Source organism: Billgrantia saliphila, from assembly GCF_002930105.1.
GTDB lineage: Bacteria > Pseudomonadota > Gammaproteobacteria > Pseudomonadales > Halomonadaceae > Halomonas > Halomonas saliphila.
This window is the reverse complement of record NZ_PJRN01000016.1, coordinates 56,331-98,616: the sequence shown is the minus strand read 5'-3', so window position 1 is coordinate 98,616 and position 42,286 is coordinate 56,331. Positions and strand designations below refer to the sequence as shown.

The 42,286-nt window shown below is 64.8% G+C and carries 41 protein-coding genes and 1 pseudogene (1 of these 42 running past the window's edge); 25 read left to right on the top strand and 17 right to left on the bottom strand.

Annotated elements, in window-relative coordinates; all coding sequences use genetic code 11:
• A partial coding sequence (locus CYJ07_RS16690; RefSeq protein ID WP_104204849.1) for a 1-acyl-sn-glycerol-3-phosphate acyltransferase occupies positions 1-646 on the top strand: 646 nt, incomplete at its 5' end.
• On the opposite strand, the gene CYJ07_RS16685 is transcribed toward CYJ07_RS16690, so the two are convergent.
• Both CYJ07_RS16685 and CYJ07_RS16680 read right to left on the bottom strand, forming a co-directional pair.
• Positions 637-1,923, bottom strand: coding sequence for an HlyC/CorC family transporter (locus CYJ07_RS16685; RefSeq protein WP_104204848.1), 1,287 nt, complete (start codon positions 1,921-1,923; stop codon positions 637-639). The genes CYJ07_RS16690 and CYJ07_RS16685 overlap by 10 nt on opposite strands.
• 209 nt (positions 1,924-2,132) lie before the next feature.
• Complete coding sequence (locus CYJ07_RS16680) at positions 2,133-2,933, bottom strand: cytochrome C assembly family protein (protein WP_104204847.1); 801 nt, start codon at positions 2,931-2,933, stop codon at positions 2,133-2,135.
• A 247-nt stretch (positions 2,934-3,180) separates the two neighbouring features.
• Here CYJ07_RS16680 and ffh point away from each other — a divergent pair, with 247 nt between their 5' ends.
• The 11 genes and pseudogenes from ffh (at position 3,181) to CYJ07_RS16625 (ending at position 14,300) form a co-directional block, all read left to right on the top strand.
• Entirely contained in the window at positions 3,181-4,590 is a 1,410-nt protein-coding gene (ffh, locus tag CYJ07_RS16675) for a signal recognition particle protein (RefSeq protein WP_104204846.1), read from the top strand.
• Positions 4,591-4,902: 312 nt separating this feature from the next.
• Positions 4,903-5,151: a 30S ribosomal protein S16 gene (rpsP, locus tag CYJ07_RS16670; RefSeq protein ID WP_104204845.1), complete on the top strand. Its 249-nt coding sequence runs from the start codon at positions 4,903-4,905 to the stop codon at positions 5,149-5,151.
• A 20-nt stretch (positions 5,152-5,171) separates the two neighbouring features.
• Positions 5,172-5,726 carry a ribosome maturation factor RimM gene (gene rimM / locus CYJ07_RS16665; RefSeq protein WP_104204844.1) on the top strand — a complete coding sequence of 185 codons (555 nt, stop codon included), beginning with the start codon at positions 5,172-5,174 and terminating at the stop codon, positions 5,724-5,726.
• Positions 5,727-5,743: 17 nt separating this feature from the next.
• Complete coding sequence (trmD, locus tag CYJ07_RS16660) at positions 5,744-6,526, top strand: tRNA (guanosine(37)-N1)-methyltransferase TrmD (protein WP_104204843.1); 783 nt, start codon at positions 5,744-5,746, stop codon at positions 6,524-6,526.
• Between the two features lie 106 nt (positions 6,527-6,632).
• Positions 6,633-6,989: a 50S ribosomal protein L19 gene (gene rplS, locus CYJ07_RS16655; protein WP_104204842.1), complete on the top strand. Its 357-nt coding sequence runs from the start codon at positions 6,633-6,635 to the stop codon at positions 6,987-6,989.
• 84 nt (positions 6,990-7,073) lie between these two features.
• Complete coding sequence (xerD, locus tag CYJ07_RS16650; RefSeq protein ID WP_104204854.1) at positions 7,074-7,976, top strand: site-specific tyrosine recombinase XerD; 903 nt, start codon at positions 7,074-7,076, stop codon at positions 7,974-7,976.
• Between the two features lie 3 nt (positions 7,977-7,979).
• The gene (locus CYJ07_RS16645) at positions 7,980-8,738 is read left to right on the top strand and encodes a DsbC family protein (RefSeq protein ID WP_104204841.1); all 759 of its coding nucleotides are present in this window, start codon (positions 7,980-7,982) and stop codon (positions 8,736-8,738) included.
• 68 nt (positions 8,739-8,806) lie between these two features.
• Positions 8,807-10,123, top strand: coding sequence for a homoserine dehydrogenase (locus CYJ07_RS16640; protein ID WP_104204840.1), 1,317 nt, complete (start codon positions 8,807-8,809; stop codon positions 10,121-10,123).
• 3 nt (positions 10,124-10,126) lie between these two features.
• Entirely contained in the window at positions 10,127-11,515 is a 1,389-nt protein-coding gene (gene thrC, locus CYJ07_RS16635) for a threonine synthase (protein ID WP_104204839.1), read from the top strand.
• Between the two features lie 251 nt (positions 11,516-11,766).
• Positions 11,767-13,572: a single-stranded-DNA-specific exonuclease RecJ gene (locus CYJ07_RS16630; protein WP_231489668.1), complete on the top strand. Its 1,806-nt coding sequence runs from the start codon at positions 11,767-11,769 to the stop codon at positions 13,570-13,572.
• A 111-nt stretch (positions 13,573-13,683) separates the two neighbouring features.
• Positions 13,684-14,300, top strand: a pseudogene (locus CYJ07_RS16625) (YitT family protein).
• Positions 14,301-14,346: 46 nt separating this feature from the next.
• Here the strand turns inward: CYJ07_RS16625 and CYJ07_RS16620 are convergent.
• The 3 genes from CYJ07_RS16620 to CYJ07_RS16610 all read right to left on the bottom strand — a co-directional run bounded on the left by CYJ07_RS16620 (position 14,347) and on the right by CYJ07_RS16610 (position 18,137).
• On the bottom strand, positions 14,347-14,766 hold the full coding sequence (locus CYJ07_RS16620; protein ID WP_104204837.1) for a VOC family protein: 420 nt from the start codon (positions 14,764-14,766) through the stop codon (positions 14,347-14,349).
• Positions 14,767-14,901: 135 nt separating this feature from the next.
• Positions 14,902-17,691: a heavy metal translocating P-type ATPase gene (locus tag CYJ07_RS16615; protein ID WP_422666971.1), complete on the bottom strand. Its 2,790-nt coding sequence runs from the start codon at positions 17,689-17,691 to the stop codon at positions 14,902-14,904.
• Positions 17,688-18,137 carry a MerR family transcriptional regulator gene (locus tag CYJ07_RS16610; protein WP_104204836.1) on the bottom strand — a complete coding sequence of 150 codons (450 nt, stop codon included), beginning with the start codon at positions 18,135-18,137 and terminating at the stop codon, positions 17,688-17,690. Before CYJ07_RS16610 ends, CYJ07_RS16615 begins: the two co-directional genes overlap by 4 nt.
• Before the next feature lie 289 nt (positions 18,138-18,426).
• On the opposite strand from CYJ07_RS16610, the gene CYJ07_RS16605 reads away from it, so the two are divergent.
• Positions 18,427-19,782, top strand: a complete 1,356-nt coding sequence (locus CYJ07_RS16605) for an OmpP1/FadL family transporter (protein ID WP_104204835.1) — start codon at positions 18,427-18,429, stop codon at positions 19,780-19,782.
• 61 nt (positions 19,783-19,843) lie between these two features.
• Here the strand turns inward: CYJ07_RS16605 and CYJ07_RS16600 are convergent, their stop codons facing one another.
• From CYJ07_RS16600 to wrbA, 3 genes are all read right to left on the bottom strand, one after another.
• Complete coding sequence (locus CYJ07_RS16600; RefSeq protein ID WP_104204834.1) at positions 19,844-20,281, bottom strand: VOC family protein; 438 nt, start codon at positions 20,279-20,281, stop codon at positions 19,844-19,846.
• Positions 20,282-20,419: 138 nt separating this feature from the next.
• Entirely contained in the window at positions 20,420-21,022 is a 603-nt protein-coding gene (locus CYJ07_RS16595) for a Rossmann-fold NAD(P)-binding domain-containing protein (protein WP_104204833.1), read from the bottom strand.
• A gap of 137 nt (positions 21,023-21,159) precedes the next feature.
• A complete protein-coding gene (wrbA, locus tag CYJ07_RS16590; RefSeq protein WP_104204832.1) occupies positions 21,160-21,786 on the bottom strand; it encodes an NAD(P)H:quinone oxidoreductase in 627 nt (208 codons plus the stop codon).
• A 110-nt stretch (positions 21,787-21,896) separates the two neighbouring features.
• On the opposite strand from wrbA, the gene CYJ07_RS16585 reads away from it, so the two are divergent.
• Positions 21,897-22,826 (top strand): LysR family transcriptional regulator, encoded by a 930-nt coding sequence (locus tag CYJ07_RS16585; protein WP_104204831.1) that lies wholly within the window; start codon positions 21,897-21,899, stop codon positions 22,824-22,826.
• A 99-nt stretch (positions 22,827-22,925) separates the two neighbouring features.
• Here the strand turns inward: CYJ07_RS16585 and CYJ07_RS16580 are convergent, their stop codons facing one another.
• From CYJ07_RS16580 to CYJ07_RS16565, 4 genes are read right to left on the bottom strand one after another with little or no spacing between them, the layout of a single operon-like run.
• Positions 22,926-24,536 (bottom strand): ABC transporter ATP-binding protein, encoded by a 1,611-nt coding sequence (locus tag CYJ07_RS16580; RefSeq protein ID WP_104204830.1) that lies wholly within the window; start codon positions 24,534-24,536, stop codon positions 22,926-22,928.
• Positions 24,537-24,547: 11 nt separating this feature from the next.
• Positions 24,548-25,444, bottom strand: a complete 897-nt coding sequence (locus CYJ07_RS16575) for an ABC transporter permease (protein WP_104204829.1) — start codon at positions 25,442-25,444, stop codon at positions 24,548-24,550.
• A complete protein-coding gene (gene oppB / locus CYJ07_RS16570) occupies positions 25,434-26,360 on the bottom strand; it encodes an oligopeptide ABC transporter permease OppB (protein WP_104204828.1) in 927 nt (308 codons plus the stop codon). Before oppB ends, CYJ07_RS16575 begins: the two co-directional genes overlap by 11 nt.
• 49 nt (positions 26,361-26,409) lie before the next feature.
• A complete protein-coding gene (locus tag CYJ07_RS16565) occupies positions 26,410-27,996 on the bottom strand; it encodes a peptide ABC transporter substrate-binding protein (protein ID WP_104204827.1) in 1,587 nt (528 codons plus the stop codon).
• 258 nt (positions 27,997-28,254) lie between these two features.
• Here CYJ07_RS16565 and prfB point away from each other — a divergent pair.
• The 7 genes from prfB to CYJ07_RS16530 all read left to right on the top strand — a co-directional run bounded on the left by prfB (position 28,255) and on the right by CYJ07_RS16530 (position 34,738).
• A protein-coding gene (gene prfB / locus CYJ07_RS16560) for a peptide chain release factor 2 (RefSeq protein ID WP_104204826.1) occupies positions 28,255-29,353 on the top strand; the annotation gives its coding sequence in 2 pieces (ribosomal slippage) (positions 28,255-28,329 and positions 28,331-29,353; 1,098 coding nt in all).
• A 91-nt stretch (positions 29,354-29,444) separates the two neighbouring features.
• Positions 29,445-30,995 carry a lysine--tRNA ligase gene (lysS, locus tag CYJ07_RS16555; RefSeq protein WP_104204825.1) on the top strand — a complete coding sequence of 517 codons (1,551 nt, stop codon included), beginning with the start codon at positions 29,445-29,447 and terminating at the stop codon, positions 30,993-30,995.
• Between the two features lie 218 nt (positions 30,996-31,213).
• Positions 31,214-31,600 (top strand): hypothetical protein, encoded by a 387-nt coding sequence (locus CYJ07_RS16550; RefSeq protein WP_104204824.1) that lies wholly within the window; start codon positions 31,214-31,216, stop codon positions 31,598-31,600.
• A gap of 77 nt (positions 31,601-31,677) precedes the next feature.
• Positions 31,678-33,165: an MFS transporter gene (locus CYJ07_RS16545; RefSeq protein ID WP_104204823.1), complete on the top strand. Its 1,488-nt coding sequence runs from the start codon at positions 31,678-31,680 to the stop codon at positions 33,163-33,165.
• Positions 33,143-33,451 (top strand): BolA family protein, encoded by a 309-nt coding sequence (locus CYJ07_RS16540; protein ID WP_104204822.1) that lies wholly within the window; start codon positions 33,143-33,145, stop codon positions 33,449-33,451. Before CYJ07_RS16545 ends, CYJ07_RS16540 begins: the two co-directional genes overlap by 23 nt.
• On the top strand, positions 33,448-34,269 hold the full coding sequence (locus CYJ07_RS16535; RefSeq protein ID WP_231489667.1) for a hypothetical protein: 822 nt from the start codon (positions 33,448-33,450) through the stop codon (positions 34,267-34,269). The genes CYJ07_RS16540 and CYJ07_RS16535 overlap by 4 nt, the downstream gene beginning before the upstream one ends.
• Positions 34,262-34,738 carry a GNAT family N-acetyltransferase gene (locus CYJ07_RS16530; RefSeq protein ID WP_104204821.1) on the top strand — a complete coding sequence of 159 codons (477 nt, stop codon included), beginning with the start codon at positions 34,262-34,264 and terminating at the stop codon, positions 34,736-34,738. Before CYJ07_RS16535 ends, CYJ07_RS16530 begins: the two co-directional genes overlap by 8 nt.
• A gap of 48 nt (positions 34,739-34,786) precedes the next feature.
• Here the strand turns inward: CYJ07_RS16530 and CYJ07_RS16525 are convergent, their stop codons facing one another.
• Both CYJ07_RS16525 and rsmD read right to left on the bottom strand, forming a co-directional pair.
• A complete protein-coding gene (locus CYJ07_RS16525; RefSeq protein ID WP_104204820.1) occupies positions 34,787-34,978 on the bottom strand; it encodes a cell division protein ZapB in 192 nt (63 codons plus the stop codon).
• Between the two features lie 120 nt (positions 34,979-35,098).
• Complete coding sequence (gene rsmD, locus CYJ07_RS16520; protein ID WP_104204819.1) at positions 35,099-35,722, bottom strand: 16S rRNA (guanine(966)-N(2))-methyltransferase RsmD; 624 nt, start codon at positions 35,720-35,722, stop codon at positions 35,099-35,101.
• A 90-nt stretch (positions 35,723-35,812) separates the two neighbouring features.
• Here rsmD and ftsY point away from each other — a divergent pair, with 90 nt between their 5' ends.
• From ftsY to rpoH, 4 genes are all read left to right on the top strand, one after another.
• A complete protein-coding gene (ftsY, locus tag CYJ07_RS16515) occupies positions 35,813-37,177 on the top strand; it encodes a signal recognition particle-docking protein FtsY (RefSeq protein ID WP_104204818.1) in 1,365 nt (454 codons plus the stop codon).
• Positions 37,174-37,842 (top strand): cell division ATP-binding protein FtsE, encoded by a 669-nt coding sequence (gene ftsE, locus CYJ07_RS16510; protein ID WP_104204817.1) that lies wholly within the window; start codon positions 37,174-37,176, stop codon positions 37,840-37,842. The genes ftsY and ftsE overlap by 4 nt, the downstream gene beginning before the upstream one ends.
• Positions 37,839-38,813 (top strand): permease-like cell division protein FtsX, encoded by a 975-nt coding sequence (ftsX, locus tag CYJ07_RS16505; protein ID WP_104204816.1) that lies wholly within the window; start codon positions 37,839-37,841, stop codon positions 38,811-38,813. The genes ftsE and ftsX overlap by 4 nt, the downstream gene beginning before the upstream one ends.
• A gap of 180 nt (positions 38,814-38,993) precedes the next feature.
• Entirely contained in the window at positions 38,994-39,860 is an 867-nt protein-coding gene (rpoH, locus tag CYJ07_RS16500; protein ID WP_104204815.1) for an RNA polymerase sigma factor RpoH, read from the top strand.
• 66 nt (positions 39,861-39,926) lie between these two features.
• Here rpoH and slmA read toward each other — a convergent pair whose 3' ends face one another.
• The 3 genes in view from slmA to CYJ07_RS16485 are tightly spaced (at most 48 nt apart) and all read right to left on the bottom strand, a layout consistent with a single transcriptional unit that may run on beyond the window.
• The gene (slmA, locus tag CYJ07_RS16495) at positions 39,927-40,541 is read right to left on the bottom strand and encodes a nucleoid occlusion factor SlmA (protein ID WP_104204814.1); all 615 of its coding nucleotides are present in this window, start codon (positions 40,539-40,541) and stop codon (positions 39,927-39,929) included.
• Positions 40,542-40,589: 48 nt separating this feature from the next.
• Complete coding sequence (gene argB, locus CYJ07_RS16490) at positions 40,590-41,510, bottom strand: acetylglutamate kinase (RefSeq protein ID WP_104204813.1); 921 nt, start codon at positions 41,508-41,510, stop codon at positions 40,590-40,592.
• A gap of 32 nt (positions 41,511-41,542) precedes the next feature.
• A protein-coding gene (locus CYJ07_RS16485) for a phosphomannomutase/phosphoglucomutase (protein WP_104204812.1) crosses the window boundary here: on the bottom strand, positions 41,543-42,286 show its 3' portion. 654 nt of this gene lie beyond the right edge of the window; 744 of the gene's 1,398 nt are visible here — the last part of the coding sequence; its start codon lies beyond the right edge, outside the window; the stop codon is at positions 41,543-41,545.

Below are 42,286 nucleotides of genomic sequence, written 5' to 3'. Positions count from 1 at the left end.
ACGACGCCTGATCTTCCTGCTGGTGCACTGCTGCTATCGGTTCCGGCTGCGCGGACTTCAGCATATCCCCGCCAAAGGGGCGGCCATTGTGGTCTGCAATCACGTTAGTTTCATGGATGCGTTGGTCATCGGCGGTGCCAGCCCGCGACCACTGCGCTTCCTGATGGACCGACCGATCTACGAGTCGCCCTGGCTCAACTGGCTGTTCCGTCTGGTGGGCGCGATACCGGTGGAATCCGACCGGCGCGATCCCGGTAGTGTGCGGCGAGCGCTGCAGGAGGTCAGCCGGGCGCTTCGCAGCGGCGAGGTGGTCATGCTGTTTCCCGAGGGGCGGTTGACGCCGGACGGTGACGTGCAGACGTTTCGTCGCGGGCTGGAGACGATCCTGGCGCGGGATCCCGTGCCGGTGGTTCCCGCGGGGCTGGCAGGGCTGTGGGGATCCTGGACCTCCCATCATGGCGGACGTGCACTGACCAAGCCGCCGCGACGCTTTCGTGCCCGGGTGGCGCTTTGTTTCGGTGAGCCGATTCCGCCGCGTCTAGCGCGACGCGATCGGATGGAAGCGAGAGTGCGCGCGCTCAAGGCCGAAGCCGATCGCTGGGTGTGTCCGCTCGAGGTCGCATCGTCCCGGCGCGATCACGACTGACGCTGGCGCCCGGTACGCGTGGCCGGCCAGCAGCGAGCCGAGGTGATCAGATTGTCGCGCACGTCGAGGATTTCCATGCGCACCGCGCCGATCTGCAGGCAGGTCGGCCCTTCGGGGAAGGCTTCGAGGTGTTCGAGGATGAGACCGTTGAGGGTCTTGGGTCCATCCGTGGGCAACTGCCAGCCCAGCGAGCGGTTGATGTCGCGAATGTTGGCCGTGCCGTCTATCACGTGACTGCCGTCGTCCAGGCGATGAATATCCTGATCCTGACCGGCAACGTCGGTGGTGAACTCGCCGACGATCTCCTCGAGAATGTCCTCCAGGGTAACCAGGCCCTCCACGTCTCCGTATTCGTCGACCACAATGCCGATCCGCCGCTTCTGCTTCTGGAAGTTGAGCAGTTGGGTATGCAGCGGCGTCGATTCGGGAATGAAGTAGGGCTCTCGGGCTTCCTGCACGATCGCCGCCTTGGTTACTTCGCTGCGGGACAGGAAGCGAGCCGCGTTGCGTAGATGCAACATGCCGATGATGTTGTTGATGTCGCCCTTGAAGACCGGCAGGCGCGTGTGCTGGCTGGTGCGGATCTGCGTCAGGATGGCTTCCAGCTCGTCATCTAGGTCGATCCCTACCACCTCGTGACGCGGCACCATGATGTCGTTGACCGTGACGTTCTCCAGGTCGAGGATCGACAGCAGCATCGCCTGGTGACGATGAGGAATCAGCGTGCCGGCCTCGTGCACGATGGTGCGTAGCTCGTCGCGGGTCAGGTTATCAGTGCCTCCTTCGATCTCCTTCACGCCGAGCAGTCGCAGCAGGCCGTTGGAGATCACGTTGACCAACCATACCAGCGGATAGAGGAGTTTGAGCAGCGGTTCCAGGGCGCGCGAAGTGGGATAGGCGATGCGCTCCGGCTTGATCGCGGCATAGGTCTTGGGAGTGACCTCGGCGAAGATCAGGATGATGACGGTCAACAACGTGGTGGCCACTGCGGGGCCGGTCACTTCACCGAAGAAGTGAATGGCGATGATGGTAGCGATGGACGCGGCCAGATTGTTGACGAAATTGTTGCCGATCAGAATCACCCCGATCAGCCGATCGGGACGCGCCAGCAGGCGCAGGACCCGGCTAGCCCGGCGGTCACCGCTGTTGGCCTCGTGATTCAGCCGATAGCGGTTGATCGACATCATGCCGGTCTCTGAGCTCGAGAAGAAAGCGGAAAGACAGACGAGTAGGAAAAGCAGGCTGAACAGCAATCCCAAAGGGAAGTCGTCGCTCAAGTCGATGGATCCTCGCTGGCGTGTCAGCCCCGTTTGTAGGGATTCGGCCTTGCAGTGTCAAGGCGACTTCCGGCTCAGAGAGAGCCTGAAAATGACCTTTCTAGGCCATTTTGTGTTGGGATCAGGCTCAAAGACGCTCATTCACGGCTCGTAAAACTGCGTTTTCTCGCCTTGCCGGGTCTTCGTCCGTTACGTTTGACAACACTCGTTCAGGCTCGGTCGAGGATGACCTCGAGCACGAACTTGCTGCCGAAATAGGCCAGCAGCAGCACGGCGCAGCCGCCCAGCGTCCAGCGCACGGCACGCATGCCGCGCCAGCCGAGCACGTGGTGGCTGATTAGCAGGATGGCAAAGATGAGCCAGGCGGCCAGCGACAGGATGGTCTTGTGCGCCAGATGCTGGGCAAACATGCTATCGAGGAACAGGAAACCGCTGATAATCGACAGGGTGAGCAGCGCCATGCCGGCCCAGATCAACTCGAACAGTACCCGCTCCATGGTGGTCAGTGGGGGCAATACCTGAACCATGCCGCGAATGTGATGGTGGCGCAGAGCCTGGTTCTGCAGCCCCAGCAGCACCGCCTGACAGGCGGCGATGAATAGCACGCCGAACGCGAATGCCGAACTCATGGCATGCAGGGCGATGCCTGGCGTCATGCCGCCGGTGCGCTCGGGGCTGGGCAGACCGACCGCCAGCAACAGGGCCAGGCCTGAGATCGGGAATAGTGCCACCGCTACGTTGAGTACCGGCTTGGCCAGGCTCACGCCCAGCAATAGTACGATCATGATGGCGGTCAGCACTGCGGCACTCGTCGACAGGCCGGGCATTAGCCCCGGGCTCTGGTCGATCAGCTGTAGCGCCGCGGGAAGATGGAACAGCAGGCCCAGCACGCCTAGGGCGCGCACCAGCACCGGGCGCTGCGGAACGCGCCGCAGCAGCGTGAGCCCCTGCCAGGAGGCGGCGCCCAGATAGAGAAGGAAGGCCATGATGGCCAGAGGAAGCGCCTGCATCGATTGCCGTCCGTACGCCGTTGCCGGCGTCTGTGCATCCCTGGGTTGAAGAAGTCTGCCGACGCCACTATACCCAATCCTCGCTGCGCCGCACAGCCGTGGTAAGCGGCCGCATGCATGGAGACTGGCCGCCACAAAGCGTATAATTCGCGCCAAATGCTTCAACCCGAGCTGTTATACGTAGGCGAGCAGGGAAAGCGGCCGCCGAGCGTGCCGGTCGCCTGTCAGCTCAACGCCGGAGTGGCTTATGTTCCAGAATCTCAGTGAGCGGCTGTCCGAGACGCTCAAGTCCATCAAAGGTCAGGCGCGCCTGACCGAGGACAACATTAAGGACACCCTGCGCGAGGTGCGCCGGGCGTTGCTCGAGGCCGATGTGGCCCTGCCGGTGGTCAAGGCTTTCATCGAGCGTGTGCGTGAGCGCGCCGTCGGGCAGGAGGTGTCGAAGAGCCTGTCGCCGGGCCAGCAGTTCGTCAAGATCGTCCAGCAGGAACTCGAGGCGATCATGGGCGAGGCCAACGAGGGACTCTCGCTCAAGGGATCGCCGGCCGTGGTGCTGATGGCGGGTCTGCAGGGGGCGGGCAAGACCACTTCCGTGGCCAAGCTGGCACGCTATCTGCGTGAGCGCGAGAAGAAGAAGGTGCTGGTGGTCTCCGCCGACGTCTATCGCCCGGCAGCCATCGACCAGCTCGAGACCCTGGCCGGCGAGGTGGGCGTCGACTTCTTCCCGTCACGCTCCGATCAGAAGCCGGTGGCCATCGCCGAGGCGGCGATCAAGCACGCCAGGATCCAGTTCCACGACGTGTTGATCGTCGATACCGCCGGTCGCCTGGCGATCGACGATGCCATGATGGATGAGATCGCCGAGCTGCATCGCGCCTGCCAGCCGCAGGAAACCCTGTTCGTGGTCGATGCCATGACCGGCCAGGACGCCGCCAACACGGCCAAGGCGTTCCATGAGGCACTGCCGCTGACCGGTGTGATACTGACCAAGGCCGACGGCGACGCTCGTGGCGGTGCCGCCCTGTCGGTGCGTCACATCACCGGCAAGCCGATCAAGTTCATGGGCGTGGGCGAGAAGGTCGACGCACTCGAGCCTTTCCATCCCGACCGCGTGGCCTCGCGTATCCTCGGCATGGGCGACGTGCTGTCGCTGATCGAGGAAGCCGAGCGCACCGTCGACAAGAAAAAGGCCGAGCAGCTGGCCAAGAAGGTCAAGAAAGGCGAGGGCTTCGATCTCGAGGATTTTCGCGACCAGCTACAGCAGCTCAAGAAGATGGGCGGCATGAGCGGTCTGCTCGGCAAGCTGCCGGGCATGGGCCAGATGGCCGAAATGGCACAGGGCCCGGGTCCCGAGAAGGAGCTGGGCAAGCTCGAGGCGCTGATCAACTCCATGACGCCCCAGGAGCGGCGCAAGCCCGAGATCATCAACGGCTCGCGCAAGCGCCGCATCGCCGCCGGTGCCGGTCTGCAGGTGCCCGACCTCAACCGCCTTCTCAAGCAGCACAAGCAGATGCAGAAGATGATGAAGAAGGCGGGCAAGAAGGGCGGTATGCAGAAGATGATGCGCGGCATGTCCGGCATGATGGGTGGCGGCGGTCCCGGTGGCCCCGGCGGTATGGGGGGCATGGGCGGACCCGGCGGCTTCCCCTGGCGATAAGCCGTGGAACGGCTGCGGGGCGTATCGCTGTGCTCCGCGCGCCCGGCGCTCCATCCCGCTCGTGCATTCTGTTGGCGACGTTGCGAGACTCGACAAAAGGGTTTCAAAGCGGGGCTGATTTCCGTAGAATGCTGCGTCTTCATGGCAGGACCGTGGCTATGCCCGGCTGCACGTTTGTAAAGAAAGTGACCGAATGACGCGAAGGCGGGTCCACGGACCCGCTTTCCTGGCAAATGCCGAGAAACCCGGCCAATAGCCGGCTCGGTGCATATCGGTAGTAAACGTAACCTCAACCGAAGGACAGTTAACGCCATGGTTACCATTCGTCTGGCACGTGGTGGCGCCAAGAAGCGTCCCTTCTACCACCTGACCGTGACCGACTCACGCAACTCGCGCGACGGCCGCTTCATCGAACGCCTCGGCTTCTTCAATCCGATCGCTCGCGGTCAGGAAGAGCGTCTGCGCGTCGATCTGGATCGCATCGCCCACTGGCAGGACCAGGGCGCCCAGATGTCCGATCGCGTGGCCGAGCTGGTCAAGGAAGCCCGCAAGCAGGCCTGAGCCTGCGACCCGGTGATGTCATGAGCGAGGCCGAACGCATCGAGCGCGACGACCATGTGGTGCTGGGCAAGTTGACCAGCCCCTATGGCATCAAGGGATGGCTCAAGGTCTATTCCCACACCAGCCCGATGGACGGCATTCTCGACTATGCCGAGTGGGTGCTGCGTCAGGGCGATAGCCTGTCGCGTCGTCGCCTGCTCCAGGGCCGACAACACGGCAAGGGCCTGGTGGCCCTGCTGGAAGGCATCGATTCGCGCGAGGCGGCTGAACGCGTCGCCGGCGCCGAGATCCTGCTGCCCAAGTCGGAACTGCCCGAACTCGCCGATGACGAATTCTACTGGCACCAGCTGGAAGGATTGACGGTCGTTACCCGTGACGGCGTTGTGCTGGGGCGGGTGGGGTATCTGTTCGAGACCGGTGCCAACGACGTGATGGTGGTGCGGGGCGATCCGCAGGGAGAGCCGCCTGCCCTCGACGATCGCGAGCGCCTGCTGCCGTTTCTTCCCGACGAGGTGATCGTCGAGGTGGACCTGGCGGGCGGTATCATGACCGTCGATTGGGATCCCTCGTTTTGACCGCTAGCGCGCCGGGCATGTGGATCGGTGTCGTTTCACTGTTTCCCGAGATGTTCGAGGCCGTCACTCGGCACGGTGTCACGGGGCGAGCAGTGAGCCAGGGGCGCATTGCGCTGGAGTTCTGGAACCCGCGAGATTACGCTCGCGACCGGCATCGCACGGTGGATGATCGTCCCTATGGCGGCGGTCCCGGCATGCTGATGAAGGTCGACACCCTGCGCGCGGCCATTCATGATGCACGCGCGCGTGCCGAGGCGATTACCGGTGTGCGTCCGCGGGTGATCTATCTCTCACCCCAGGGGCGGCGGCTCGATCAGCAGGGCGTGCGTGAACTGGCTGCCGGCCCGCCGCTGGTTGTGGTGGCGGGGCGCTACGAAGGCATCGATGAGCGCGTGGTGGAGAGCGACATCGATGAGGAATGGTCGATCGGTGACTATGTGCTCAGCGGCGGTGAGCTGCCGGCCATGGTCCTGATCGATGCAGCGGCGAGACTGGTGCCCGGCGTGCTGGGCCATCAGGATTCCGCTGTCGAGGACTCCTTCAACGAGGGGTTGCTGGATTGCCCGCACTACACCCGTCCCGAAGTGGTCGACGGGCGGCGGGTGCCGGATATCCTGCTCAGCGGACATCACGGCGAGATCCGGCGCTGGCGACTCAAGCAGTCGCTGGGGCGGACCTGGCTGCGGCGCCCCGATCTGCTGGAAGGCAGAGCGTTGAGTGCCGAACAGCAGATGCTGCTCGAGGAGTTCATCGAGGAATACGCCCACGGGGCGGAGGTGCAGGACACGGAGACCCAGTGAGCCGTGGACCTGCGTCACCCATCATCTCCCGCGCTCTCGAGCTTGGCTCGGGCGCCGGGATCACGCGCCGCCGGAAGGGTGGCGCCGAATATCGAGGAGTTATGTCATGAGCAGCAAGAACAAGGTGATCCAGGCGCTTGAAGCCGAGCAGATGAGCAAGCAGGTGCCGGATTTCGCGCCGGGTGACACCATCGTCGTGCAGGTCAAGGTCAAGGAAGGCAACCGCGAGCGTCTGCAGGCCTTCGAAGGCGTGGTGATCGGTAAGCGCAACCGCGGTTTGAACTCCGCTTTCACTGTGCGCAAGATCTCTCACGGCGTCGGCGTCGAGCGTACCTTCCAGACCTACAGCCCGCTGGTCGACTCCATCGAGGTCAAGCGTCGCGGCGACGTGCGCCAGGCCAAGCTGTACTACCTCCGCGAGCGTAGCGGCAAGTCTGCCCGTATCAAGGAAAAGCTCTCCTGATCCGGGTTGGCTAACGGCGCCTTGCGCCATGCGAAGCCCCGCCACCGCTCACGCGGGGCGGGGCTTCGTCGTCTGGGCGATGACATGAAACATGACAACCAGCCCCCTGTCCTGATCGATACCTTCCTCGACGCGCTGTGGCTCGAGCGCGGGGCGAGCGATCACACTCTCTCGGCCTACCGTCGCGATCTGGAGGCGTGGGCCGCCCGACTGGCCGAGATGGGGGGCGAGCTGTTGGCCCCCGATGCGGCGCTCCTGCCCGCCTGGCTCGAGGAGCGACGCAAGACCGGCTATCGGCTGCGCAGCAACGCCAGGCTGCTCTCGAGCCTGCGCGGTTTCTATCGCTGGGCGTTGGCCGAAGGGCGCATCGCTCACGACCCGCTGGTCGAGGTGCGCCTGCCACGAGTACGGCCCAGCCTACCGAATACCCTCGAGGAGGATGAGGTGGAACGCCTGTTGGCCGCCCCCGACGTGACCACCGATCTCGGCCTGCGCGACCGTGCCATGCTCGAGGTGCTCTATGGTTGCGGCCTGCGCGTCTCGGAGCTGGTGGGGCTGACCACGGATGCGGTCAACCTGCGCCAGGGCGTGGTGCGGGTACGTGGCAAGGGCGACAAGGATCGACTGGTCCCGCTAGGGGAAGAAGCCGTACACTGGCTGTCGCGCTATCTGCGCACTTCGCGGGGTGCGCTGATGGCCGACGTATCGCGCCCGGCGCTGTTTCCGGGACGCGGCGACAACGGCATGACCCGGCAGACGTTCTGGCATCGGATCAAGGTCCATGCCCGTACCGCGGGGATCTCGCGGCCCTTGTCGCCGCATACCCTGCGGCATGCTTTCGCCACGCACCTGTTGAATCATGGCGCCAATCTGCGTGTCGTACAGCTGTTGCTCGGTCACAGTGATCTGTCGACCACACAGATATACACCCATGTTGCGCAGGCGCGACTCGAAGCCCTGCACGCCGACCATCATCCTCGAGGCTGATTCATGATCGCGTTGACCCACCGACTTGCCGTTTCCCTGCTCGTCCTGACCGCACCGCTCGCGGCCGCTCTTCTGCCTACCACTGTCCTGGCCGATGAAGCCGCCCGGTTGGCCGAGCGTCTCCAGGTCGGCGGCCAGCCGATGCCGGTGAAGAGCGTTCGCGAAACGCCGCTCGAGGGTTTCTTCCAAGTGCATCTGGAAACCGGCGAATCCTTCTATAGCGACGCCGAGGGCAAGCATTTCCTGGTCGGCGATCTTTATCGCAACGATGAGCAGGGACTGACCAACCTGACCGAACAGGCACGCAACGCCGAGCGCATGGAGCGTCTGGCCGAGGTGCCCGAGGATGAGCGAGTGGTTTTCCGTGGGACCGGCGAGAGCAAGGCCGAGATTGTGGTCTTCACCGATACCACATGCCCGTACTGCCGGCAGTTCCATGAAGAAGTGCCAAGTCTTAATGAGATGGGTATCGAAGTGCACTACCTCGCGTTCCCACGCGCGGGGATGGATTCTTCCGGGGCGCGTCTGCTCGAGCAGGTATGGTGCGCGGACAGCCCCAGCACTGCGATGGACGCGGCGAAGCGTGAGGAGTCGCTTTCAGGCAGCGCCGACTGCGACAATCCGATCGAGGAGCAGTATCATCTGGGCATGATGCTGGGTGTGCAGGGGACGCCGGCCATTGTGCTGCCCGACGGACGCCTGGTGCCTGGATACGTGCCCGCCGAACGCCTGGCCGGCATGCTCGGACTGGCAAGCGAATGACGAAGGGTCGACGACGAGCGACCGAAACGAAGAACGCTGGACATTGACACAACCTGGGGAGCAGGACATTGAAACCGGTGAGAGTGGGAATCTGTGGTCTGGGTACCGTCGGAGGCGGCACCTTCAACGTGCTGACACGCAATGCCGACGAGATCGCGCGGCGGGCCGGCCGTCCGATCGTCATCGAGCAGGTGGCGTATCGTAGCCCCAACCCCGAATGCGACCTCACCGGCATCAAGACCACCGGCGACGTGTTCGAAGTGGCGCGCAACCCCGATGTCGACGTGCTGGTCGAGCTGGTAGGCGGCTATGACTTGGCCCGCGAGCTGGTACTCACCGCCATCGCCAACGGCAAGCACGTGGTCACCGCCAACAAGGCGCTGATTGCGGTGCACGGCAACGAGATCTTCAAGGCGGCTCACGAGCAGGGCGTGATCGTCGCCTTCGAAGCCGCAGTGGCCGGCGGTATTCCGGTGATCAAGTCGCTGCGCGAAGGGCTCGGCGCCAACCGCATCGAATGGTTGGCCGGCATCATCAACGGTACCGGCAACTACATTCTCACCCATATGCGCAGCGAGGGCCGCGCCTTCGAGGATGTACTCGCCGAAGCCCAGGCGTTGGGCTACGCCGAGTCCGACCCCACCTTCGACGTCGAAGGCATCGATGCCGCCCACAAGCTGACCATCCTGGCTTCCATCGCCTATGGCGTGCCGCTGCAGTTCGAGAAGGCCTACACCGAGGGCATCTCGCGGGTTACCGCCGAGGATGTCGAACAGGCCGACAACCTGGGCTACGTGATCAAGCATCTGGGTATCTCCAAGCGCACCGATGCCGGCTTCGAACTGCGCGTGCATCCGACGCTGATCCCCAAGGAGCGCCTGCTGGCCAATGTGCACGGGGTCAAGAACGCCATTGCGATCATGGGCGACGCCGTGGGCCCCACCCTTTACTACGGTGCCGGCGCGGGCTCCGAGCCCACCGCCTCGGCGGTGGTGGCGGATCTGCTCGACGTGGCCCGCGACATCACCACCGATCACCATTATCGCGTGCCGTACCTGGCCTTCAGCGGTATCGGCGAGGACGAAGGCAACCTGCCGATCCTGCCCATGGAGGACATCGTCACCGCCTACTACCTGCGCCTACTGGCGGTGGATCGCCCCGGGGTGTTGGCGCGGGTGGCGACGATCCTCTCCGAACAGGGCATCTCCATCGAGGCGCTGGTGCAGAAGGAGGCCACCGAAGGCGAGCTGGTGCCGATCATTCTGCTGACCCACTGCTGTCGTGAGAAGCACATGAACGAGGCGATCCGACATATCGAATCGATGGCCGATATCGCCGGGCCGGTCACGCGCATCCGCGTAGAATCGCTGGACGAGCAGGAGTAAGCCATGCGCTATGTCAGTACACGCGGTCAGGCGCCTACGCTGAGTTTCGAGGAAGTCGTGTTGACCGGCATGGCCAGCGACGGCGGGCTCTACGTGCCGGAATCGATCCCGCCGCTCTCGCGCGAGGAGCTCGAGGCCATGGCCGGATGCTCCTATGCCGAGATCGCCTTCAGGGTGATGAAGCCCTACGTCAACGGCGAGATCGACGACGACACCTTCCGCGGCATCGTGCGCGACGCCTACGCCACTTTCAGCCACGAGGCCGTGGTGCCGCTCAACCAGCTCGACGCCAACCACTTCCTGCTCGAGCTGTTCCACGGCCCCACCCTGGCGTTCAAGGACGTGGCCCTGCAGCTGCTCGGCCGCATCCTTGACCACTTCCTGGCCAAGCGCGGCGAACGCGCGGTGATCATGGGTGCCACCTCCGGCGACACCGGCTCGGCGGCGATCGAGGGCTGCCGGCACTGCGACAATCTCGACATCTTCATCCTGCATCCGCACAACCGGGTTTCGGAGGTGCAGCGCCGCCAGATGACCTCGGTGCTGGCCAACAACGTCTTTAACATCGCCATCGAGGGCAACTTCGACGACGCCCAGGCGATGGTCAAGGCAAGCTTCGCCGACCAGGGCTTCCTCAACGGCACGCGCCTGGTGGCGGTGAACTCGATCAACTGGGCGCGCATCATGGCCCAGATTGTCTATTACGTGGCCGCCGGCGTGGCACTGGGTGCACCGCATCGTCAGGTCAGCTTCTGTGTGCCTTCGGCCAACTTCGGCAACGTTTTTGCCGGCTATATGGCCTACCGCATGGGCCTGCCGGTCAAACAGTTCATCGTGGCCACCAACGCCAACGACATCCTGCACCGTACCATCGCCGACAACGACTTCTCCAAGCAGGCGCTCAAGGCGACCTTGGCACCCTCCATGGATATCGTGGTGTCGTCCAACTTCGAGCGCCTGCTGTTCGAAGCCTACGAGCGCGACGGCCACGCCGTGGCCGCGCTGCTCGAGCGCTTCCAGCAGGAGCCCACGGCATTGGCCGAGGCGCCGCTCGAGAAGCTGCGCGCCCTGTTCGCCAGCCACAGCGTCGACGATACCACCATCCTCGAGGTGATCCGCGAGGCGCACCACCGCACCAAGGAACTGCTCGACCCACACACCGCCACCGGCTATCGTGCCGCCGAGCGCTCCCGGTCCGATGCCGAGACGCCGATGATCACCCTGGCCACGGCCCACCCGGCCAAGTTCGCCGAGGCGGTGGTCAAGGCCGGCTTCCCTGGCGTGCCGCTGCCCCCGCACATGGACGACCTGCTGGAGCGCGAGGAGCGCTACACCGTACTCCCTGCCGAACTCGAGCAGGTGCAGAAGTTCGTGGCGGAAAACCGGCGATAACACTCGTTGACCGTCGCCGGTCGGCTCAGGGCTGATCCGGCGACAGGTCTATGCGGGGACGCTGTGAACCCATTCCTGGGCGCTACCGATTCCATCCCTGGAATCGGACTCCCGCTACGACCTGTCCCCGGCGCCCCTCGCTCGTGTCCGGCGGCAGCCCGAGCGGGTCAATGGCGATTGCCGTACGTTTTCCAACCGATCCATGAGCCGTATTCTTCCGTGCCATACCCGTCATGAAACAGGAGCCACGCGTGGACGTGATTGCGCCGCCCGACCTGCACGCCCGCCTCAAGCCGCGGCTGCTGCTGCGCCCACGTAACGAGGCGCTATATGCGCGCGCCCGCGCCGAAGGATTGACCGAGCTGCAGGCCCGCGTGCTGGCCGGCCGTCTGGCCGGCTACGAAGGGGAACTTACCCCGCTCACCCAGCCCAGCCTGCGCTATCTCGAGCATCCCGAGCGCCTCGCCGACGGTCGCCGTGCCGCCGAGCGCATCGCCCGCGCCGTGGTGGAGGGTGAGCATATCGGTATCCTCACCGACTACGACGTCGACGGAATCACCTCGCATGTGGTGATTCGACGCACGTTGAATGAGCTCTTCGGCGTGCCGGAGTCGCGCCTGCACAGCCTGATCGGGCATCGCATCCATGACGGCTACGGTATCAGCCTGCCGCTAGTGGAGCGCACGCTGGCGCTCACACCACGACCGAGCCTGGTGATCACCGCCGACTGCGGCAGTTCGGACGAGCCGCGCATCGCCCGCCTCAAGGCCGCAGGCATCGACGTGGTGGTGAGCGACCACCACGCCCTGCCGGTGGAGGGGCCGCCGCCCTCGGCGCATGCCGTGGTCAACCCGACGCGAAGCGACTGCCAGTACCCCGACCGCACTATCGCCGGCTGCATGGTGGCGTGGCTGGTGATGTCGCTGGCACGCAGTGTGCTGATCGACTGGGGTGCCCTTCCCGATGCCACTCCCAAGCTCTCCTCCTGGCTCTCCTATGTGGCGCTGGGGACCGTGGCCGACTGCGTGTCGCTGGGTGCGAGTTCGGCCAACCGTGCCGTGGTCAGCCATGGGCTGAGGCTGATCAATCGCATGGAGGCCGCCTGCTGGCGCGCCATGGCGGTCCGCCTGGGAGACGACAGCGTGCCGTTTTCCGCCGAGACGCTGGCCTTTCAGATGGGGCCGCGGATCAATGCCCGCTCGCGCCTGGACGATCCTTATGCGGCGTTGCACTTCATGCTGGCAGCGGATGACGCCACCGCGGTACGTCATCTGCAAACGCTGGATGACGACAACCAGTCGCGAAAGGCGATCGAGGCGGAGATGGTCGAGGAGGCGCGTGCGCTGGCCATGCCCCAGCTCGAGGTCGACAGTCCGGCGCTTATCGTCTTCCTCGACAACGGCCATCCGGGCGTGCAGGGCATCGTCGCTTCGCGCCTGGTGCAGTCTTTCGGGCGCCCCGCGCTGGTGCTGACCCCGGCGGCGGCCCCGGGCATGCTCACTGGCTCGGGGCGCTCCATCGAGGCACTGCACCTGCGCGACGCTCTGCAGCGTACCTACGAGCTTGCCCCCGAGTCACTGCCGCGCTTCGGAGGGCATCGCGGTGCGGCCGGGGTCGGCGTGCCGGTCGACCAACTGGCTACCTTTCGGGTGGCCTTTCTGCAGGCGGTTGGCGAACAGCTGAAGGGGGCCGAGCTCTATCCCCAAGTACTGACCGATGGGGCACTTACCCCGGGTCAGTTTCAACTGGCGACGCTGGACGAGCTGGAGATGCTCGGCCCCTACGGGCGCGAATTCGACGCGCCGCTGTTCGAGGGCGATTTCCTGGTCGAGTCGCTGCGCGCCGTCGGGGCCGACGGTACCCACCTGTCGCTGACGCTATCGGCGGGGGCAGCGAGTCTCAAGGCGATCTGGTTTCGCGCCCTCACGCCCGGCGAGCTACCGGCTTTCGGTATGGGCGACAGGCTGCGCTGCGCCTACCGGCTCAATCGCAATCGCTGGCGGGGGCAGGAGTCGCTGCAGCTGATGGTGGAGTACGCCGAGCCGCTGGACGGCTGACAGGCCGGGCGCGAAGAAGGCTCATGAGCGTGGTCAAAGGTCTTCGCCGCCGCTTCCCGCTAGAATCCGGTCTCGCTCGGCGTTGCCGCCATCTTCCCCAAGGAAACGTGAATGGATCCACAAGATCTCCCCACCGATCCCCATCGCCCCTATGAGGACGTGATGGCGATGTTGGTGGCACGCTGTTCGTCGCCCTCGGCGTCACGTTCTATACCCAGGCGCTACTGCTCACCGGTAGCACCGCCGGGATGGCGTTTCTGCTGCAGTACGCCACTGGCTGGCGTTTCGGCGTGTGGTTCTTCGTGATCAATCTGCCGTTCTACTACCTCGCGGTGAAACGCATGGGATGGTCCTTCACTCTGCGCACCTTCGTCGCCATCGCCCTGGTATCGCTGTTTTCCGAGCTGACCGGCAGTTGGATCGCCTTCGACACCCTTCATCCGCTCTATGCGTCGCTGATGGGCGGCAGTCTAATCGGCATCGGCATGCTGGTGCTGTTCCGCCACCGCACCAGCCTCGGCGGGATCAATATCCTGGCGCTCTATTTGCAAGGGCGCTATGGCTGGCGCGCCGGCTACGTACAGCTCGGCATCGACGGGCTGATCATGCTCGCCGCTTTTCTGGTGCTGCCGCCGGAACGGGTGGGGCTTTCCGTGCTGGGGGCGGTTGCTCTCAATTTGATCATTGCCCTCAACCATAAGCCCGGCCGCTATATGGGCGTGAGTTGACAAGTGGCTGCGCTCGTCGATTTTCAGTGGCGCGTGCATGGCCTTGTCAGTAGTTGGGCCAGACGCCAGGGGTGGCGAGCTCGATCAGGTGTCCATCGGGGTCGCGGAAGTAGAGGCTCTCTCCTCCCTTGGGCCAGTGGGTACGGCCCTCGATCTCCACACCGTGATCGCCGAGCTGGTTTTCCCAGTTGATCCGTTCACGCTCGGTGATGGCGAAGGCCAGGTGCACACGCCCCTTGCCGTCATGGGGCGGGATGGTGCCCATGTCCTTGGGCAACACCACCGTTTCCAGCGTCTCGCCCTGACGGAATAGCAGCAGTACCGAGCCCGCACCGGCATCGTAGGCGGTAAAGCGGTGGTCGGCGTTGAAGGGCACGAGCCCCATCACTCCTTCGAAGAAGGCCCGCGCCCGGTCCATATCCTCGACATAAAGCGCGGTTTCCAGCACACCGTTGAGCTTGGGCATTTCCGTATCTCCCCGCTACCGATCGGTATCTTTCAGCGTAGCAGCTCTCATTTGCTGCCCGGTTCTAGTTGGGTTTCCAGAACCACCACACGATGGCCGCGATCAAGGCCAGGCCCAGCAGATTGACGATCCAGCTCATGACAGGGCCTCCTGTGAGGGGGGAGAGACGGCGCGGCGGCGGGAGGCGTCATCGCCCCGGGTCCTGAGCAGCCGCAGGCGGTTGGCATTGCTCACCACGGTGATCGACGACAGCGACATGGCGGCCCCGGCGATCATCGGCGACAGCAGCATACCGGTGAAGGGATACAGCACACCGGCAGCGATCGGGATACACAGCACGTTGTAGCCGAAGGCACCGACCAGGTTCTGCTTGATGTTGCGCAGGGTCAGGCGGCTGATCTCGATGGCATCGGCGATGCCGTGCAGCGAGCTGCGCATCAGCGTGATACCGGCACTCTCGATCGCCACGTCGGTGCCCTGGCCGATGGCAAAGCCGACGTCGGCCCGTGCCAAGGCCGGGGCGTCATTGATGCCATCGCCCACCATGCCAACCACGGCCCCATCCCGCTGCAGACGCTCGATTTCGGCGTGCTTGTCCTCGGGTAGCAGCCCCGCGCGGAAATCGTCGATGCCGACCTCGCGGGCAATGGCCGCCGCGGTGTGCTCGTTGTCACCGGTGAGCATCACCACCTTGAGACCGTCGGCCTGCAGCCGTTTCACCGCCGCCACGGTGTCGGCGCGCAGCGGGTCGCTGATGCCGAACAGTGCGGCGAGCCGGCCGTCGACCGCGAGGTAGACCACGGTGCGGGCCTGCTTTTCCAGCTCGGCGGCCTGCTCGCCACCGGCAGCGAGATCGATACCGGCCTCGCGCAGCAGGCGAGCGTTGCCCAGCAGCAACGCCTCGCCCCGCGGCCCCGTGGCCTTGACGCCGCCCCCGGTGACGCTGTCGAAATTCGTTACCTCAACGGCCTGGGCGCCGGCCTGCTCGGCATGTGTCAGCAGGGCGGCGGCGAGCGGATGCTCGGAGCCGCGTTCGAGCGATGCCACCAGTTCCAGCAACCTTGCCGGCTCCTCTTCCAGAAAGTGTGCCTCGGTAACGCTCGGCTTGCCCTCGGTCAGGGTGCCGGTCTTGTCGACCACCAGTGTGGTGAGCCGGCTGGCGGTCTGCAGCGCCTCGCCGCTTCTGACCAGAACGCCATGCTCGGCGGCCTTGCCCACCCCGATCATGGTCGAGATCGGGGTGGCCAGCCCCAGGGCGCAGGGGCAGGCGATGATCAGCACCGTGGTGGCGGTGACGAGCATATGGATCAGACGTGGCTCGGCACCGAAATTGAACCAGGCGAGCGCCGTCAGCACGGCAATGATCATTACCGCGGGCACGAAGATGCTCGACACCTTGTCGGCCAGCTCGCCGATGGGCGGACGGGAGTTCTGCGCCAGCGCCACCTGCTCGGTGATCTGTCCCAGGCGGGTATCGGCGCCTACCCGCGTGGCGCGGTAAACCAGGCCGCCGCGGCCGTTCACGGTGCCGGCGCTGACTTCGTCCCCCTGGCTCTTGGCCACCGGCAGCGGTTCGCCGGTGAGCATCGACTCGTCGATATGGCTGGCGCCCTCGGTCACCACGCCATCGACCGGCAGGCGCTCGCCGGGTCGCACGCGGATACGGTCGCCTTCGCGGACCTCGTCGACGGACAGCTCCCGCTCCTCATCGTCGCGGATGACCCGCGCCGTGCGGCTCTGCAGGTCCAGCAGGCGACGCAGGGCTTCGCTGGTGCGGCCTCGGGCGCGCAGCTCCAGGGCGTTGCCCAGCAGGATCAGGCCGATGATCATCGCCGAGGCTTCGAAGTAGATGCCCTGGGCCACGTGGGGCAGCCAGGGGGCGAAGATCACCACCGCCATGGAGTAGAGCCAGGCGGTGCCGGTGCCCATGGCGACCAGCGTATCCATGTTGGCCTGGTGGTGGCGGAAGTTCTTCCAGGCGTTGACGAAGAAGTGCCGTCCCGGGCCGGCCAGCACTGCCAGCGTCAGCAGGCCGATGAGTAACCAGTAGAGCCTGCCGAGGCCCGCGGGGTGGGGATGGTAGAAGAACATGCTGGCCATCAGTGGCACTGCGAGTGCCAGCGACCATGCGCTTCCGCGCAAACGGCGGCGATACTCTTTGGCATCGTGCTCGGCGCGGGCCTGTTCGGCTTGGCGCAAATCGACGATGGGCTCGGCACCGTAACCGACGGCTTCCACCGCCTTCACCAGTACCCGGACATCGACGTGGCCGTGTACCTGGGCGATGCGCGTGCCGAAATTCACGGTGGCCGTCGACACGCCCGGCGTGCGTTCCAGAGCCTGCTGCACACTCTTCACGCAACTGGCGCAGGTCATGCCCGAGATCGACAGACGATGGGTGGTGCCGCTTGCGTTGGAAGACGCCTCGGTAGCGGTGGCCTCCGCAGGCGCGGCCTCGGGTTCCGAGCTGTCGGGCGATGGCTGGTTTGCCTCGGCGGCATCAGGCTTTCGGGGAGGGAAGCCGGCCTCTTCCAGGGCTTGGTCGAGAGTTTCGTCGTCTAGGGTGCTGACGACCTTCAGGCGCTGCTCGACGGGAAAGCCGGTCACCTCGGCTTCGGGATCGCGGACCTGGATCGCCTCGCGCATGCGCTTGACGCAGCCCTGGCAGCTCATGCCCGGCACGTGGCGCTCGTGCTCGCGCCGAACGGGGCTTTGCGCGTCGGTCGAGGGATAGCCGGCCTCCACCAGGGCATGGTCTAGGGTTTCGTCGTCCAGGGCGCTGACGACCACCAGGCGCTGCTCGGCGGGAAAGCCGGTCACCTCGGCCTCGGGATCGCGGGCTTGGATCGCCTCACGCATGCGCTTGACGCAGCCTTGGCAGCTCATGCCTGGCACGTGGCGAGCCAGGGTATGGAACGTAGTCATCGTGGCTCCTTGCCTTCATGGCGGCAGGCGGGGTCGTGCGACGCTTCGGGAAAGCTTTCGATCAACCGGCACAGGCTGTGTCCGTCCGGGGTGCCGTCGGGCATCCCGGCCCAGGTTTCCAAGGCCTGTTCCATGCGGGTTGCCAGCGCTTCCAGCTCGCGGATGCGGGCGCGGATTCGTGGCAGTCGGCTGGCCAGCAGATCACGCACCATGGGGCAGGGGGAATCGCCCTGATCGGCGTGGGCCAGGATGTCGCCGATCTCGGCGACGCTGAAGCCCAGCGTGCGAGCGCGCTGGATGAAGCGCAGTCGCTCCAGATCGTTCTGGCCGTAGAGCTGGTAGCCATTGTCAGGGTCGCGGCGGGGCTGGAGCAGCCCCTCGCGGGTATAGTGGCGCACCGTTTCGGCGGTGACGTCGGCGCGGCGCGCCAGTTCGCTGACCTTCATGCTTTGACCTCACGAAATCCCGTCATGGCAAAAGTCTAAAACCTGTGGGTAACCCAAAGGTCAAGCGATCAGCGAGGGCACGAGGCCCCGTTCTGTATCGGCGGCTGCGGCGAAAGTTCAAAGGCTGATGCTTCGGTTGGACTAAAGTATGATGATTTCTCGTATTAAAACGAACGTTTGGCCTTGATCCGGGCGAATGTTTGGCGAAAACTGATCTCGTAAGGCAGCGCTCCGACGAGGGCGAACAAATAACCAGCTCCAGCTCGCATCTGGAAGAGGACGTCGAGACATGCACAACAAGTTCAACAAGCTCACCTGGGCCGTGGCCGTCGCCGCCGCCGCTCTTGCTAGCCAGGCCAACGCCGGCGGCTACCAGATCAACGAGCAGAGTGTCAGCGGCCAGGGCTATGGCCACGCGGGGCGGAGCTCCAACGTCAACGACGCCACCATCGTCTTCGGCAACCCGGCGGGGATGTCGTTCCTCGATCGGGCTCAGGTCACCGCCGGCGGGACCTATCTGAACGTCAATAGCGAAATCAGTAACGTAGAAGCAAGTAGAACCCTCGATGCCGGTGTTGCCGGTGGCGGAGCCCCCATTGGCATGCAAGTTCCGATAGGTGATGTTCCGGGAGGGAATGACGGTGACATGGTGCCTGGTACATTGATTCCCTTCGCTTTCTACGCCCACCCCGTCAATGAGCGTCTGGCCTTCGGTTTTGGTGTGTACGCACCCTTCGGTTCCAAGACTGAGTACGAAAACGATTTTCAAGGACGTTACTTTGGTGATTACACCGAAGTCCGTGTCATCAGCGCCCAGCCGACCGTGTCCTATCGCTTCAATGATCAATGGTCCATCGGGGCCGGCATTACCTATAACCAGGTCGAAGGTGAGCTGCGTCGGCAATTACCCTCCGAAGCAACCTTCAGCCCCGAGAACGATATCGACTCTCGGGTGGATGGGGATGATGACGGCTGGGGCTATAATCTTGGCGTAATTTACCAGCCGGTACCCGAAACCACGCTAGGGCTGACCTACCGCTCCAAGGTTGAATATACCCTTACCGGTGATTTCCGCGCTTACGATCCGGCGGGTGAAGTGGTCCGGGCCGATAATGCCCAACTGGACCTGACCACTCCGGAAACGGTCAATTTTTCCGTCACTCAACAGATGAGCGACAGGCTCAAGCTGATGCTGGGCGCTTCCTGGACTCGTTGGAGTCGCTTCGACCAGATCCACGTGATCAATAATGAGGGCGACACCATCACCCAAGAAACGCAGGATTACTCCAATGCCTGGGCCTATGGGGTCGGCGGTGAATATCAACTCAATCCGCAACTGGCTCTGCGCGCCGGGGTGACACTGGACTTCACGCCCACCAGTGATGAACACCGCAGCGTCAGGATTCCCTCCGACGACCGGCGGATCTTCTCCATCGGTGCTGGCTGGACCCCGACAGAGAATCTGACTCTGGACTTCGCCTACTCCTATTTGACCGAGCGAGGAACTCAAGTAGAACAGTCTCGTGGCGACCTGCTGGACCCGGATGCAGGCGGTCCTGCCCCTGCGCTGGGCGGCACCAATTATTCTGCCGACTACAAGAACGAAGCCCACGGTTTCGGTGCACAGCTGACCTATCGCTTCTGATCGAATCGAAGCCATCTGCGGTTGGTTCCTTCCGGGCCCGGCATTGCCGGGCCCGGTCGCGTTACGAGGTCGGATCGATCGGTCGAGGAAGGTGGCTCGTATCGAGGTCGCCGCGATATACGATGTGTATCTTGTTCCCGTCTAGATCGCGGAAGTAAGCGCCATAGTAACCAACGCCATAATGCTTGCGCTCACCCGGCTCCCCTTCGTCTTTGGCTCCAGCTGCCAAAGCCGTTTGATAGGCGGCACGTACAGCGCATGGAGAAGAGGCGGCGAAAGCGACCATGCTGCCATTGCCTGCGCGGGCTGGCTTGCCGTCGAACGGTACATAGACGTAAAAGCGGGGTAGCGACTGTCCTGGCATGACCCAGCATGCAGAAGCCGGGCCGCCATCGGGAGATACCGGTCGTCGCTCCAAGCCCAGCAAAGTAAGGATGGCATCATAGAAGTCAGTGGCTTTATCCAGATCGGAACAGCCAACTGTCACATGGCTATACATGTGTACCTCTTGTTCATCGCCTTACATCCGCGGTCCACATAGAGATAGTCAGGATTCATCCGGCTCCCCTGGAAACCGTACGGCCTCCTGCGGCAGAAGGGTGCCTGGAAGCATGCGAGACGTCCAAACAGTTTCTGGTTATCTGTAGCCTCGTCTGACTTGGTAGTCGCAAGCATCGATTGGAGCACCGGTCCACCTCTCCAGCGTGCCGACAACATACATGGATTTCTGTCTCTCGACGGCTTGAAGCACTCCTCGCGAGATTTCCCAATCGGTAAGCCAGCGCACTCTTCTGCCACTGCCGTGCCCGCCGAGAACGATCTGATGATAATGATGCAGGTTGGTTGCCTCGGCAGACATTCGCAAGGAATCCGCTATCTTTAGGGGATTCACCTTAGCACTGCCAATGATATGGAAGAAGTGAGGTATTGGGCTATCTTCCGCAAGCCTCGCCGCGATGCGCAGTGTGAGTGCATCTTCATGCATCCAAGCGACAACAAGATCCGGGCCCCCGGTACGGGCGACATGGTGCTTAATCCCCTCCAGGAACAGGCCCGGCATTGTCCAGTCAAGCGACAGAATATCGTGTGCCCCCGCACCTGCTGGCCAGTCTCGATCGAGGGTGCTGAGGGATCGTCTTGTACGAGCGACGGAAGTGAGACGCCTGGATCGAGTTGCCAGCTCCAGGGAGGCAGACCGCAACATCCCCGTTCCTCCAATGATCATCGTATGGGTATACATTCACCTCCCTCACCGATCGCCTGGTTCAATAGGCCGACAAACTCAAGCGACCGATAACATTAGGTCCACGCGCCGAGTCATTGCTGACGATCTGGCGTGCCTTCTTGTCCCATAGCACGGGCACCGTGATCCGTCCTTCATATTTCGGACGAGTCGGGTGATAGATGTCTGGCCAGCTTCCCGGCAATGCCGGCGACATGTCGCCCCTGGAATCTGGCGCCTTCCAGCTCGATGGTCGAGGGCCGACGACTATCGTCGGATCCCGATATCGTCGCGGCTCCGTAGGGTGAGCCACCGAGAATCTCGTCCATGCTCATCTGCTCCTCGAAACTATATGGCAGGCCGACTACCACCATGCCCAGATGGAATAGGACCGTTTGAAAAGTGAGGATCGTCGACTCCTGACCACCATGTTGCGAACCCGACGAGGTGAAGACCGACCCGGTCTTGCCGATGAACTTCCCCTCGAACCACATATCTCCGGTCTGGTCGAGGAAGTTCTTCATCTGAGCAGTCATGTTCCCATAGCGGGTAGGGGTACCGAAGATAATGGCATTGTAGTCGGCCAGCTCCTCGACCGTTGCCACGGGTGCCGGCTGGTCGAGCTTGTATCCCGCCGCCTGTGCCGCTTCCGTCGGCACCAACTCGGGCACACGCTTCACGGTAGCGTGACTACCAGCTTCCCTGGCCCCCTCGGCAACGGCATGCGCCATTGTCTCGATATGGCCATAGGAGGAGTAATAGAGAACTAGCACACTGGTCATCGTAAGCTCCTGTCTTCCGATTTGGGTGGGTACGGCAACCAGTGTAGTGTTGCTATATTTATCGGAAACAGCCGCTAGTGAATAACGGTGTTGATCAGAGGACAACGCAAATGCCGCCTGAATCGAGCGCCCTCGCTACCTTTGCGCTGGTGGTGGAAACCGGCAATTTCACTCGGGCCGCCGAGCGGCTCGGTGTATCGAAATCGGTTGTCACACGGCGTATCTCGGCACTGGAAGCCAGCCTGAACGTGCGGCTGTTCAACCGTACGACACACCATGTCACCCCGACCGATATCGCCCTCGCCTTTTATGAGCGCACCCGTCGCATCCTCGACGATCTCGATGAGGCCGTCGACGCCGTTGTCTCGGCCTCTGCGGAGCCGCGCGGACTGGTACGCATGGCGGCGCCCCTCGCCTTTACCACCATGCACTTGCTGCCGGCCGTTGCCACGCTACTGGAGCAGTATCCTCAATTCGAGGTTCAGATCGAGCAGGACGACCGCTATCTGGACTTGGTCGCAGAAGGCTTCGACATGGCCATCCGCATCGGAGCGCTCAAGGATTCGACCTTGATCGCTCGCCGATTGGCCCCCATTCGCCGGTTGGTAGTTTGCAGCCCGGCATATGCCAACCGGCACGGCATTCCTGCCACACCACAGGAACTCCATGATCACGACTGTCTCATTTACACGAATGCCACACCGGCAGAACAATGGCGCTTCTTGGTTGACGGCAAGTGGGAATCGATTCGTACCAAGGGACGGTTCAAGGGCAACAACGCCGAGATGCTGCGTGACGCCGCTCTCAGGGGCCTGGGCCTGGCGGCCCTTCCGGCGTTCATCGTGGGCAAGGAGATAGACCGCGGTGACCTGACGGCGGTCCTGCTGGACTATCCGCTGAAGGATTCGACACTCTACGCCGTTTACCCGCCGACACGGCGTCTTGCGAACAAGGTACGCACTGTCGTTGACTTCTTTGCAGAGCGCTTCGCCGGCCAGCCATACTGGGAGCCGCAAGTTCTGCGGAATAGGCATGATTAGCCAGGCGACGCAGCCAGTCGTAGATAGCAACCACCAACAGCCTGAGCATGTGCCTCAGCAGGGCGGAGAGGGGCCAAAGCCTATTGCTTTGCGTCTCTTCTAGGCTGCCTGGTCGAGAAAGGCGGCGCGCATCAGTTCGCGGGTATAGGGCTCCCGCGGTTCGCGGAACAGGGCTTCGGTCTCGCCCTGCTCGACGATCCGGCCTTCCCACATGACCAGCACGGTATCGGCCAGCGCACGTACCACGGCGAGATCATGGCTGATGAACAGGTAGGTCAGCTCATGCCTCTGCTGCAGTGTTCTCAGCAGCTCGATCACCGTCGCCTGGACCGAGCGATCCAGCGCCGAGGTGGGCTCGTCGAGTAGCAGGAATTGGGGTTTCAGCACCAGAGCACGGGCGATGGCGATGCGCTGACGTTGACCTCCGGAAAACTCGTGGGGGTAGCGCTGGCGCATCGTCGGGTCCAGCGAGACCTCCTCCAGCGCTTGGACGACCCGCTCGGTGCGCTGCCGCCGCGTCAGTTCGGGGTAATGCACACGCAGCCCTTCGCCGACGATCTCCCCGACCGTGAGGCGTGGCGACAGCGAGCCGAACGGGTCCTGGAATACCACCTGCATTCGCGCTCGCAGCGGGCGCAGCTGACTGCTGTCCAAATGGGTCAGCTCGGTGTCCTCGAAGCGGATATCGCCAGAACTCTCCAGCAGCCGCAGCAGAGCCCGCCCGAGCGTCGACTTGCCGGAGCCCGACTCGCCGACGATGCCCACCGTCTGCCCCTTGCGTATCGTCAGGTCGATGCCGCGTACCGCCTCGAAGACCTCGTTTGGCCGGAACAGGCGCTTCTTCAGGGCAAAGCGGACGCGCAGGTCCTTGGCATCCAGCATCACGGGGGCGCTCGATGGTACCGGAGGCTTGCTGCCGTGGGGCTCGGCGTCGATCAGCATGCGGGTGTAGTCGTGCCGCGGGCATTCGAAGAGTTCCTGGGTCGGTGCGGACTCGACCACTTCGCCGTGGCGCATCACGCAGACCCGGTCGGCGAAATGGCGCACGATGCCCAAGTCATGAGTGATGAAAAGGATCGCCATGCCATAGCGCTGCTGAAGCTCCTTGAGCAGCGCCAGGATCTGGGCCTGCACGGTGACGTCCAAGGCGGTGGTGGGCTCGTCGGCAATCAGCAGCTTGGGCTCGCAGGCGAGCGCCATGGCGATCATCACGCGCTGACGCTGGCCGCCGGAGAGTTCGTGGGGATAGCTCGTGGCGCGCCGATGCGGATCGGGTATACCGACCTGCTCGAGCAGGTCGATCACCCTGGCGTTGGCCGCCGCGCCGCGCAGCGAGGTGTGCTTGTCGAGGACTTCGCGTATCTGGCGGCCGATGCGCTGCAGCGGGTTCAGTGAGGTCATGGGCTCCTGAAAGATCATCGATATCTCGTTGCCGCGAATGCGCCGCATGCGCTTGTAGGGAACGCTGAGCAGATCCTCCTCGTCCTGATTGCCGTGCCAGCGAATGGTGCCGCTGGGCAAAGCCATCTCCGGAAGCAGGCGCAGTATTGCCGTGGCGGATACCGACTTGCCCGAACCGGACTCGCCGACCAGGGCCAGGGTCTCGCCGGCCTGAAGAGAAAAGCTGACATCTTTGATCGCGGTGACTCGGCCATGGGGGAGCGCGAAGTCGACTCTCAAGCGATTGAGTTCCAGCAAGGGGTGCGGCATGGTGGCCTCCGTTAGCGCGTCCGGGGATCGAGGGCATCGCGCAGCCCGTCGCCGAGAAAATTCAAGCAGAACAGGGTGAGGGCGAGAAAGGTCGAGGGCACCAGCAGCAGCCAGGGCGCGCCCTGCATCATGTCGACGCCCTCGCTGATCAGCACGCCCCAGCTGGTCATCGGCTCCTGCACGCCGAGGCCCAGGAACGACAGGAAACTCTCGAGCAGGATCACCTTGGGCACGGTCAGGGTCACGTAGACGATGACCGGTCCCAGCGTGTTGGGAATCAGGTGTCGAGTAACGATGGTGCGCCCCCGGACGCCCAGGGCTCGGGCGGCCTCGACGAACTCGCGGCGTTTCAGGGCGAGGGTCTGGCCGCGGACGATGCGTGACATGTCGAGCCACTCCACGGCGCCGATGGCGGCGTAGATCAGCAGAATGTGGCGTCCGAACACCACCATCAGCAGGATCACCATGAACATGAAAGGCAGCGAGTACATGATGTCCACGAAGCGCATCATCAGGGTGTCGACCCGCCCGCCCACGTAGCCGGCCACGGCGCCGTAGAGCACGCCGATCACCAGCGAGACGAAGGTCGCCACCACCGCGACCGAGAGCGAGATCTGGCCGCCATATAGCGTGCGCGTGAGCAGGTCGCGTCCGTTGGCGTCGGTGCCGGCGTAGTGCCCGTCGGCGAGGCTCGGGGGCGCGCTGAAGGCGGTCCAGTCCACCTCGTTGAGTCCCCAGGGCGTCAACCACGGTCCGACCAGGCAGGCGACGGCGATCAGGGTCAGCAGCACCAGGCTGGCCATGGCGGCGCGGTTTTGCTTGAGGCGGCGCCAGGCCTCGCGGCCCAGGCTCTCTCCCAGGTGCGGAGAGGCGCCTTGCGCATGCAGCGTAGTGGTTTCAGTCGTCATAGCGGATCTGCGGGTCGAGGACGGAGTAGATGAGGTCGACGATGAGGTTCAGCAGCACGATCAGCATGCCGTAGAACACTACCGTGCCCATCACCAGCGTGTAGTCTCGGTTCAGCGCGGCCTGCACGAAGTAGCGCCCGATGCCGGGAATGCCGAAGATCTGCTCGATCACCACCGAGCCGGTGATGATCCCGGCGATGGCCGGGCCCAGGTAGGAGACCACCGGCAGCAGCGAGGGTCGCAGCGCGTGATGCCAGATCACTTCGCGTTCCGATAGTCCCTTGGCGCGAGCCGTGCGGATGAAGTGGCTGCCCAATACCTCGATCATGCTGGCGCGAGTCATCCGCGCGATGTAGGCGATCTGCTGGATCGACAGCGCCACCACCGGCAGCACCATGTTGCGCCAATGGCCATCGTTCCAGCCGCCGACGGGTAGCCAGGCCAGCATCACGCCGAACACCAGCGCCAGCAGCGGTGCGATGACGAAGTTGGGAATGGCGACGCCGGCCAGCGCCGTGCCCATCACGACATAGTCGAGACCCGTATTGCGTCGCAGGGCCGCCACGATGCCGAGCGGAATCCCGAGCAGCAGGGCCAGGGCGATCGCCCACAGGCCGAGTTCCAGGCTGACGGGAAACCCCTCGGCGATCAGCTCGGTGACGGTGAAATCCTTGTAGCGGAAGGAGGGCCCGAAGTCCCCTTGCAGCAAATTGCCGAGGTAGATCAGGTACTGCTTCCACACCGGCTGGTCGAGGTTGTAGGTCGCCAGCAGGTTGGCCTCGATCTCGGCGGGCAATTGCCGCTCGCCGTCGAACGGCCCCCCTGGTGCCAGATGCATGAGGAAGAACGACAGGGTGATGACGATCAGCAGGGTGGGAATGGCCTGGAACAGGCGCTTGAAGACATAGAGCAGCATGGCGTCCCCCGGCCCCGGTTGCCCGGGGCCTCATCAAACATGGAAGGAGTCAATCCTCGAAGGAAATCCAGCGTGAGCGATGGATGTCCTCGATGTTGTTCTCCCAGCCTTGCAGGGCGGGGTTCACCAGGTTGCGCGAGACGTAATAGTTGATGGGGAGGGTGGCGCTGTCGTCGAGCGCCACTTGCTCGGCGTCGGCCATGATCTCGCCGCGGCGGTCCAGATCCTGGGTCTCGGCGGCTTCCCGCATCAGCGCATCGAATTCCTCGTTGCTGTAGGCACCGTAGTTGTTGGCAACGCCGCTCTCGAGCAGGCTGAGGAAGTTCTGCGCGTCGTTGTAGTCGCCGATCCAGCCGGCGCGGGCGACATCGAAATCGCCCTGGCGCAGGTCGGCGTAGTGCACTGCGACCTCGGAATTGAACAGGTCGACTTCCACGCCGAGCGGCTTCCACATGGCGGCGATGGCGATGGCCACCTTGCGGTGGTCCTCGCTGGTGTTGTAACGCAGCCGCAGTTCGAGCGGGTTGTCGGGTCCGTACCCGGCTTCGGCCATGAGCTCCTGGGCACGCGCCATGCGCTCCTCCTGGCTCATGTCGGCGAATGCGAGCTGTGCCGGATCGTAGTGGCCTACGCCAGGCGGGACGAAACTGTAGGCGGGTTCCTCGCCCGTACCCAGGATCTGTTCACTGATCACCTCGCGGCGAACGGCCAGGCTAAGCGCTTCGCGCACGCTTGGGTCCGCCGTGGGATGGCCGTCGCGCGAATTGAACACGTAGTAGTAGATGCCGAGGAAGGGAGCGGTATGGGTGGCGTCCGGCAGGTTGTCGCGCAGCCAGGCGTACTGTTCGGTGGGAAACTCGCGCGCGACATCGATCTCGCCCGCGCGGAAGCGATTCAGGGCGGTGTTGCGCTCCTCGATGGGGAAATAGACCACCTCGTCCAGCGCGATATCGTCGGCGGCATGGAAGTGCTCGTTGGGGATCACCTCGATGCGGGTCTGCGACTGCCAGCGCTGCAGCTTGAAGGGGCCGTTCGACACCATGTTGCCGGCGCGCGACCAGCGGTCACCGTGCTCTTCCACGACGTGCTTCGGCACCGGATAGGCGGTGTAGTGCGAGAGCTGGTCGAGAAAGTAGGGCGTCGAGCGCTCCAGCGTGATCTGCAGGGTGCGTGCGTCGAGCGCCTCTATACCCAGCGTGTGGGGCTCGGCCGCGCCGGTGTAGATGGCCTCGGCATTGCGTACCGGATAGAGCAGATAGGCATAGTCGGCGGCCGTCGCGGGATCGAGGATGCGGCGGAAGGCGAAGACGAAGTCCTCGGCGGTTACCGGCTCGCCATCCGACCAGCGCGCGTCCTCGCGCAGGTGAAAGGTATAGACGGTGCCATCCTCGGAAATCTCCCAGGACTCGGCGACACCCGGGATGCGCTCGCCGTCCGCGGCTTCGGTGACCAGCCCCTCGAACAGGTCGCCGACCACGTCGTTCTCCCATTTGCCGCTGATCTTGTGCGGGTCGAGGGAGGCCGGCTCGCCCATGATCGCGATGCGTAGGGTGTCGGCATGCGTGGGCAGGGTCGTCAGGGTCGCGGCCAGGGTGATGGCAAGCAGGGTGGGGCGCAAGCGCAGGTGCAAGAACATCAGAGTGTTTCTCCTTGTATCTTGTTTTTAGATGGCAGGATCACTGCCGATAGGCAACAACCTAGTTGATCTTGCTATGAGTCGGCTGTGAGACTTCTGCCTGCTTGTTTGTAGGAGATAACTGACATTGCGCGCGGGCCGGGATGCGCCGTTTCGGCGAATTCGCTACAATGGCGGCCTTTTCCGCGCCGTCCGGCGCGTCGTCGATCGGCGCCGCGAGGCCCGTCGAACATCCACTGCCATCAGGCGAGCGAGCCCATGCTGGAAACCAACCCCATTCACAACCTCATCAAGGACCTGTCGGAACGGACAGACGTCCTGAGGGGGTATCTTTGACTATGCCGAGAAGAAGGATCGGCTAGAGGAAGTCTCCCGCGAGCTGGAGGACCCCGGCGTCTGGAACGACCCCGACTATGCCCAGAAGCTCGGCAAGGAGCGCGCCTCCCTCGAGCTGGTGGTCGAGACCATCGATGAGCTCGACCGGGGCCTGGCGGACAGCCGCGACCTGCTGGAGCTGGCCGAGATGGAGGAGGACGAGGACACCGTCGCCGAGGTGAGGAAGGAGCTCGACGGGCTGAACGCCAGCCTCGAGAAGCTCGAGTTCCGGCGCATGTTCTCCGGCGAGATGGACGCCAACAACGCCTACCTCGACATCCAGGCCGGTTCCGGCGGCACCGAGGCCCAGGACTGGGCCAACATGCTGCTGCGCATGTACCTGCGTTGGTGCGAGCACCACGGCTTCAAGGCCGAGATCGTCGAGGTCTCGGCCGGCGAGGTGGCGGGCATCAAGTCGGCCACCGTGCACGTGCAGGGTGACCATGCCTTTGGCTGGCTGCGCACCGAGACCGGCGTTCACCGCCTGGTACGCAAGAGCCCGTTCGACTCGGGCGGCCGACGCCACACCTCCTTCGCTTCGGTGTTCTTGTCGCCGGAGGTGGACGACGACTTCGAAGTCGAGATCAACCCGGCTGACTTGCGCACCGACACCTACCGTTCCAGCGGTGCCGGCGGTCAGCACGTCAATACCACGGATTCCGCGGTGCGCATCACCCACGAGCCCACCGGCATCGTGGTGGCCTGCCAGAGCCAGCGCAGCCAGCACGCCAACCGCGACTTCGCCATGAAGCAGCTCAAGGCGAAGCTGTGGGAACACGAGATGCAGAAGCGCAACGCCGCCAAGCAGGAAGCGGAGGACGCCAAGGCCGACATCGGCTGGGGCAGCCAGATCCGCTCCTACGTACTCGATGATCAGCGCATCAAGGATCTGCGTACCGGGGTGCAGACGAGCAACTGCGATCGGGTGCTCGACGGCGATCTGGACGCCTTCATCGAAGCCAGCTTGAAGCAAGGATTGTAGCCCCGAGCTGCGAGCCACGGGCCGCGAGCGGTAGCCAGTTCGCCTGCGCTCGTGGCTCGCCGCCCATAGCGAATTCTTTACAGGTAACGACATGGCCAACCAGAGCTCTTCCCCGGATAGCCCCCAGACCGACGAGAACCGCCTCATCGCCGAGCGTCGCGCCAAGCTGGCGGCACGACGTGAGCGTGCCGCCGAGATCGGCGGCAGCGCCTTTCCCAACGACTTTCGCCGTGACAGTCTCGCGGCGGAACTGAACGCCGAACTGGGTGACAAGGACAAGGCCGAGCTGGAGTCGCTGAATCGCCGGGCGGCGGTGGCCGGGCGCATCATGCGCAAGCGCGGCCCCTTCCTGGTGATTCAGGACCCCTCGGGCCTGATCCAGTTCTACGTCGACAAGAAGGGGCTGCCGGAAGAGGTGCTGGAGGACATCAAGGGCTGGGACATCGGTGATATCGTGGCCGGCCGCGGCCCGGTGCACAAGTCGGGCAAGGGCGACCTGTACGTGATGATGGAGGAGGCCAAGCTCCTGACCAAGAGCCTGCGCCCGTTGCCGGACAAGTTCCACGGACTGACCGACATGGAGGCGCGCTATCGCCAGCGCTACGTCGACCTGATCATGAACCCCGATTCGCGCCGGGTGTTCGAGACCCGCGCCGGGGTAATCAGCGCCATGCGCCGCTTCTTCGAGGAGCGTGGCTTCATGGAGGTGGAGACCCCCATGCTGCAGCCGATTCCCGGCGGTGCCACGGCGCGGCCCTTCGTCACTCACCATAATGCGCTGGACATCGACATGTACCTGCGCATCGCGCCGGAGCTCTACCTCAAGCGCCTGGTGGTGGGCGGCTTCGAGAAGGTCTTCGAGATCAACCGCAACTTCCGCAACGAAGGCCTCTCGACGCGCCACAACCCCGAATTCACCATGGTCGAGTTCTATCAGGCCCATGCCAACCATCACGACCTGATGGACCTCACCGAAGAGATGCTGCGCAGCATCGCCCGGCAGGTGCTGGGCACCACCACGGTGGTCAACACCGTACGCAACGCCGAAGGCGAGATCCTCGAGACCTACGAGTACGATTTCGGCAGGCCGCTCAAGCGCATCAGCGTGTTCGACTCGATCCTCGAGTACAACCCGGACATCCACGCCGACGCCCTGGCCGACGAGGCGGCGGCTCGCCAGATCGCCGAGCGGCTGGATATCGACGTCAAGGATGGCTGGGGCTTGGGCAAGATCCAGATCGAGATCTTCGAGAAGACCGTCGAGCACCGCCTGAAGGACCCGACCTTCATTACCGACTACCCCACCGAGGTGAGTCCGTTGGCGCGGCGCAACGACCGCGACCCGTTCGTCACCGAGCGCTTCGAGTTCTTCGTCGGCGGCCGCGAGATCGCCAACGGCTTCTCCGAGCTCAACGACGCCGAGGATCAGGCCGAGCGCTTCCGCGCCCAGGCGGCCGAGAAGGAGGCCGGCGACCTGGAGGCAATGTACTACGACGCTGACTACGTGCGCGCACTGGAGTACGGCCTACCGCCCACCGCGGGTGAGGGCATCGGCATCGACCGCCTCGTCATGCTGTTCACCGACAGCGCTTCGATCCGGGATGTATTGCTGTTCCCGGCCATGCGCCCTGAAGGGGAATGAAGGGCTGCGCTTCGGCCAGGGGTTGTTGCTAAGGGGAAAGGGCGAAACCTGAGCGCCTAGCCTGGCCTTTGCTCGCCTCCTTCCGCTACGTGCGGTGGCTAAGCGAAGGCCTTCCCCCGGATCAGCCCGGGGCTGCGCTGTGCCGATGGGCGGAAGTATTGGTAAGCGGCGGAGGTAGCGCCCATAATGATCACCGTTTCGACGTCGAGGAGACCGCGATGAAACTGCTCAACCGCTCCGCCCTGAGCGTCAGGCCGACCCGACACTTCGTGGATTGGATCAATGCCCTGGAACCCACGGTGGGAGACGATGACCTCACCCTGGACGACGTCGAACGCGAGAGTACCGTCTATCTCATCCCTGAGATGGATACCCCGGAGGCGCTCGAGGCCTTCGTGCGCGAGCGCTACCTCGAGATCCTCGAGACTGAGCTGCGTGCCTGGGAGGAGGACGAGCGTCAGTGGCCCGAAGCCTTGGACTGGGCCCTGTTCCAGCGCTTCCTGCAGGTCGAGCACAGCTACCTGGCGATCGACCTGGACGACGAGACGGCGCTCGAGATTTCCGAAGTCGACGACTCGCTGCTGCTGGAGACGGATCAGGACTGATTCGCTCCTCTCATTGATCTTCGAGAACCGGCTGCGGCCGGTTTTCTCGTTACGAACCTCGCAGTGATGGAATTAGGATGAGTCGACTCTTTTCGACCCGGCCCGGCGATGACGGCCTGCCGGGACCCGAGCGGCGCCTGGCGGTACTGGCGCTGATCCTCGGTACCCTGATGGCCGTGGTGGACACCACCATGATCAATATCGCGCTGCCGTCGATCGCCCGCGATCTCGAAATTTCCGGCGCCCGCGCGGTGTGGGTCACCAATCTTTTTCAGATCGTCTGCGCCGCCTTCCTGCTGGTATGCGCCTCGTTCAGCGAGATGGTCAGCCGACGACGCCTCTACGTGGCGGGCTTGGCGCTGTTCGTGCTGGCGTCGCTGGGTGCCGCTCTGTCTCGAAGCCTGGAGCTGCTGTTGGTTTTCCGCGCGCTACAGGGGCTGGGGGCCGCGGCAACGCTTTCCATCGGCCCGTCGCTCTATCGCTCGATCTTCCCGACGCGGCTGCTGGGCAGCGCGCTGGGGCTCAGCGCCCTGGTGGTGGCGGGCGGCTACGCCGCCGGCCCGGCGTTGGGCGGGTTGCTGCTGTCGGTAGTGAGCTGGCCGTGGCTGTTCGCCCTCCACCTGCCGTTGGGGCTGTGTGCGCTGGCGCTGGCCTGGCGCGCGCTGCCCCGCGAAATGGGGCGGCGCGGAGGCTTCGACGGGCGCGGGGCGCTGGGCTCGGTGATCATGCTGGGCAGCTTCTTCCTGGCGATGGACACCCTTGGGCACGGCGCACCGCTCTTGCAATCGCTGGCCTGGCTGGCGCTGAGCCTGGTCGCGGGCTATCTGTTTCTGCGCCGACAGCGGCGGGCCAGCCACCCGCTGCTGCCGCCGCGGCTGTTTCTCGAGCCGCGCTTCCGTCTCGCGGTGTCCGCCTCGGGGCTCGCATTCGTGGGGCAGGGGCTCGCCTTCGTCGCGCTGTCGTTCCTGTACCAGCAGGAGATGGGATTCTCGCCGCTGCACACCGCCTGGCTGTTCACGCCCTGGCCGCTCGCCATCATGTTGGTCGGCCCCGTCGCCGGCCGCCTGGCGGATCGCGTCAATCCCAGCATCCTGGCAAGCCTCGGCCTGGTGATGCTGATGCTGGGACTGGCTTCCCTGGCGCTGCTGCCGGCCGAGGCCGGACTCGCCGACAGCCTGTGGCGCACCGCGCTGTGCGGCGTCGGGTTCGGGCTGTTTCAGCCGCCCAACAATCGCGAGATAATGACCAGCGCACCACGCGAGCTCAGCACCAGCGCTTCGGGGGTCATGAGCACCACTCGCACCGTGGGGCAGTCGCTCGGTGTGGCGCTGGTGGGCGTATTTCTTGCCGTCAGTGCGCCCGTGCAGGCGACGCTTTGGGTGGGCTGCCTGGCTTGCTTGCTGTCGCTCGCGGCCAGCCTGGCGCGGATGCCGTTGGCCGGTGCCGCCCAGCAATGCCGTCAGTACGCGTCTGGCCAAGGGCCGGAGCAACCGGTCGGGCAAAGGAGTACAATGGCCCCACATCCATCCTCGAGGAGCCCACATGAGCATCCAGGCCGTCATTGAAGAGAAGCTGCAGGCCCTCGACCCCAGCTTCGTCGCGGTGGAGAACGAGAGCCACCGACATGCCGTGCCGCCCAACTCCGAAACCCATTTCAAGGTCACCGTGGTGTCCGAGCACTTCCAGGGCTTGATGCCGGTGAAACGCCATCAGCGCCTCTATGCGCTGCTCGCCGATGAACTCTCCGGGCCGGTGCACGCCCTGGCGCTGCATCTCTATACACCCCAGGAGTGGGCCGCACGAGGCGAAGGCCGGCCCGACTCCCCCAACTGTCGTGGCGCCAGCACGTGACCACCCAGCCGCAGCGCCTGCAGTACCTTGAGGCGATGGGATTGACGGCTTGGGTGGCGCGCTACCGGCTGCCCCACGCCCGCCCGACCGACGCCTGCGAGTGGGAGCTGCCGGAACGACCCGCCTCCAAGCCGCCGGCCGAACGCCTGCACGCCCTGCTGGACGAGGCCGAGGCGGCGTCGGCACGCCAGCCCGCTCCCGATCCGGTCGTTCCTGAAACGCCGCGCCCGGCCGCGCCCGGGCGCGCACGCCAATTGCTGGGTGGGGAGCCCAAGGGCGAGGTCGCCGAATCCCCGGACAACGCGAACGGCGTCGCGGACGAGGCAATAGCGCCTCAGGAACCGCTGCGCTTCGCGCTGCAAGTGGCGTGTCTTGGCGACCGCTGGCTGCTCGTCGTTCCGGCAACGTCGCCGCCCGATGCCACTCAGCTCCAGTTGCTCGGCAATGCGCTGCAGGCGGTGGGCATCGTCCCGGGCCGGCTCCCCGTCTTCGAGACCTTTCGCTGGCCACTGATAGAGGCGCCGTCGGTGAGTTCGCCGCTCGAGGAGGCACGGGAAGGCTTGCATGCCTATATCGATGGGGCGCGTCGTCGGGGCTGGGCGCCCGAGCGGGTGCTGATCTTCGGCCATGAGGAAACCGTCGAGCGGGTGCTGGCGATCGAGCGGGACTATTGCGAGGCGCTTGCGCTGCCGGGCTGGCAAGGGCCAGGGCTCGACGAGCTGGCCCGTAGCGCCGACGCCAAGCGCTCGCTGTGGCCTGTGCTGAGGGGGTGGGCGCAGGCCTGGTCGCGTGACGCCGAGGCGGGTGCCGATGGTTGAGGCGGCGATACGTCGCCTGGGCGTCGCCGATCTGTCACGTCTGGTGGCGCTGGAGCACGAGCAACCGCATCCATGGTCGATCGGCCAGCTTGAGGTCGCCCTGGCGGCGGCCGACTGCTGCGTGCTGGGAGCCGAGCATGAGGATGCCCTGGTCGGCCATGCCATCCTGATGCGTCTACCCTTCGAGGCCGAACTGCAGGCCGTGCTGGTGGCGTCGGCCATGCGTCGGCATGGCCTGGGGGTGCAGCTACTGGAAGCGGTCAGGGTGCAGGCGCGGCGCTGGGACAGCGAGCGATTGCTGCTCGAGGTCCGGGCGGGCAACGCAGCGGCCATCGCGCTCTATCGGCGCTGTGGTTTCGACGAGGACGGACGACGTCGCGGTTACTACCCGCCCCTGGGGCCCGTATCGGGTGGGGGCGATGCCGGCGCGAAGCGGGAGGATGCCATCCTGATGTCGCGCCGACCCTGAAGGCAGTGGGCTGAGGCGAGGCGGTTAAGGCTGCAGGCGAATCGGGCGTCAGCGGCTACCGGCGTCCACTTCGTCGAACTTGCCCAGCAGTTCGGTGAGGCGACGCTCCCAGTCCTCGCGCTCCTGCTTCAGGCGGCTGTTTTCCTCGCGCAGCTCCTCGGCTTCCATTTTCAGCAGTTCCAGGGCCTCGACGGCGCTGGTGACTTTCTGCTCGAGCCGGTTGAAGAGTTCGGTGCTCATCCTTTTCTCCTGAAATACGTCCTGCCGGGGCGGGCCCCTGCCCGCCGAATTACCCGTCGCGCAGCGTAACGCCGGGGGCGGCGGCACGGCAAGCGTCGCCGAGCGGCGACGCGGGTTTCGTCAGGGCGCGAGCCGGCGGTACAGCCTTCCGGTGCTGTCGCCGGCACGTACCTCGCGGTGCAGCGACCAGGTAGGGGGCACACATGGAGCCAGCTCGGATTCGGTTTCCAGATAAATGAAGGCGTCGTCGGCGAGCCAGCCCTGCTCCAGCCGAGCGCAGCAGGGCTCGGCCAGGTTCTGGCGGAAAGGCGGATCGAGGAAGGCCAGAGTGACGTCTTCATCGTTACCGGGACCGGCCGCCAGGAAAGCGAGGGCATCGGCGATGTCGACCCGGGCGCGCTCGCTGGCGCCCAGCGTCTGCAGGTTCTCGATCAATGCCCTGGCGACGTGGCCATCGCGCTCGACGAAGTGGGCCCCGGCGGCGCCGCGCGAGAGCGCCTCCAGCCCCAATGCACCGGTGCCGGCGAACAGGTCCAACACCCGGGCGCCCGGCGTGGCTGCGGCCAGCCAATTGAACAGCGTCTCGCGTACCCGATCCGGCGTGGGGCGCAGGCCGGGGCTGTCGAGCACCGGCAGCAATCGACGACGAAACTCGCCGCCGATGATGCGCAGGCGGCCGCTTCCCTGAGTGGAGCGGGAGGCGGGGCGTTGTCGGGAACGTGAGGAAGAGCGGCGACGGGTCATGCGGCCGAATTGTACCTGTCGCCTTGTCCACAGTCATGGTGCGCAGTGTTAGGATGTGACGATCATTCACCCGTGAGGCTGAATCCCCCCATGTTCGGTTTTTTCAAGCGCAAGAAACAGCAGGAACAGCAGGAACGGCAGGAGCGAGAGGAAGAACGCTCGCCGGAGCGACAGGAGGCGGAGCGGGAATCGCCGCCGCCCGAAGCCGACACGACTCCGTCGGACGGGAGCCGCGAAAGGCCCTCGCACGAGCCGGCCCCGGCCGAGCCCGATCTCGACGAGGAGTCGCAGCCGGGGGAGGCCGCCATGGCCGGTCCGGCCGCGGGGGAGGAGCGCGAGCGCACCGAGGCGGTTGACGAGCTGAGCGACGAGGAGGAGAACGCCGCGCTGCGCAAAGAGGCGCTGGCCCCCGAGGCCGAGCCCGAGCCCGAAGCGGACACCGCGCCCGAGACGGTGGAACCCGTACCGGAGCGCACGCCGCCGCAGGAAAAACCCGTCGCCGAGAAGAAGGGCTGGTTCGCGCGCATCCGCTCGGGCCTGGGCAAGACCCGAGCCAACCTCACCGAGGGGATTTCCGGACTCTTCCTCGGCAAGAAGCAGATCGACGACGAGCTGATCGAGGATCTCGAGACCCAGCTGTTGATGGCCGACGTAGGCATCGAGGCGACCACGGAGATCATCGAGCGGCTCACCGCACGCGTCTCGCGCAAGGAGCTCAAGGAGCCTCAGGCGCTCTATCGCGCACTGCAGGACGAACTCGCCATCATGCTCGATGCGGTGGCCAAGCCGCTGGAGCTGCCGCCCAAGGGCGAAGGACCCTTTGTGATACTGGTCGTGGGGGTCAACGGTGTCGGCAAGACCACCACCATCGGCAAGCTGACTCAACGCTTCCAGCGCGAGGGGCGTAGCGTGATGCTGGCGGCGGGCGACACGTTCCGCGCCGCGGCCGTGGAGCAGCTCAAGGTCTGGGGAGAGCGCAACAAGGTGCCGGTGATTGCCCAGCACACCGGCGCCGACAGCGCCTCGGTGGTCTACGACGCGGTGGCCGCGGCCAAGGCGCGGGGCGTCGACGTGCTGATCGCCGACACCGCCGGCAGGCTGCACAACAAGGGCCACCTGATGGAAGAGCTCAAGAAGGTCCACCGGGTGATGGGCAAGCTCGACGCCAGCGCGCCTCACGAGGTGATGCTGGTGCTGGATGCCGGCACCGGCCAGAACGCGCTGGCCCAGGCCAATACTTTCAACGAGGCGGTGACGGTGACCGGCATCACCCTGACCAAGCTCGACGGTACCGCCAAGGGCGGCATCATCTTCGCTCTGGCCAAGCAGCTCGGCACCCCGATACGCTTCATCGGGGTGGGCGAGGGACTGGATGACCTGCGGCCCTTTGCGGCCCGCGATTTCGTCGATGCCCTCTTCGATCAGGGCGACGAGCGCGATGCCGCCTCGTCATGATCGCGTTCGAGCATGTGGGGAAGCGATACGGCGGGCGCTTCGAGGCGCTGGCCAACATCGACTTTCGCGTGCGGCGTGGCGAGATGGTCTTTCTCACCGGACATTCGGGGGCCGGCAAGAGCTCGCTGCTACGCCTGATCATGCTGCTCGAGCGGCCGACCCGCGGGCGCGTGCTGGTGGCCGGACACGACATCGGCCGTCTGCATCCTAGCCAGGTGCCGTTCTACCGGCGTCAGATCGGTGTGGTGTTCCAGGATCACCAACTGCTGCTGGATCGCTCCATCTACCACAACGTGGCGCTGCCGCTGGAGATTCGCGGCGTCGAGCCGCGCGAGGCTGCGCGCCGGGTGCGGGCGGCGCTCGACAAGGTCGGCCTGCTGCATCGCGAGAAGGCGTTGCCGATCGAGCTCTCGGGCGGTGAACAGCAGCGCGTGGGCATCGCCCGGGCGGTGGTCAACAAGCCTTCACTACTGCTCGCCGACGAGCCCACCGGCAATCTCGACCCGCAGCTCTCGGCCGACATCATGGCGCTGTTCGAGGATTTCAATCGCATCGGTACCACGGTGATGATCGCCAGCCACGACCTGGCGCTGATCGCGCGGCTGCGCCATCGCGTGCTGCGCCTGCGGGACGGGCGTCTGGTGGCCGACGAGGAGGCCGCATGAGTCGCCAGCCGCCCGCGCCGCCACGCGGCGCCCGCAGCCAGCGCACCCGTTCCTCGAGTCGTTTTCGCGGCTGGCTTCGCCATCATCGCGCCATGGTGCTGGATAGCGCCCGCCGGCTGCTGCGCCGGCCCATCGGCAGTCTCCTGACCATGCTGGCCATCGCCATCGCCTTGGTGCTACCGGCGGCGCTGTGGCTGGCACTGGACAGCGCCCGCCTGCTCGATGCCGAACTGGACGAGAGCGCGACCCTGACCGCCTACCTGGAACCGCACGTGGACGAGGCCCAGGCCGAGCGTATCGGCGAGGCCGTGGCCGCCCAGGAAGGCGTGGGCAGTATCCGGCTGATCTCGGCTGCCGAGGGCATGGCGGAGTTTCAGCAGGCGCTGGGGCTGGACGACGCCCTTGAGCGGCTCGAGGACAATCCACTGCCGGCCAGCATCGTGGTGGTGCCGAGCGACCCGGCCCCCGAGGCGGTGCGTGAGCTGGCAGGCGAACTCGAGGCGCTGGCCGGCGTCGACGAGGTGCGTCTCGACCTGGCTTGGCTCGAACGGCTGCGACACCTGGCCGAACTGGGCAGCCGCCTGGCGCTGGCGCTGGGGATACTGTTCGGCCTGGGCGTGCTGCTGATCGTGGGCAATACCATACGCCTGGCAGTAGAAAGTCGCCGCCAGGAGATCGAGGTGGTGATGCTGATCGGTGCCACCCATGCCTTCGTACGCCGCCCCTTCCTCTACAGCGGTGCCTGGTACGGGCTCGGTGGCGGCCTGCTCGCCTGGGGGCTGCTGGGGCTCGGCAACCAATGGCTGACGGTGCCGGTCAGCGCCCTGGCCGCCAGCTACGGCGCCACTTTCTCCTTGCCTCGACTGGGCCCGGAGGGCTCGGCAATGCTGTTATTGTGCAGTACACTATTGGGCTGGCTGGGTGCCTGGATCGCCGTAAGCCGGCACCTCGCGGAGATTCGGCCGCGATAGAGAGCGGAAATCCGCTCGCGCCGCCACTGCGTCATCCCGTCGCCAGGGTGTCGTCGCACTGGCGCCACCAGCGGACCTTTGCCACGATGGTTCCGCCAGGCAGTGAACGTTTTTCGATAGCGTCCGTCTAATCAGGCGGTTGTGAATGGCACAACAGGTTTACAAGGGAGACAACCTGCAATGAGCACCAGTCTTCTGCCGGTGGGTCAACTCTCTCCAGGGCATGACCTCAACGGGTATATCCAGGCGGTCAACGGCATTCCCATGCTGACCGCCGAGGAAGAGCGCGAGCTCGCCTTCCGCCTTCACGACGAGGGTGATCTGGAGGCGGCGCGTCGTCTGGTGTTGTCTCATCTACGCTTCGTCGTACATATCGCGCGCAGTTACTCCGGTTACGGCCTGCCCCAGGCCGACCTGATTCAGGAAGGCAACGTGGGCCTGATGAAGGCCGTCAAGCGCTTCGATCCTAACCAGGGCGTGCGCCTGGTCTCCTTCGCCGTACACTGGATCAAGGCCGAGATCCACGAGTTCGTGCTGCGCAACTGGCGGATCGTGAAGATCGCCACCACCAAGGCCCAGCGCAAGCTGTTCTTCAACCTGCGCAGCGCCAAGAAGCGCCTGGCCTGGCTCAATAACGACGAGGTCGATGCCATCGCCCGCGACCTCGACGTCAAGCCCGAGGTGGTTCGCGAAATGGAAGGCCGCCTGGCGGCCCACGACGCCGGCTTCGATGTCTCGCCGGGCGAGGACGAGGACACCGTCTACCAGGCGCCGGTCCACTACCTGGACGACGCCGAGGCGGATCCCGCTGTGCAGCTCGAGGACAGCGACTGGGAGGATGACGCCAGTCGCCGTCTGCAGTTGGCACTGGAAGCGTTGGACGATCGCTCGCGCGATATCCTGCAGCGTCGCTGGCTGGCCGACGACAAGGCCACCCTGCACGAACTGGCTGATGTCTACGGCGTTTCCGCCGAGCGCATTCGTCAGCTCGAGAAGAATGCGATGAAGAAGATCCGACAGCAATTGGGTGACACCCTGGCCGCGTGAACGGCGAGCCAGCCGTAACGACAAAGCCCCGGCCTTGGCCGGGGCTTTGTGCGTCTGGAGCGAGGCTCAGGCGGTCTGCGTGGCAGGCTCGCGCATGAGCTGCGCCGAGAGCAGCGCCCACTGATCGTCCCAATGCTCGGTGGGGCGGCGCTGGAAGTCGCTGCGCACGTATTGCGAGATGCAACCCTCGGCGTGGGCCATCAGCAGGTTGGCCGTGGCCGATACCGTCAGCACGGTGCGCCGTCGCTCACGCAGCTCCGCCTCGCGCAGGATCTGCTTGAGCTGCGTCTCCAGGCGCTCGAAGAGCTGGTGGATGCGCAGCCGTAGCCGGGCGGTTTCGCCGGTCAGTACGTCGCCTTCGAGCAGGCGCGAGAGCCCGGGGTTCTTCTCGGCGAAGGCCAGCAGCAGCGTGAGGATCTGGCCGCAGCGCGGCACGGCCTCGGGGACCTCGTCGAGGATGCGCTTGATGCGCTCGAACAGCGTCTCCTCGATGAACTCGATGAGCCCTTCGAACATGCGGGCCTTGCTGGGGAAATGGCGGTAGAGGGCGGCTTCGGAAACGCCCACCTGGCGTGCCAGGGCCGCGATGGTGATGCGTTTACCGCTGTCCTCCTCCAGCATCAGGGCGAGCGCTTGGAGGATCTGCTCGCGCCGGCTGGTCGATTGCGTTGCCTGCGTCATGTCGATGTTTGTCTTCTGGTTATAGTGAGAAGGCCGAGGTGATTGGCCTCAGGCGCTTTCGTTCCCTTCCTGCTCGGCGTCGGTGATCAGAGTGCCGACGCCGGCGTTGGTGAAAATTTCCAGGAGCGTGGCATGGGGCACCCGCCCGTCGATGATGTGGGCGCTCTTCACGCCGCCCTTGACCGCCTCCAGCGCGCAGCGGATCTTTGGCAGCATACCGCCGTGGATGGTGCCGTCGTCGATCAGTGCGTCCACCTGCGCGGTGGTGAGCCCGGTGAGCACTTCGCCCTCGGCGTTCATCAGGCCGGCCACGTTGGTCAGTAGCATCAGCTTTTCGGCACCGAGCGCCTCGGCCATCTTGCCGGCGACCAGGTCGGCATTGATGTTGTAGCTGTGGCCTCGGGCGTCGACGCCGATCGGCGCGATCACCGGGATGAAGTCGCGCTCGGCGAGCATCTCGATCAGATCGGTGGAGATGTGTTCGACCTCGCCCACATGACCGATATCGATGATCTCGGGGGCGGTCATCTCGGGCGTCTTGTGCGCCACCTTGAGCTGGCGCGCGCGAATCTGGGCGCCGTCCTTGCCGGTGAGGCCGATCGCCTTGCCGCCGCACTGGTTGATCAGGTTGACGATGCCCTTGTTGACCAGCCCACCGAGCACCATCTCCACCACGTCCATGGTCTGCGAATCGGTAACCCGCATGCCGTTGACGAAGCGCGACTCGATCCTGAGCTTGGCCAGCAGATCGCCGATCTGCGGACCGCCGCCGTGCACGACCACCGGATTGATCCCCACCTCCTTCATCAGCACCATGTTGCGGGCGAAGGAGTCGATCAGGGTGTCCTCGGTCATGGCGTTGCCGCCGTACTTGACGACGACGGTCTTGCCGGAGAAGCGCTGGATGTAGGGAAGCGCTTCGGAAAGCACTTCCACTACTAGCCGCGGGTCACGAGTCGTTTCGGTCATGGTCCTTCCTTTAGGATACGGAAACGCTGCCGTCAGTTCGGCAGCGTCAGCGCCGGGTCTACCTGCTTGAGAGCGTCGGCGAAACGTTGGCGGATCCGCGCTAAGGCCTCGTCGCTCTTGCCCTCGAAGCGCAGCACCAGCACCGGCGTGGTGTTGGAGGCGCGGCACAGGCCCCAGCCGTCGGCATAATCGACACGGATCCCGTCGAGGGTGGTCTTGACGCCATCGTCGCCGAAGTCGCCCTCTCGGGCCAGCTTGCCGACCAGCTCGAACTTGTTCTCGTCGGTCACGTGCACATTGATTTCAGGCGTGCCGATATCCTGCGGATAGCGGGCGAAGAAGGTGTCGGCATCGTCGTCCTGCTTGGAGAGGATCTCGAGCAGCCGGGCGGCGCCGTAGAGGCCGTCGTCGAAGCCGTACCAGCGTTCCTGGAAGAAGATGTGACCGCTCATCTCGCCGGCAAGCTGAGCCCCGGTCTCCTTCATGCGCGCCTTGATCAGCGAGTGGCCGGTACGCCACATCTCCGGCGTGCCGCCGGCTTCCTCGACCACCTGCGCCAGGTTGCCGGTGCACTTGACGTCGAAGATCACCCGCGCGCCGGGATTGCGCGACAGCATGTCCTCGGCGAAGGCCATCAGCAGGTGGTCCGGGTAGATCAGCTTGCCGCTCGGCGTGACCACGCCCAGGCGGTCGCCGTCGCCGTCGAAGGCCAGGCCGATGTCGGCGCCGGTCTCCTTCACTGCTCGCATCACGTCCTGCAGGTTTTCCACCTTGCC

Excerpts from the sequence above, each read along its gene's own strand:
- ftsE (WP_104204817.1), top strand. The coding sequence starts at position 37,174 with ATGATCGCGTTCGAGCATGTGGGGAAGCGATACGGCGGGCGCTTCGAG.
- CYJ07_RS16550 (WP_104204824.1), top strand. The coding sequence starts at position 31,214 with ATGAAACTGCTCAACCGCTCCGCCCTGAGCGTCAGGCCGACCCGACAC.
- CYJ07_RS16530 (WP_104204821.1), top strand. The coding sequence starts at position 34,262 with ATGGTTGAGGCGGCGATACGTCGCCTGGGCGTCGCCGATCTGTCACGT.
- CYJ07_RS16610 (WP_104204836.1), bottom strand. The coding sequence starts at position 18,137 with ATGAAGGTCAGCGAACTGGCGCGCCGCGCCGACGTCACCGCCGAAACG.
- CYJ07_RS16565 (WP_104204827.1), bottom strand. The coding sequence starts at position 27,996 with ATGTTCTTGCACCTGCGCTTGCGCCCCACCCTGCTTGCCATCACCCTG.
- CYJ07_RS16585 (WP_104204831.1), top strand. The coding sequence starts at position 21,897 with ATGCCGCCTGAATCGAGCGCCCTCGCTACCTTTGCGCTGGTGGTGGAA.
- wrbA (WP_104204832.1), bottom strand. The coding sequence starts at position 21,786 with ATGACCAGTGTGCTAGTTCTCTATTACTCCTCCTATGGCCATATCGAG.
- oppB (WP_104204828.1), bottom strand. The coding sequence starts at position 26,360 with ATGCTGCTCTATGTCTTCAAGCGCCTGTTCCAGGCCATTCCCACCCTG.
- CYJ07_RS16545 (WP_104204823.1), top strand. The coding sequence starts at position 31,678 with ATGAGTCGACTCTTTTCGACCCGGCCCGGCGATGACGGCCTGCCGGGA.
- argB (WP_104204813.1), bottom strand. The coding sequence starts at position 41,510 with ATGACCGAAACGACTCGTGACCCGCGGCTAGTAGTGGAAGTGCTTTCC.
- trmD (WP_104204843.1), top strand. The coding sequence starts at position 5,744 with ATGTGGATCGGTGTCGTTTCACTGTTTCCCGAGATGTTCGAGGCCGTC.
- CYJ07_RS16680 (WP_104204847.1), bottom strand. The coding sequence starts at position 2,933 with ATGCAGGCGCTTCCTCTGGCCATCATGGCCTTCCTTCTCTATCTGGGC.
- xerD (WP_104204854.1), top strand. The coding sequence starts at position 7,074 with ATGAAACATGACAACCAGCCCCCTGTCCTGATCGATACCTTCCTCGAC.
- CYJ07_RS16605 (WP_104204835.1), top strand. The coding sequence starts at position 18,427 with ATGCACAACAAGTTCAACAAGCTCACCTGGGCCGTGGCCGTCGCCGCC.
- thrC (WP_104204839.1), top strand. The coding sequence starts at position 10,127 with ATGCGCTATGTCAGTACACGCGGTCAGGCGCCTACGCTGAGTTTCGAG.
- CYJ07_RS16620 (WP_104204837.1), bottom strand. The coding sequence starts at position 14,766 with ATGCCCAAGCTCAACGGTGTGCTGGAAACCGCGCTTTATGTCGAGGAT.
- CYJ07_RS16575 (WP_104204829.1), bottom strand. The coding sequence starts at position 25,444 with ATGACGACTGAAACCACTACGCTGCATGCGCAAGGCGCCTCTCCGCAC.
- CYJ07_RS16645 (WP_104204841.1), top strand. The coding sequence starts at position 7,980 with ATGATCGCGTTGACCCACCGACTTGCCGTTTCCCTGCTCGTCCTGACC.
- slmA (WP_104204814.1), bottom strand. The coding sequence starts at position 40,541 with ATGACGCAGGCAACGCAATCGACCAGCCGGCGCGAGCAGATCCTCCAA.
- rplS (WP_104204842.1), top strand. The coding sequence starts at position 6,633 with ATGAGCAGCAAGAACAAGGTGATCCAGGCGCTTGAAGCCGAGCAGATG.
- rpsP (WP_104204845.1), top strand. The coding sequence starts at position 4,903 with ATGGTTACCATTCGTCTGGCACGTGGTGGCGCCAAGAAGCGTCCCTTC.
- CYJ07_RS16595 (WP_104204833.1), bottom strand. The coding sequence starts at position 21,022 with ATGTATACCCATACGATGATCATTGGAGGAACGGGGATGTTGCGGTCT.
- ftsY (WP_104204818.1), top strand. The coding sequence starts at position 35,813 with ATGTTCGGTTTTTTCAAGCGCAAGAAACAGCAGGAACAGCAGGAACGG.
- CYJ07_RS16525 (WP_104204820.1), bottom strand. The coding sequence starts at position 34,978 with ATGAGCACCGAACTCTTCAACCGGCTCGAGCAGAAAGTCACCAGCGCC.
- ftsX (WP_104204816.1), top strand. The coding sequence starts at position 37,839 with ATGAGTCGCCAGCCGCCCGCGCCGCCACGCGGCGCCCGCAGCCAGCGC.
- CYJ07_RS16580 (WP_104204830.1), bottom strand. The coding sequence starts at position 24,536 with ATGCCGCACCCCTTGCTGGAACTCAATCGCTTGAGAGTCGACTTCGCG.
- ffh (WP_104204846.1), top strand. The coding sequence starts at position 3,181 with ATGTTCCAGAATCTCAGTGAGCGGCTGTCCGAGACGCTCAAGTCCATC.
- lysS (WP_104204825.1), top strand. The coding sequence starts at position 29,445 with ATGGCCAACCAGAGCTCTTCCCCGGATAGCCCCCAGACCGACGAGAAC.
- rsmD (WP_104204819.1), bottom strand. The coding sequence starts at position 35,722 with ATGACCCGTCGCCGCTCTTCCTCACGTTCCCGACAACGCCCCGCCTCC.
- CYJ07_RS16615 (WP_422666971.1), bottom strand. The coding sequence starts at position 17,691 with ATGACTACGTTCCATACCCTGGCTCGCCACGTGCCAGGCATGAGCTGC.
- rimM (WP_104204844.1), top strand. The coding sequence starts at position 5,172 with ATGAGCGAGGCCGAACGCATCGAGCGCGACGACCATGTGGTGCTGGGC.
- rpoH (WP_104204815.1), top strand. The coding sequence starts at position 38,994 with ATGAGCACCAGTCTTCTGCCGGTGGGTCAACTCTCTCCAGGGCATGAC.
- CYJ07_RS16600 (WP_104204834.1), bottom strand. The coding sequence starts at position 20,281 with ATGTATAGCCATGTGACAGTTGGCTGTTCCGATCTGGATAAAGCCACT.
- CYJ07_RS16540 (WP_104204822.1), top strand. The coding sequence starts at position 33,143 with ATGAGCATCCAGGCCGTCATTGAAGAGAAGCTGCAGGCCCTCGACCCC.